The following is a 57671-nucleotide window of genomic DNA, read 5'->3' on the forward strand; positions in this document are numbered from 1 at the left end:
CCACTCGCCACCCAAAGAGCAAGCTCTTTTGTGCTGCCGTTCGACTTGCATGTGTTAGGCTTGCCGCCAGCGTTCAATCTGAGCCATGATCAAACTCTTCAATTTTAAAGTTTGTTTATTGTTCTGTGAATTAAAATTTGTAATAAAATTACGTATTTATTCATCAGAAATTAGACATTTTATATCTAAAAATATTGATATTACACCTATAAGTGCCCACACCAATTGTCTAATAAATTGTTAAAGAACTATACAATATATTTTATACTATTAAAATATTTTATACTATTAAATAAGTAAGATACTCTATCCTAAACTTTTTATATAATCAGTCAAGTATTTATTTTAAATTTTATATTATTAATAATATCAATTATTAAATCTTTTCAATTAATAATTGATTTATTTAATAATAATAATAAATTTTTGAATTTAATATTTTAAATTACAAGCTTTTCTAAAGAAGAAAACCCATAATGTTTTAAAATTGGAATTAATAGCGTTACTTTACGATCTATATTTGTGCAAAATGCAATATTATGTCTAGAAGTAATAGCTTTGTGTAATTCTTTATGTGTTAATAAATAAGTTACATGACGTGCAACCGCTACGCCACTATCTATAAGCTTTATTTTATCTGATAAAATATTTTGTATTTCTTTTCGCAATAATGGAAAATGTGTACACCCCAATACTACTGTATCTGGTCGTTCTTGCATATTAAGCCAAGGTTCTAAAGTATTTTTTATGTCAGACAATAATACTTTTTCTCCACGTAATTTAGCTTCTGCTAATTCTACTAATTTAATTGATCCTAACATTAAAGTTTTACATTTATTACGAGCAAAGCGCTTTATTAATTTATGAATGTAAGGACGATATATAGTATTACGTGTAGCTAATAAACCAATTATACCGTTACGAGTTAAACATGCTGCAGATTTAATAGCTGGAACAACTCCTACTATTGGAAATGTAAATTGTTTACGTAAAATAGGTAAAGAAACTACACTTGCTGAATTACAAGCAATCACTACAAGAGTTAAGTGAAAACGATTAGCAATAGTTTTTACTATTTTTAAAGTATATTTTTTTATAAATTCTTCATTTTTCTCTCCATATGGAAAATTTTTATTATCAAAAACGTAAATATAACGAATATTAGGTATTAATTTTTGAACTTCTTTATATATCGAAAGTCCACCTATGCCAGAATCAAAAAATAATATAGTAGATCTTATATGAGATACTGTATTTAAATTTAACTCTAAGGTAGTACCCGATTTTATAAATGGGGAACAATAATTCATTTCTTTCTCTTCAGTTATTACTATGGTATAGTAATAACTATTATAGTAATGATTAATGTTATTATTATTATTTAAATTTTTTAAATAATAAATATTCTAATTAAATGAATTTATAAAAATTAAATGCTTTAAAAACAAAAAATGTAAATTATGGTTTAAATTAATAAAATTAATAAAATTAATAAGAAACTATATTTAATATTTAGTAAGGAATTTATTAATTACTTTACTTAATAAAAAGCATACATGATAATGTATATATACTATATATATATTGCATAATATGTATAGTATATATACATTATATTAAAGAAATTTAATAAAAATAAGTTTAATACAGTTATTTATTGTTTTTTAAAAACATATAGTATAAGGCTATTTGGAATAATAAATATCAAAATATCTTAAATAAGATCTTTATTCCTACTTAATAAAGAAAACATTATTATATTTAAATAAGATTTTTTATTAAATTTCAAAATTAATAAACCTTATCCGCAGTATAATTACTATAGATTACATTTTTATTAAAAAATCATAATACAAATTAATATTTAAAACATAAAACTAAAATTTACTCTGATAATAATCATATAATATAAAACCGTACTTTTAAAATTGATTAAGTTTTAATGTACATAAAAATGAAATATTCAATTTACACTATTTTTTATATTTACATATATAGAAAATATCTTTATATAATTAAAATCAATTTTTAATTAAAAAAACATTGGTTTAATAAAATATTTAAAAACCATTAGGATTTATGATATGCAAAAAAAAACTTGTGATTATGATGCCATAGTAATTGGCTCTGGTCCAGGTGGTGAAGGTGCAGCAATGGGACTTGTTAAGCAAGGAGCACATATTGCAGTAGTTGAACGCTATCATAATGTTGGAGGAGGTTGTACTCATTGGGGAACTATTCCGTCTAAAGCATTACGTCATATTGTTAGCCGTATAATTGAATTTAATCAAAATCCTTTATATAAGACTAATAGTAAAATTCTACATGCTACATTCTCTGATATAATAAACTATACAACAACTATTATTCGTAAACAAACTTCAATGAGGCGTAATTTTTATGAACGTAATCATTGTATTCTTTATCAAGGTAATGCTAGTTTTATAGATATTAATAAAATTATAATACAAAAACCAGATGGTACATTTGAATATTTAACTGCAGAAAATTTTATTATTGCTTGTGGTTCACGCCCATACCATCCAATTGAGGTAGATTTTACACATCCTCATATTTATGATTCTGATTCAATTTTAAATTTACACCATAAACCTAACCACATAATTATTTATGGCGCTGGAGTTATTGGATGTGAATATGCATCTATCTTTCGTGGTCTCAATATTAAAGTTGATCTAATTAATACTCGTAATCGGTTACTTGCTTTTTTAGATCAAGAAATATCAGATTCTCTTTCTTACCATTTTTGGAATAATGGTGTATTAATTCGTCATAATGAAGAATTTGAAAGAATTGAAGGTATTAATGATGGAGTTATTATACATTTAAAATCTGGTAAAAAAGTTAAAGCAGATAGTTTGTTATATGCTAACGGACGTACTGGAAGTACAAGTTCCTTATTATTAGAAAAAGTAGGTTTAACTACTGATAATCGTGGTTTATTAAAGGTTAACAAAATGTATCAAACCACACAACCGCATATATATGCGGTTGGTGATGTAATTGGTTATCCAAGTCTTGCCTCTGCAGCTTATGATCAAGGCCGTATTGCTGCTCAAATAATTATAAATGGTCAAGCCAGCTCTCATTTAATTAAAGATATTCCAACTGGAATTTATACTATTCCAGAAATAAGCTCAGTTGGAAAAACAGAACAAGAACTTACTATAATGAAAGTACCATATGAAGTAGGTAGAGCTCAATTTAAACATTTAGCTCGCGCTCAAATTGTTGGTATGCATGTTGGAAGTTTAAAAATTTTATTCCATCGTGAAACTAAAGAAATTTTAGGTATTCATTGTTTTGGAGAAAGTGCAGCTGAAATTATTCATATTGGTCAAGCTATTATGGAACAAAAAAATAAAGGTAATACAATTGAATACTTCGTAAATACTACGTTTAATTATCCTACTATGGCTGAAGCTTATCGTGTAGCTGCTCTAAATGGTTTAAATCGTTTATTTTAATAAATAATTAATTATAAAAATAAAATAAAACTAAAAATTAATTATTTTTTATACAAGAACATAAAATACGTTGTTTTGCTTCAATTATAGCCTTAGATACTTGTTTTGGTGAAATACCACCGTATGCATTGCGCCTATTAAGACAAGATTGTAGTGAAAGAATATTATAGACATCCTGCTCAATTAATAAACTAAAGTGTTGGAGCTGAATTAAACTCAATTCTTCAATCATTAGACCTTGTTTTATTGCTTCTAATACGATTTTCCCTACAACATGATGTGCTTCACGAAAAGGCAAACCTTTTGCTACCAAATAATCAGCTAATTCAGTAGCATTAGTATAACTTTGTGTAGCTGCTTCTTGACAACGTAAAATATTAATTTTGATATCTTTTAATACTAACACTGCCATATGTAAACAATCAATCCAAGTATCTATAGTATCAAAAAGTCCTTTTTTATCTTCTTGCATATCTTTATTATATGCTAAAGGCAGACCTTTTAATATCACTATCATACTAACTAAAGATCCATGTACTCTCCCACATTTACCACGTATTAATTCTAGGATATCAGGATTTTTTTTCTGTGGCATAAGAGAAGAACCTGATGTTACCTTATCAGATAACTCAATAAAACCTGCTTCAGCTGTATTAAAAAAAATCATATCTTCTGCAAAGCGTGAGAGATGAATCATACTAATAGAAGCATTAAATAATAACTCTAGTATATAGTCACGATCAGAAACAGTATCAAGACTATTGCGTGTTGCTGAAGAAAAACCTAACCAGTTAGCAAGTTGTTGACGATCAATATCATATGGTGTTCCAGATAATGCCCCACATCCCAATGGACTAATGTCAAGACGTTTTAAAGTATCATGTAGACGACTTTCATCACGTGTTAACATCTCAACATAAGCTAAACACCAATGTACAAATGGTATTGGTTGTGCTCGTTGAAGATGAGTATAACCAGGTATTACTAAATTTTGATAATTTTCACCAGTTACTATTAGTGCATTCTGTAATTTGTGTATAGCATGTAGTAATAAATTTACTTGTTGTTTACACCATAACTTTAAATCAGTAGTAATCTGATCGTTACGACTACGACCAGTATGCAATTTTTTCCCTAATAATCCAATTTTTTCAATCAATTTTTCTTCTATCCAACTATGAATATCTTCCGAATTACTTTTGAGAATCTGTTGCGGATCATCACATATTTCTTTTAATAATGTATATAATGCTCTTTCTATTTGCTTTTGTTCATTAGTATTTAATACATTAACTGTTACTAATGCTTTTGACCAAGCTATAGAAGCAATAATATCTTGTTTTGCTAATCGATAATCAAAACTAAGTGATTCATTAAACTTTAAGAATCGTTTATCTCTGTTATGTAAAAAACGTCCACCCCAAAGTGCCATCTTATTAATTCCTAGATATATTAGATAATTATTTTTTTAAAAAAATATTAGTAAACAAATGATTATTAACTATTTATTATGATAATTATAATTTTTTAGAGCACGAATACGAGAAGAAAGTGAAAATAAACGAATAAATCCACCTGCATGACTATGATCGTATACTTTATCTTTTCCAAAAGTTGCAAATTCTTCTGCATAAAGGCTATTTTTTGATTTTTTTTGAATTGCTGTAACATTTCCTTTATACAATTGTAGAACAACTTCACCATTTACTAATTCAGATAAAGATTCTGCTGCTATTTGAATAGAATCTCGAAATGGAGTAAACCAACGGCCATCGTAAACTACATAAGACATTTCTTGTCCTAATTGCTCACGCCACTTAAAACTATCGCGATCTAATACTAACTGTTCAACTGCACGTAATGCTTTCATCATAATAGTACCCCCTGGGGTTTCATAACAACCACGTGATTTTATGCCTACTAGACGATTTTCAACAATATCAAGACGACCAATACCATGTTTAGCTCCTAATTCATTAAGCTCTTTTAAACATTGAAAGGGACTTAACTTCTTTTTATTTATAGCAATTACGCTTCCTTTTTTTATAGTAATAATAACATTTTCAGGCTGATTTGGTGCAGTTAATGGATCTACTGTCCATATCCAACAATCTTCATTTGGCGCATTCCATAAATTTTCTAATATTCCACCTTCAGTAGAAACATGCCAGATATTCTCATCTCGACTATAAATTTTTTCTAGAGATGCAGTAGTTTTAATATTACGTTCTTTTAAATAATTAATAAGCATTTCTCGCGAACTTAAATTCCATTCTCGCCATGGTGCTATTACATTTAGTTGAGGAGCTAAAGAACTATAAGCAGTTTCAAAACGTACTTGATCATTACCTTTACCAGTAGCTCCGTGACATAATGTATCTGCACCAATATTTAAAGCAAGATCAACTTGTGCTTTTGCGATGATAGGACGAGCCATTGCAGTACCTAGCATATAGGTACCTTCATATAAAGCACCAGTTTTTAATACTGGATAAACATATTTATCAACAAATTCTTTTTTTAAATCAATAATATAACATTTAGAAGCTCCTGATTGGATAGCTTTATTTTCAATATCTTCTAAATCACTATTATTTTGTCCAATATTTGCTACAAATGCTATTACATCACAATCATTATAAGAATCTTTAAGCCATGGAATGATGGCTGAAGTATCTAAACCGCCGGAATAAGCTAGAACAATTTTTTTTATTTTATATTTATTCATTTAGTTATCCTTAATTATATTATGATTCTAGTTCCAATCGATCTACCTTTAAAAAGAGCCAATAGCTTTTCAGACTGATGCCAACTAGCGATATCTACTGGACGAGAGAGTATGCGTGCTGCATCTAAAGCTGCATTTATTTTTACTATCATACCATTAGTAATAATACCTATCGCAATTAGTTGTTTTGCTTTTTCTGCTGTAATCTCAGTAATAGGATAGCCTTGTTCATCAATAATATTATTGACATCAGATAAAAATACTAAATTTGCATTAATAGTTACAGCTAAAGCAGTTGCTGCTTGGTCTGCATTAACATTCATTAAATAACTATTTTCAGCAATGCCTATAGAGCTTATAATTGGAATATATCCTGCATTAAATAATATATTTAATAGTTTTGGATTACCTGGTATAGCATTACCTACATATCCCATTTCTTTATCAAATTGTTTAACAATCACTATATCTGCATCACCTAAGCAAAGTCCTAATGCAGGAATATTATATTTCTTTGCCCAAAATAATAATTTTTTATTTGCAGTACCTGCTAAAGCACCTGTAATAATTTCAATTTGATCAGCTGGAGTTATACGTAAACCATTTTTCTTTTTAATAGGTAAATCTAAACTTTTCATTAATTTATCTACTAAACATCCACCACCATGTACTATAACTACAGAACGTTTCTGTTGTTTTATATACTGTTGTAGTGCATGAAATAAAGTTTTTAATGCTTCTTTATTATCTAATAAAGTACCACCTAACTTAATGATTAAAGGATTGGACATAAATTACTTCCATGAATTAAATCAAAGAGAGTGTTTCAGGAAAGCCAAAACGGATATTTAGACATTGGACTGCTTGTCCAGAAGCTCCTTTTAATAAATTATCTTCTGCAGAAACAATAATAAGATGTTCTCCTTTTATTACAAAACCAATATCGCAGAACGGTAATCCTACGACAGCTTTTAAGGCTGGTATTCCCTTATTATATATACGAATTAAAGGCTTATTATAATAAGCCTTATAAAAAGCATCTATAACGTCCTGCTGTTTTACAGATTTTTTTAAATAGCAAACAATAGTGGCAAGAATACCTCGTGAGAAATTTCCTAAATGAGGAATAAAAATTACTGGTATACCAAGATATGAAGTAATTTCTTGATGATGACGATGATTAAAAATGCCATATGCTTGTAAACTAACTTCACAAAAATGATTTATTAGGCTCGCTTTTCTTCCAGAACCACTTACACCACTTATAGCATTAATTACTGGCCAATATTGATTGTTTAATAGATTAAATTCTACCAATGGTTTTAATGCTAATTGTGTAACTGTAGGATAACATCCAGGCACTGCTACTAGCTGAGCTTCTTTAATTTTATCTCGATACCATTCTGCTAAGCCATATACTGCTTTATTTAATAAATCTTGATGTTGATGATTCAGAAAATAATATTTTCTATAAAATTTTTTATTATTAACACGAAATGCACCAGATAGATCAAAAACTATACAGTTCATTTTTAAAAAATTTGGAACTAAATCGTGACTAATTTCATGAGTTGTTGCAAAAAAAACTACATCAACTTTATTCACTACTTTAGAAGTATAACTCAAAGGTTTTAGAGGTATATCAATAATACCTTTTAGCTGTGGATGTAAATCTGATAGTAGTTTTTCAATATCAGAACTATACTCAGATACGATCAATGCAATTATATTTATGTATGGATGGCGGGTTAAGTAAATAGCAAGCTCTACTCCAGTATAACCACTAGCACCAATAATCATTGCATTTAACATAAAATTATATACCTTAATAGTTATTCATTTATAATTGTAATTTTAACTAATACATATATTATGATTATAATTATTCAATTGCAAAAATAATAATATTAATATTCAATATTATTGAATTAATATTTATAATTTCTATTATAAGATTATTAATAGTGAAAATAAAATTACCATCATTTATTGAAATTTATCGACAGTTGATTGCTGTACCATCAATAAGTTCTACTAATAAAAATTTTGATCAAAGCAATAAAGATTTAATTGATTTGCTAGCTAATTGGTTTGAAGAACTCGGTTATAATATAGAAGTAAAATTGTTACCTAATAATTTATATAATAATAAATTCAATATGTTAGCACGTAATAAAATCGAAACAAATGATGGCGGTTTACTATTAACCGGTCACACTGACACTGTAGCTTATGATGATAATCAATGGATTTTTAATCCCTTTAAACTTACTCAAAAAGACGATAAGTTTTATGGTTTAGGTTCTGTTGATATGAAAGTTTTTTTTGCTTTTATTTTAGATGTATTACGTAATGTTGATATGAAAAAATTAAATAAACCATTATATATTCTAGCAACGGCTGATGAAGAAACAACTATGCAGGGTGCAAGGTATTTCGTGGAATCTACTTTAATAAATCCACATTACGCTATCGTAGGAGAGCCAACGTCGCTTAAGCCAGTACGTGGTCATAAAGGTTATTTTGCAAAAATAATACATATTCAAGGGAAATCTGGTCATTCTAGTAACCCATCTTTAGGAATAAATGCAATCGAGGTAATGCACCAATCAATTACACAATTAATAAAATTACAAAAAATTTTAAAAAAAAAATATAATCACAATGGTTTTTCTATTACTTATCCTACAATAAATTTTGGTCAAATTAAAGGTGGAAATGCAGTAAACCGTATTTGTGATTATTGTGAACTTCACATAGATATTAGACCAACTCCTGGATTAACTATTAAACAATTCAATTTCTTACTAAATAAATTATTAATACCAGTAAAAACCTGTTGGCCAGGATGTTTAACAGTTACTGATCTACATATGCCTATTCCAAGTTATGAATGTTCAAGAGAACTTGAATTTGTAAAGATAATCGAAAAATTATCAGGTACATCAACTAAGTTAGTTAACTATTGCACTGAAGCATCTTTTATTCAAAACTTATGCCCAGTATTACTTTTAGGTCCAGGATCCATTAATCAAGCTCATCAACCAAATGAATTTCTTGATTTTAAGTTTATTAAACCTACTCATACTCTTATTAAAAAAATAATTCAATATTTTTGTTATTAACGTTTTAATATTTATTTACTAGATAAAATCTATTATTAATTAATAATTTGATTTAACTAAAAATTTTTATCATAAAAAATATAATTTTATATAAATGTAAAAACCAATAAACTATATTTATTAGATCTTATTATAAATAAACATTTAAATTATTTAACTCAATATAATAAAATTTATTAAGTTTTAGTTAATCAATTATTAAAAATGATTCAATTTATTAGATATTTTAATTGATTTAAAAAATGAATAAATTAAGGATAATAAATATAGGTCGCTTTGGCGTTGGGATAATAGTTTTTGTTGGTATGAAGATGAACTATGTTATGATTTATTTGGAGAGTTATTATTAATTCAACGTTGGGGAGGATTAAATAATCGACTAAATGATGAAAAAACTAAAATAATATCTGATTTCATGACAGGTATTTCTTATTTACGTGATATTGATAAGCAACGTTGTAGGAGTAATAAATCATATTATAGAATAAAATAAGTATTAAATTGTTATATTCATAACAATTTAATACTTAACTACTTATGTTGATTAAAATGACTAATAGTATAAATTTAAGATGATACGTAGAATATTTTGTTATTACAATAAGGCTTTTAGTTGACAAATATTAAACAAAATGTCTATCACTATACGTAATCCTTAATACTAAACCTTATTAATTTATGTAAATATTTTTGAGATAAGATAAAACATTAGAAATATAAAATATTATATTAATCTTATATTTCTAATGTTTAGACTGTATTACTATATAATATATCAGCAAAATATGTATTTTATAATACATACAAAAATTTACTATATAAAAATATTACCTTCAATTGACTATTTCTTTACATAAATATATTGAATTTTAATTCATAAAATCAGTAATTCTATCTTTTACCAGCAAAAGATAGCATTTATTATATGACATATTTTGCTGAATAATATCAATTAATATTTGAATATGTTTAAATATATAAAATTGTAGACATAACTTGATAGTAGTAATTAAAAAAAACTATCATCATCGTTACTAAAATCATTAGTATCAATATAATTATTTGATAAAACATCATTTTGATCTAGAAAATGTCTATCAGATACATTATTAAATGTATCTAAATTATTGGCATCAAAATCTTGATGTAATAAAGAATCATTTTCTCCTGTTATTGAAGGTGTTGGATTTTCAATAATATTTACAATCTCTTGTGGTTCTGAATGATGAAACATATTAGTTAACATATTACCTAATACTACTCCACCAGCTACACCAGCAGCTGTTTGTAATGCTCCAGACATAAAACTACCGACACGTGATGATGTATTAGGAGATTGTGCATAATTATTATAGTTAGATGAAGATTGTTCTGGCTGAGGTTGAGGTTGAGGCTGAGGTTGAGGTTGAGGTTGAGGTTGAGTACGACCACCAAATAACTCACTAAAAAAACTTCGATTTGTTGGTTGCTTATTAGTTTTTAATTTTAAAATTTCATTTTTTAATTGCTCAACATCTTGGTTGAGTCTTTTAAGTGCAGCTTCTTGAATTAAAATGGATTGTGCCATGTAATAAGGAGCTGAAGGTTGTTGATGAATAAATTTCTGAATCAACTGTTCTGCTTCAGTATCGCGTAAACCTGTAGTTTGCTCTGTTTGTTTTATTCTTTGAAACAAACCTTCTATTAATTGTTGTTCTTCAGATTGCATAAATTGTGCCCCATTTTATTAAAAAATAGAATAAATATCTAATACAAAAAATATAATTTAGATATAAATCTAAATATATTATTTTATATATATACTATATATGATATATCACTAATTTACTATATTCAGTTAGAAATATCGCTAATATAATAATAAGTTTATTCAAAAAAATAAAGAAATATAAATTTAATGAGCTTATTATAAATATTTTTTTAGAAAAAAATATTTATTCATATAGATATCTTTGAAAACTAATTTTTTGATATTACTAATTATATGGACGTAATCCTAACATATGGCAAATAGCATAACTCATATCAGCGCGATTAAGTGTATAAAAATGAAAATCTTTTAATCCTTCACGTGATAATATTTTTATCATATCCATAACAATATTAATACCAATCATTTTACGAGTCTCTAAATCTTCATCTAATCCTTGAAACATAGTTTTTATCCATTTAGGTATACGAACATTAGTAATGGTAGCAAATCGTTCTAGTTGTTTAAAATTAAAAACTGGTAAAATTCCTGGTATAATTTCAACGTCAATACCAGCTACAACACATCGATCACGAAAACGTAAATAAGTTTCTACATCAAAAAAAAATTGTGTAATAGCGCGATTGGCACCTGCATCAATTTTACGTTTTAAATTAATCAAATCTGCTTGCGCACTTTTTGCTTCAGGATGAACTTCTGGATATGCTGCTACAGATATATCAAAATCTCCAATTTTTTTCAATAAAGCAACTAAATCGTAACCATACATTTTAGGTTTTTGTTTACTAGGTAGTAAATCGCCGCGAATTGCTATGATATGGTGAATATCATTCATCCAATAATGACGTGCAATAGTACACAGTTCATCATGTGTAGTATCTATACAGGTTAAATGTGGAGCTGCTTTAAGACCAGTACGTGCTTTTATATTTTGAATTATATTATAAGTTTTTTCCCGATTACCAGAATTAGCTCCATAAGTTACAGAGACAAATTTAGGTCTTAAACTACTTAAACGATCAATAGAATTCCATAACATTTCTTCCATTTCATTAGTACTGGGTGGAAAAAACTCAAAAGATATATTAATCCGTCCATTTATTTCAGCTAATCTTTGATTCAACACTTCACATTGGTTAGCATTAAAGAAAGTCATGTTTAATACCTATCTTTATTATAACTTATTTTGCGTATTTTATTTTTAATAATCTCAAGAAATAAAGTATTAATAATAAAATAATCAATTATATTTTTATATAAATTAATAACACTTAATTTAATAAATTTTTATTAATATTAAAGAATGTAATATGATAAAAATATATAAAGGAATATTGATTTTCATTATTTATTTTTATTAATTAAAGTTATTTATGTAATCTTAATAATGAATTATACACGGTAGTAGATTATTTAAATTTATATGAAACAATCAGCGATTTGGTCATATATATAAAATTCATTAATACATGATTCTAAGTAAGCAGATGCATTTTAAAAATGCGATGAATACTTAGAATTAATATATTAAATTACCTTATAAGATGCAAAATGCATTATCTAAATCAGCGATAAGATCTTCATAATCCTCGATACCAGTAGAAATACGCAGTAGAGTTTCAGAAATACCAGCTGTTGTACGCGCTTCCTTAGACATTCCTGCATGAGTCATAGTTGCCGTATGTGAAATTAGGCTTTCAACACCACCAAGAGATTCAGCTAAAGTGAATAATTTTAGTGCTTTTAAGAAATTACATAAACTTGTTTCATTAACATTCAATTCAAAGCTTAACATAGCACCAAAGCCACGTTGCTGACGTACTGCGTATTCATGACCAATATGATCTGGTAAAGAAGGGTGATATATTTTTTTTACTAATGGTTGTGTTTTAAGATATTCAACTATCAGTAATGCATTACGCTGAGCAGCTTCCATACGAGGAACTAATGTGCGTAGCCCTCGTAATAATAAATAACTATCAAAAGCTGCACTAGTAACACCAATATTGTTCGACCACCAAACAAGTTCACTGACTACCATAGGATCTTTAGCAATTACAGCACCAGCTACAACATCAGAATGGCCATTTAAATATTTAGTGCAAGAGTGAATCACTAAATCAGCACCTAAAGCCAATGGATTTTGTAAAACTGGACTTAAAAAAGTATTATCTACTATACTTATAGTACCAGCTTCCCGAGCAGCTCGACAAATGCTCATAATATCCACTACACGTAATAAAGGATTACTTGGACTTTCAACAAGTATTAATTTTGGTTTTTCTGCTAAAGCTATATTTAAAGCAGATTGGTTACTTTGATCAATAAACTTAACACGATACAATCCACGCTTACTAAGGCTATCAAATAAACGATAACTACCACCATAACAATCATGTGGCGATATGAGTAAATCACCTGGCTTTAGAAACATGGTAGTAACCATGTGTATTGCTGACATTCCTGTATTAGTTAAAATAGCTCCTGCGCCACCTTCTAATTCTGCTAAAGCTTGTTGTACTATATCACGAGTTGGATTACCTCGACGCGAATAATCATGTAATCGTGGTTCTTTAAAATTAAGAAAATTATAAGTAGTAGAAAGATGAATCGGTGGGACAACACAACCATATTGCTCATCATTATTTAAACCGCTGTGTACTGAAATAGTTGCTTGTTTACGCTTCATGATACTTACTTATATTCTGAATAACGACCAGGATAGCAAAAGAATAACATTTAAAAAATGTAGACGTGAATGCATCTAAAGGCTTCTATTGTTTATATATTACATTTTTATACTAATTAAATTAGCATTTACAATAAATTAATTTAATATAAATAAATATTATCATTTTATCTATATTAATTTAAGATCCTTAATTAATGTATAAATTATAATAGGTTATACTAAATATAGTAACATATTTATTATATTTAATTATTATTTAATATAATTTATATATATAAATTAATATATATATACTATTATGGTTTCAGCAAATAAATTACTTTTATACAAGACTAAAAGGAAAAATATTCATCTATTATAAATAGCAAATTAAAATAAGCTAATTCAATATTTAAAAAAAAAATTTTATTAATACTTAAACTGAAATAAAGAGTTAATTATTAAATTAAAATAGTAAAAATCTTATTTTAAAAATTTTTAATAAAAAAATTCATTTTTTATTATTTAAAATTGCAAAACGTTTGTTAAAGCGTTCAACACGACCACCTGTATCTACTACACGTTGTTTTCCAGTGTAGAATGGATGGCATTTACCACACACATCTAAATTAAGATCATGACCCATGGTAGAACGAGTATGAATTACGTTGCCACAAGAACAAGTTATAGTTACTACTGTATATTGTGGATGAATACCTTGTTTCATTGAATAACCTCCAGAAATAGATTTCTTTAAAAGACCAATCAAATTAAATAGATACTTATTTTAAAAAATTCTAGTTTTGACCAAACTTTTTATTTTAAGATAATAAAAAACATCTTATTAATATTTATTACTATGAATAAATAATTAAAATAATTTGAATTAAGTTAGCAATTAATAATAAATTATTGAATAAATAATAATATAGTAAATATTAAATTAGTAAATATTTAACTTGTTACTGTAATATTTAAAAGCATAAAAAAATATTTTTTCTTACCTATTGCCTACTTAGGATTATATAAACCTTAATATGTTAGTTGTTCAAATTGCATTACCATTACCTCTACCCCGATTATTTGACTATTTATTACCTCCTGATGTACCACAGTTAGTTCCGGGTGCACGAACTCAAGTATCATTTGGTAACCGTACAATGATCGGTATTGCTGTTAATATACTTGAAAATAGTAAATTACCATTAACGCAACTTAAAAAAATTGAAAAAGTAATTGATGATCAAAGCTTATTTTCTCCTGTGCTTTGGCATATATTACACTGGGCAGCAAATTACTATCATTTCCCTATAGGCGAAGTATTGAGTCATGCATTACCAGTTCTATTACGTCAAGGAAAACCAACTAGGATAAATACAATGAGGAAATGGATAATAAGTGATGCAGGACGTAAAGTTACAATGGAAAGTTTGAAATATGCACCAAAACAGCAGAAAGCTCTTGCTACTATTCTTAAACAACCATTATATTATAATCAAATAAGCAAACATAATATTACTCATGCCACATTAAAATCTTTACGTACTAAAGGACTGTGTGATTTATATGAAGAAGCATCAACAATAATTGATTGGCGTAATAATTTTAAAATTAAAGGCAAAAGATTAGATTTAAATAAAGATCAAGAATTTGCTGTACAAGCAATTAACAAAGAAAGAAATTCTTATGTAGCATGGTTATTAGCTGGTATTACCGGTTCAGGGAAAACAGAAGTTTATCTTAGAGTGTTAGAAAAAATACTAGCATGTGGTAAACAAGCATTAGTATTGGTACCAGAAATTAGTTTAACGCCCCAAACCATTAAATACTTTCGTGAACGTTTTAAAGCACCAATAGACATATTACATTCATCTCTTAAAAATAGTGAACGTCTTTCTGTATGGTTACGTGCTCGTAATGGTGAAAGCGCAATTGTAATTGGCACTAGATCAGCAATATTTACACCATTAACACGTTTAGGTGCAATTATTATAGATGAAGAACATGATACTTCCTATAAACAACAAGAAGGATGGCGTTACCAGGCTCGTGATTTGGCTGTATTTCGTGCTCATCAAGAGAATATTCCTATTATATTAGGATCAGCAACACCAGCATTAGAAACTTTACATAATGTATACAACGGTAAATATAGGCAACTTAGTCTTATTAAACGTATTGGTAATGCAAAACCCACATTACATAAAACTATTAATATTAAAGGTCAACAACTTAAAAGTGGTTTAGCACCAATATTGCTTAAGAAAATTAAGCAACATTTACAAAATGATAATCAAGTGTTAATTTTTCTGAATAGACGAGGATTTTCTCCAGCTCTTATATGCCATGAATGTGGCTGGGTAGCTGAATGTAAGCTTTGTGATAGTTATTATACATTGCATCAATATAATCATCAATTGCGGTGTCACCATTGTAATAGTAAACAAACTATTCCTAATCAATGTTTTAACTGTAAATCAACACATATAATACCAGTTGGAGTTGGAACAGAACAATTAGAACAATATCTTCATATTTTATTTCCGAATATATCTATTTCACGTATTGATCGTGATAATATTAAGTCTCAATGTACATTAGAAAAATATTTTCTTAATATACATAGAGGTGGAGCCCATATTCTCATTGGTACACAAATGTTAGCAAAAGGACATCATTTTCCTAACGTTACTTTAGTATCTTTATTAAATGTTGATAATGCATTATTTTCTGCTGATTTTCGTACGACTGAACGCTTTGCACAATTATATATACAAGTTGCTGGACGTACAGGAAGAGCAGGAAAACAAGGTGAAGTACTACTACAAACTTATCATCCAGAGCATCCACTATTAAAAAAATTGATGCATTTCGGATATTTCTCTTTTGCTAAGCAAGCTTTATTAGAAAGACAATTAGTACAATTACCCCCGTGGACAAACCACGCAATTTTCCATGCTGAAGATATAGATAACTGTCAAGCAGAAACATTTCTTACTCAATTACGTAGCATGTTAGAAATAAATCCTAATAAAGATAAGAAAACATGGTTAATGGGCCCAATACCATCATTAACACCAAAAAAAAATGGACGTTGGCGATGGCAGCTTTTAATACAACATCCATCACGACAACATTTGCAGCTATTAATCAAATGTTCATTATTATTTATTTATACATTACCTATTACTCGTAAAATCAAATGGTTAATAGATATTGATCCAATAGAAAGTTAATTAATCTAATGAATTTTAAATGACTGATTAAATCGTTCATTCAATATAATTTTTAATTATATATAAAATATATAGTTAAGAAATAAATACAACATAACACTCTCTTTTAATGTTATATTTATATATAAAAAAATATCTTTTTAAGAAAAATTCAAATACTTTCTAAATACTTATACTTAATAAGTATTATTATACTTTTATGACATTGTTATATAATTAAAGTATAATAATATAAAAAATATAATATTATTATGAGTTAATATATAATAATATTGGTTAATTACAGATTATTAAATTATAATTTATATAATACTATAAAAATTAGTAATAATTTTATTTTTAATTTTAATTAGAATGATTTTTTCAATAAATAAAAGAACTTAATATTTTTACATCTAATTACTAAAATTATAATCAGTAAAAAAATGTTTATATTTGCTATAAAAAATTTATGTAATTTAATTACAGAATAATTATATTTTTGTTATTCTTTATTTTATAAAGAAATATTTAGTAATAGTAATAGTAATAGTAATAGTAATAGTAATAGTAATAGTAATAGTAATAGTAATTCCAATTGCTCTATCAATTTAATCTATCAATGATTTAATTTTTTTAGAAAATAAATCATCAGTATTGCTATTCAAGCTAATATTAAGGTAGTGATATTTAATATCATACTTTTCTATTATAATTTATATAATTAATTTTCAACTGAGTATTTAATTTTTAAAAGGATATTAAAAGTAAAGTGGAACAAAAAGATTATGTAAGCAGAAAATATTCAACGGTAATACGAAAGAAAAAAATAGGATACAAAAAGAATAACAAATCTAACGTTGTAAATTTAATAATGATAACTGCAGCTATATTATTTATGATATTATTCATCAATAAATTATGGTTTGTATCATCTTATCAAAAGAAAAATATGTCAGCATCTTTAAATAATAAAATTAATGACAGCATACTTCCTCCTAAACCGGAAGAACGATGGAAGTATATTAAAGAATTAGAAAATAATCAAATTAAAATGCCATTATTAAAAAATTACATCATTAATAATAATGATAAAACTAAATCGCGAATTTTATTACCGAATAAAGACGATAAAAATCAAACAGTTTTCATTAACCGTAAATCTAAAACTCAAACACCGAACTTACAAAATAAATTGAATAATAATATTCATACTCATAGTGAGCAAAATAATTTACAGCATTGGATTATACAATGTGGTGTATTTAAGGAGGGTATATTAGCGGAATCTATACATGCACATCTAGCATTTCAAGGCTTTGAAAGCCATATTAATAGCAAAGACGGTTGGAATAGTGTAGTAATAGGCCCCTTTAAAGATCGCAATAGTGCTTATAGTATAGTTAACCGTTTACATATTTTTGGCTATAAAAACTGTATTCCCTCCATATCAGGGGGTTGAAACCCCTTAATAGTGCCCCATATCAAGTTGCATGATACTCCTTGCTAAGCGCATGAGTTTTCTTTTTTTACACATAACAGCAACAAGGGATTTGCTTGTGACAACAATAGTAAGCGTACGATTGAAGGGCCAAGTAGTGATCGGCGGAGATGGTCAAGCTACTTTTGGCACTACTGTAATGAAAAGTAATGTTAAAAAAGTACGACGCCTTTACAATGATAAAGTAATCGTAGGCTTTGCCGGTGGTACTGCAGATGCTTTTACATTATTTGAATTATTTGAAAGTAAATTAAAAATGCATCAAGGTCACTTAGTTAAGGCTGCAGTTGAATTGGCAAGAGAATGGCGTACAGATCGAATACTACGTCGTCTCGAAGCATTGTTAGCAGTTGCAGATGAAAATACTTCATTAATAATTAGCGGTAACGGTGATGTAGTTCAACCGGAAAATGATCTAATCGCGATTGGTTCTGGAGGGCCTTACGCCCAAGCAGCAGCACTTGCGCTGTTAGAAAATACAGATATTAGTGCGCGCGATATTGTTGAAAAATCACTGAATATTGCTGGCAAAATATGTATTTATACCAATCATAATATTAACATAGAAGAATTATCCTCTAAGGCGTAAGGATCACAAAATTATGTCTGAGATGACTCCACGCGAAATTGTCAGCGAACTTAACCGCTTTATTATTGGTCAAAATAGTGCCAAACGTGCGGTAGCAATTGCGCTGCGTAATCGCTGGCGCCGTATGCAGCTCGATGAAGAACTTCGTCACGAAGTGACACCGAAAAATATACTAATGATTGGCCCAACTGGAGTGGGCAAAACTGAAATTGCACGTCGTCTAGCTAAATTAGCTAATGCACCATTTATAAAAGTAGAAGCAACAAAATTTACTGAAGTAGGATATGTTGGAAAAGAAGTGGATTCCATTATTCGTGATTTAACTGATTCAGCTATTAAAATGGTCCGCAATAAAGAAATAGATAAAAATAAATATCATGCTGAAGAAATGGCTGAAGAACGCATTCTAGATGTTTTAATACCACCGACAAAAAATAATTGGGGTCAATCAGAGGAAAGTAATGAAGTACCTGCTACACGCCAATCTTTTCGTAAAAAATTACGTGAAGGTCAATTAGATGAAAAAGAAATTGAAATCAATCTTGCCGCAATACCTATGGGAGTTGAGATTATGGCTCCTCCTGGTATGGAAGAAATGACTAGTCAACTACAATCTATATTCCAAAATTTAGGTGGACAAAAACAAAAAACACGTAAATTAAAAATAAAAGAGGCAATGAAATTACTAATAGAAGAGGAAGCAGCTAAATTAGTTAACCCAGAAGAATTGAAGCAATATGCTATTGATGCAGTAGAACAACATGGTATCGTATTTATAGATGAAATAGATAAGATTTGTAAGCGTGCAGGTCAATCTTCTGGAGCTGATATATCTCGAGAAGGAGTACAGCGAGATCTTCTTCCATTAGTAGAGGGATGTACTGTCTCAACTAAACATGGTATGGTAAAAACTGATCATATTTTATTTATCGCTTCTGGTGCTTTTCAAGTAGCTAGTCCATCAGACCTTATTCCAGAGCTACAAGGTCGTTTACCAATCCGTGTTGAACTACAAGCATTAACAGTAAACGATTTTGAGCGTATTCTCACAGAACCAAGAACCTCTGTAACAGTCCAGTATAAAGCATTAATGGGAACTGAAGGAATGCACGTGGAATTTACTGAAGATGGTATACGACGTATTGCTGAAGCCGCATGGCAAGTAAATGAGACTACTGAAAATATTGGTGCACGTCGTCTTCATACTGTATTAGAACGTCTAATGGAAGATATCTCTTATGATGCTAGTGATCGTAATGGAGAATCTATTATCATTGATTCTATATATGTTGGTAAGCATCTTGACGAATTAATTTCAAATGAAGATCTTAGTCGTTTTATATTATAGATAATAGACTAGTAAAATTTTAACTTATTATGCCCTATTATATCATTAATACGGGCATAGTTTGTATTATTTAATATTTTTATTTTAATAATATTAATATATTAATAATATATATATAAGTCTGATATATATAATAAAATTATTAGGAATCTTTTTATTTTATTATTTTAAAAGTTAATTTATAAATAAATAAATAAATAAATAAATAAATAAATAAATAAATAAATAAATAAATAAATAAAGTATATGACATAGTCAAATATATATATTTAGATATATATAATTTTTAGTAAATTAATAAATTTAAAAATTTAAAATATTTAAAATATTTAAAAATAAACTAAACTTTATGTTTAAATATTTTTTATTTAAATATACAACGTTATTTTTTTTAAAAAAATTGATTCTCTTAAATCAAGATAATATTAAATATATTAAGTATAAAATATACTATTATATTGAAATTAAACCTTAAAATATGTATAGTTATTTTCTAATAACTTATAATTTTAAAAATTGAATATATATTCAAGAATATTTTTATATGTTCATATAAATAATATAACGTAAAGGAGTAAGTATGGTAAACTGGGTTAATGCTAAAGTAAAAGAGATTAAAAATTGGACCAATACACTTTTTAGTCTACGTTTAGAAGCAGAAATTAATGATTTCAATGCTGGACAGTTTGCTAAAATAGCACAAGAAATAAATGGTAAAAGAATACAACGTGCTTATTCTTATGTTAATGCTCCAAAAGATTCATTGTTAGAGTTTTATATTGCAAAAATACCTGAAGGTAAAATGAGTCCATACTTACACAGTTTACATGCTGGTGATGTAGTCCAGATAAGTAAAAATGGATTTGGTTTTTTTGTTCTTAGCAAAATTCCTGATTGTAATACTTTATGGATGTTAGCAACTGGAACTGCAATCGGTCCTTATTTATCTATTCTACAACAAGGAGATGACCTAAACCGGTTTAATAATATTGTATTAGTACACGCTGTACGTTATAATACTGAACTCAGCTTTTTATTATTAATGAAAAATTTACAGCAGAATTACTTAGGTAAATTACATATTCAAACTATAGTAAGCAGAGAATATAGTGATTATTCATTGCATGGACGTATACCACAATTAATTAGAAATGGAAAATTAGAACGTAATATTGGCTTATCTATAGATCCAGAAAATAGTCATGTAATGCTTTGTGGTAATCCACAAATGGTATACGATACTCATTTATTGTTAAAAGAAACACGTTATATGAATCAACATTTAGAACATAAACCAGGCCACATAAGTAGTGAGCGTTACTGGTAATAAAATAACTATTTTCATCAAAATAACAAACTTATTTATAGATTATTAATTAGAATATTCTAATTATAATTAATAAAGAATAAAATAATTAGATAATCATATTGATATACTATTTTATATTATTTTATTACATAAGAGTAAAAATAAGTAGGAAGTAAAATGCGACATCGACTAATAATAGGTAACTGGAAACTGAACGGTAATAAAAACATAACAAAAAATTTTATTAAATCTTTGTGTACAGAATTGTCTAACATTTCTTTTTGTGATATTGCAATAGCACCTCCAGCTGTTTACTTATACTTGGCAAAACAAGAAATTTCTAATATAAATATTTCTTTAAGTGCACAAAACGTAGATATTAATTTGTGTGGTGCTTTTACTGGTGAAACTTCAGCAGATATGCTAAAAGATATTGGTGTAAAATATGTTATTATAGGTCATTCTGAGCGACGTACTTATCACAAAGAAACAAATGATTTTGTAGCTAAAAAATTTCAAGTATTAAAACAATCTGGTTTAATACCAGTTCTATGTATTGGTGAAACTCAGGAGGAAAATGAAGCAGGAAAAACAGAAGAAGTATGTAGTAATCAAATCGATGCAATTTTAAAAACACAAGGCATTTTAGCATTTCAAAAATCTGTAATTGCTTATGAACCAATTTGGTCTATTGGTACTGGAAAATCAGCCAATCCAATACAAGTACAAAAAGTACATAATTTTATTCGAAATTATCTTAAAAAACAAGATACTACTATTGCTGAACAAATAATTATTCAATATGGTGGTTCTGTTAATGATGAAAAAAAAGCTACTGAGTTTTTTATGCAGCCTGATATTGATGGGATATTAGTAGGCGGTGCTTCGCTAAAACTTAATGTTTTTATATCTATAATAAGAGCTATTGCTACTACAAATAAAAATTTAAAATCAGAACTTAATATAATTAAATAATTATGGTGTAATATAGTTTTTTAAAAAAACAAAAAAATAAATATTTTTATAATATGAAATTTTTATTTACATAAATTGATAAATAAAATTCTTTGATTAATTAATTTTTTATAAAAAATTAGTATAGTTTTTTTATAGTATCTAACCAATCTAGTCTAAAAGGACGCTTCATATTATCAATAGCATCTATAATATCATGATGGACCATTTTTTCATTTTGAATTCCAACACAACGACCTCCGTATCCTTGCAATAGAAGTTCAATTGAATATATTCCCATCCGAGAAGCTAAAATACGATCATACGCACAAGGAGCTCCACCTCTCTGAATATGACCAAGTACAGTAGCACGAGTTTCACGCTTAGTTTTTTCTTCAATATATTGGGCTAAATTATTAATATTGCATATATGTTCAGTAATAGCTATTATAGCATGTTTTTTACCTTTAGAAATACCAGCTTTTATTTTAGATAATAACTCTTCACGAGTATAAGGAATTTCAGGAAGAACAATAAATTCACATCCTCCGGCTATAGCTGCAGCTAAAGTTAAATCACCACAACATCGCCCCATAACTTCTACTATAGAAATACGTTGATGCGATGAAGAAGTATCTCGTAAGCGATCAATGGCTTCAACTACAGTTTCTAAAGCAGTAAAATATCCAATAGTATAATCAGTACCAGCTACATCATTATCAATAGTACCAGGTAAACCAATACATGGAATACCCATTTCCGTTAAACGCTTTGCACCTACATAAGAACCATCTCCTCCAATTACTACTAGAGCATCAATTCCATGATTTTTTAGATTCTTAATAGCTAGCTGACGTATATTTTCATTAGAGAATTCAGGAAATCTAGCAGATCCAAGAAATGTACCACCACGATTGACTATGTCTGATACACTATAACGATCAAGGATAGTTATATTATTTTTATATAGTCCTAGATAGCCATCATAGATACCAAATACTTTAAGGCTAGAGCTTAAAGCAGAGCGTACAACTCCACGAATCGCAGCATTCATACCTGGAGCATCACCACCGCTGGTTAGTACTCCGATTTTCTTTATCATGACAACCTCTGAATTACTCGATAGTAAAATACTTTTATGAAAAATAAATAATAATAATAATAATAATAATAATAATAATAATAATTTAAATTATAATTAATATTTTTTTATAAAAATTATAATTATATTTATTTTTATATATATTATCATGTAACTTTATTCAGTTCATTTATTACTAGCATTACAATTACATTAAATTTTTAATTTGAATAATTGTGAATATATTAAAAATAATTTGATATATAAATAATTGAATAATTAATGAATCTTAATTATAATAAGAAATGAGAATAAGAATATGAATAACATTCATATATATATTTTATTGGTACATTTTATACTAATAAAATAGTAATTATTAATAATTCACTATAAAAAATTGTCAATAAAATTATCTATATAATATTGCTAATAATATGTAATTTAATGTGTTTTATTTCTAAATATCTATTATAAAAACTACTATATACCATCACCAAATTCAAAACCTAATATATTACTATTGAAATGTTGATCCATATCTATAGAAGGTTTTTTACTAATTGGTTTTCCGACAATTCGTGCTGGTACACCGGCTGCAGTGGTATGAGGCGGTACTGGTTGTAATACTACAGAACCTGCACCAATTTTTGCACCTCGTCCTATTTCTATATTACCTAAAATTTTAGTACCTGCACCAATCATTACTCCTTCACGAATTTTTGGATGGCGATCTCCATTTATTTTTCCAGTACCTCCTAATGTAACTGATTGTAAAATAGAAACATCATTTTCTATCACCGTAGTTTCTCCAATGACAATACCAGTAGCATGGTCAAGCATAATGCCATGGCCAATACTGGCAGCTGGATGAATATCTACAGCGAAAGAGAAAGAAATTTCATTTTGTAAATAAATTGCTAAAGCACAACGTCTTTCGTTCCAAAGCCAATGACAGATACGATAAGCCTGTAATGCATGAAATCCTTTTAAGTATAATAATGGAGTTGAATACTTTTTAATAGCCGGATCACGTTGACATATAGCTTGAATATCATAAGCTGCAGAAATAATCATCTTAGGATTTTCATAATAAGTTTCTTCTACAATTTTACGAATAGCAATAGCTGGCATAATAGAATTTGCTAATTTATTCGATAACATATAACTCAGAGCACTACCAAGATTTTCATGTTTAAGTAATGTTTCATGATAAAAACTGGCTAATGTAGGCTCACAGATAGCTAATTCTTTAGCTTCAGCTTTTATATTACTCCATATTATATCTAATTTTTTATAAGACATCGACTATTTGCTCCCGGTAAATAATCCATAATAGGATATCCCAGGTTATAACTATAATTTCTTTTATTAAATTTCTAGGTGTTTTTCTTTTTACTTATGGTTAATTAAGCTTAAAGCTGCTTCTCGAGCTGATTTCTTAAAATATAATACTTGATAAATTTGTTCAACAATTGGCATTTCTATTTTTGCTCGATTAGCTAACGCTTTTACCTCTTTAGTGTTTCTATAACCTTCTACAATTTGTCCAATGATACATTTTGCATCATTAACACTTTTACCTTGACCTAACATTATACCAAAACGGCGATTACGTGACTTATCATCTGTACACGTTAAAAGTAAATCACCTAAACCAGCCATACCCATAAAAGTTGTAGAATCAGCACCTAGAGCTACACCTAATTTACTTATTTCTACTAAACTACAAATAATTAAAGCAGTACGTGCATTTGCACCAAAACCAATACCATCAGAAATTCCAGCACCAATAGCAATAACATTTTTTACTGCACCTCCAATCTGAATACCAATAATATCTGAACTATTATAAATATGAAAATATTTTTCAGATTGAAATCTATAGTGTAAATCTTTAGCAAATTGAGTATCAGTTGATGCAAGTACAATAGATGTTGGTAATCCTTGAGCTAATTCTTGAGCAAAGGTAGGACCTGAAATAACTGCTAATGGAATATTATTACCAAGAATTTCTCGTGCAACTTCCTGTAATAAACGTCCAGTTTGTTTTTCTAATCCTTTAGTTGCCCAAACAATCCGTGAATCTAATCGCAAATGTGGCTTACACTTTATAAGTACATCACCAAATACATGACTTGGTACGACTACTAATAAATCTCTACTATTTTGTAGTACTTTGACCAAATCAAATTCAGGAATTAAATTATCTGGGAAATATATATTAGGTAAAAAACAAGTATTACATCTATCAGCTTGAAGTCGTATTACACTTTGTTGATTATGACTCCATAGTAATACTTTTTGATTATGATTACGAGCTAATGTTATAGCTAAAGCTGTACCGTAAGATCCAGCACCTATTACACCGATAGAAGAATTACATTTAGTCATGAGTTACTCTGACTTTGATTTGATTCTTCATTTTCATTTTCATTTTTATTTTGCTGTTGTAAATAATTTATAAATAGAGCATCAAAGTTAACTGGTGCTAAGTTTAGTTGAGGAAAAGAGCCACGAGATACTAAGTTAGTAGTACATTCACGTGCATAAGGAAATAGAATATTAGGACAATATGCACCTAAACAATGCTCCATTTGAGTACCTTCGATGCCTTTAATAATAAAAATACCTGCTTGTTGTACCTCGCATAAAAATGCAGTCTCTTCACTCACAATAGCTGTTACAGTAACACGTAAAATAACTTCATAAACTTCCTCACTAAGTTGAGTTGATGACGTGTCTAAATCTAATTTTACTTCTGGTTCCCACTCTTTCTGAAATATATGTGGAACATTAGGAGCTTCAAAAGAAAGATCTTTAGTATAAATACGTTGAATTTGAAAATGCATTTCATTAGTATTATGTAATGACATAACTAGAGCCTATGAATCACAATTATCTAACCTAAATTTTATAAATAAAAAAAGAATCGAATTTAGTATACGAATCTAATGAGTAAATATCGCTATAATCACCAGTATATTAAGAATTAATGAAAATTTGAAAAACTATATTGCACTTTACTAGGTATAATTATTTCTATATATTTTATTGAATTTTTATTCAAAACGATTTTATGAGAAGAAAATATTTTTATATAATACCAATAAGGATAGTTTAATGGAGTATATACCTCTATATTTTATGTATTCTCTATATTAATTATTATTTTAATATTAGTTGTGTAATTTTACTAGTGGTAAGTTATCATTATTCCAAGCATTAATTCCATTTTTTAATACAAAAACTTGAATAAAACCTAAAGTACTTAACTCTCTTGCTAAAACACTAGCATGTTGTCCGGTGTTACACACAACTATTATAGGTGTAGATTTATATTTTTTTAATTCATTTACCTTTCTTTTTTTTATATCTTCTCCTACTATATGTATAGAACCTACAATATGTCCATTTTTATAATCTTCATATGAACGAACGTCTATTATCATTGCCTTTTCTTTATTAATGATGTGGATCATTTCGCTAGTGTTAATATTCCTTATATTTGAAAATATTTCTTTTATTAAAGTTACAAAAATGAGGATTAAAAAAATGATCCATACTAAATTAAGAATAGGATGATTACTTACAAATTGTAGAATTTTTTGCATAAATAACTAATAACTCCAACCTAATTAATCAATTAATAAACTAGAATAAAATATCAATGTAACATTACTATCAGTAATTTTAAATATATAGTTATGAGTAAAAAAATCATATTTATTTTTTAAAAATTCTTTTAAAACATAATTAAAATTAATTTTTAGGTAAGAATTAAAAAAATACTCTTTTTTATTAGATTAATGATTTTATGAATCATACAAAATCATTATATCATAAATTATTTAATTAATTTAATTTAATCATTTATTTATTATAAAAAATAAAAAATAAAAAATAATATTTTTGGTATTAGTTTTTAACTAAATATAAGCATAAAATACTAAATCTATAAATAAAGAAAGTTTTAAATAAGTAAGAAACTATTTTCTTCATTTGAATTAATATATAAGTGTATTGATGATTAATAAAATAATGGTTTATATGCTATCATTTACATAATATAATAAACACAATAATAATTGTAATCATTAATTAAATACTAGTACTAAAATAATAAAATTAAAAATAATCTAATTATTTAAATAATATATTTATTTATTAATGTAAAGATGTTATTCATTTTACATAAAATGAATTTTTAATTATTCATATAAATTAATGAAAATTTTAAAATAAAAAATAACAAATAATTTTTTAATAAAGAAAATTGTTATTTTCTAAAAAATCATTACTTCATTAAATAATTATTAGATTTTTTACTAAAAAAATATTTAATTATATTTAAATTACTAATATTTACTTAATTAAGTAAAAATATATAAAAGATAGTGTTAAGATGTCAGGCATTAATGTTATTTACAATAAATATAAATCTATGGCTTATGACTGATTTATGATAACCAAAATAAAAAGTATTTCGATATTATTAATATGTTTATAATCTTCATATCTATTAAATATTTAATTCATAAGTTTTATATTTAATAAATCTAAAACAAAAAATAAAATGTTATTTACTGCAATAAACAAAGAAAATTACCTATTTATTTTAAATCTTTCTATTTATATAATAATCTATATTACTTATTCAACTAATTTAATTATCATAAACTATTTAATAAGAATTAAAACATTTAATTTATATATTAATTATTATAGATAGTTATCTTAAAATAAATACTTTTATTAAAAATTAGTAATTATACTACAATTTATTTATCTAAATTATTAGATAACATATAATAATTAATGTTTCTTTTCTTATTTTTATTTCCAAGGTAAATTCAATGATCATGGTTACAGGCGGTGCTGGTATGATTGGTAGTAATCTGATTAAAGGTCTTAATGAACGTGGCCATACTAATATTTTAGTGGTTGATAATTTAAAAAATGGTACTAAATTTATAAATTTAGTACATAGACATATAGCTGATTACATTGATAAAGATATGCTGCTTAAGCATATTATATCTTCTAGTCAACATTTGAATTCAATTAAAGCCGTATTCCACCAAGGTGCATGTTCTACAACAACTGAATGGGACGGTAAATATGTTATGAATAATAATTATGAGTATTCAAAATATTTACTACACTTCTGTATTAAGCAAAATATCCCATTTATATATGCTTCTTCTGCTGCTACTTATGGAAACGAACATAAATATTTTATTGAAGAACGCCAGTATGAGAGACCTCTTAATATATATGGTTATTCAAAAATGTTATTTGATAATTATGTCCGTCAAGTTATACCAAAAGCACATTCATCAATATGTGGATTAAGGTATTTCAATGTATACGGTCCATATGAAGGACATAAAGGTAATATGGCAAGTATAGTATATCATCTTAATTCACAAATACGAAAAGGAAAAAATCCACAATTATTTGAAGGTAGTAATAATTTTCGTCGTGATTTTATTCATGTAGATGATATAGTTGCTATAAATTTATGGTGCTGGAGAAATAATATTTCTGGTATTTATAATTGCGGTACTGGTCATGATGTATCATTTAAAGACATAGCTGAAATGATATTAAAATATCATCAAAAAAGTCAAATCGAATATATTCCATTTCCTAAAAAATTAAGAGAAAGATATCAATATTTTACAAAAGCTGATATTAGTAAACTAATTATGGTTGGTTATAATAAACCATTTAAAAAATTAACGACAGGAATTAAGGAATATATGTCATGGTTAAACTCTTAAAATAACTACAGGATACTTTTAATGCTAAAAATTTTAGTCATTGGTCCATCTTGGATTGGTGATATGGTAATGTCACAAAGTCTTTATCGTACAATTAAAACTAAATATAATGAGTCAATTATTGATGTAATTGCGCCAGCATGGTGCCATCCATTATTATCAAGAATGCCAGAAGTAGATAGTGCATTAAATATGCCATTAGACCACGGTATATTAGCACTGAAAAAAAGATATTATCTAGGTAAATCTTTAGAAACTAATAATTATGATCGCGCTTATGTATTACCTAATTCTTTTAAATCAGCATTAATCCCATTTTTCGCTGGAATTAAACATCGTATTGGTTGGCGAGGGGAAATGCGCTATTTAGTATTAAATGACATACGTATATTAAATAAAGTTGAATTTCCAATGATGGTAGAACGCTATATTGCATTAGGATATGATGAATCATCTACTTTTTCTCATCAATTACCACATCCTATATTATGGCCAAAATTAGTAGTTAATGAAGATGAAAAACAAATAATAATAAAAAAATTTGCATTATCAAACTATCGTTTAATAATAGGTTTTTGTATTGGTGCAGAATTTGGGCCAGCAAAAATCTGGCCCCATTATCATTATGCAGCTTTAGCTGAACAATTAATTGCAGAAGGTTATCAATTAATTCTATTGGGATCAATAAAAGATCATAAAATAGGCAATGCTATTATACAAATGTTATTAGAATCATCTCGTAAACACTGTAAAAATTTAGTGGGACAGACACAACTTGAAGAAGCAGTAATTCTTTTAGCCCATTGTGTAGCAGTAGTTAGTAATGATTCTGGTTTAATGCATATTACTGCAGCATTAAATCGACCATTAGTAGCTTTATATGGTCCAAGCAACCCTGATTTTACGCCTCCATTATCTCATAAAGCACGTGTTATTCGTCTAATTGGAGGATATTATAAAGTACGCTATAGTGATAGAAAATATGGTTATCATCAAAGCTTAATTGATATTAATCCTTCAAGAGTTCATCAAGAACTAATTACTTTATTGAATCTAGACTAGGAGTAAATATGCACGTCTTAATTATTAAGACTTCCTCTATGGGAGATATATTGCATACTTTACCAGCTCTTACTGATGCTATGCATGAACTTCCTGGTATTCGTTTTGATTGGGTAGTAGAAGAACATTTTGCTCAAATTCCTTATTGGCATCCTTCTGTAGATAAAGTTATACCAGTTGCAATTCGTCGATGGCGTAAAAATTGGTTTAGTAATAAGAATCGTAAGGAACGTTTATATTTTAAAAATGAACTACAGTCACGTGAATATGATGCTGTAATAGATGCACAAGGACTAATTAAAAGTGCATTTTTAATAACACGTTTATCTAGAGGTGAAAAACATGGTCAAAATAGACATAGTATTCGAGAACCTCTTGCAACTTGGTGGTATGATAAACATCATCATATTAATAAACAACAGCATGCAGTAGAACGTATACGAGAACAGTTTGCAAAAAGCTTGGATTATAAAAAACCAAAAATTGAAGGTAATTACACTATTCTTGATTATTTTATTTCATCATTATCTGATCATGTTGAACAGTATTTGATATTTCTACATTCTACTACGCGTACTAATAAACATTGGCCAGAATCACATTGGCGCGAATTAATTGAAAAAATACAACCGACATTTCTACAAATTAAATTACCTTGGGGTACAGAACATGAATATAAACGTGCATTAAGACTTACTCAAGGATTTAAAAATGTAGAAGTTTTACCTCGTTTAACAGTAGAACAACTTGCTAAACAATTAATCGGAGCACATGCTGTTGTATCAGTAGATACCGGTTTAAGTCACTTAACAGCAGCATTAAATCGTCCTAACATTACTTTATATGGTCCAACTAATCCTAAAAGAATAGGTGTGTATGGTAAAAACCAAATTATACTTATTTCTCCTAGTTGTATATTAAAGGACTTAAAAGTAGATTACGTTTTATCTCATCTCAAGTCTATTATAGCTGATAACTCTTTATGAATTACGTTTTATTATACTTATTTTTACTTCCTATTCAAAAACTATTTCTTATTTTTAAAAAAACAACAGGAAGAAATTTAATTATTCAAACAGCAAAAATAGGTGATTTTATTAATATTACTCCTATGATACGTGCATTAGGTCATTCAGATGTTCTTATTAGTAGTATTGTAGAGCCACTAGCATGCCACGATGATAATATTCATAAATATTATTTAATAGAAGATGCAAAACGTAGTGTTATTCATATCATTATACTATTAATTAAATTAATAAATCGCTATGATAATATTTATGTTGTCCATCCTAATAGTATAAATCTTTTCTTTGCATCATTATGCAATGCACCAAATAAACAGTTTTTAAAAACATATGCATATAAGCCATATCATAAAATTTTTTATTATAGTGCTCTAGGAATAGTAGAGCATAGAAAAAAAGATTTAACACTTAATAGTTATCTTAAATTAATTAATCGTAATTTTTGTTATAAAGATTTTCCTAAATATGCTACTTCACCTTTATATATACCAACTTATATACCACAGGCACTTAGAATTCCTATAAAAGAAATAAAAATTGGTATTAGTATTTCTGCTGGTAATAAATCTAAAACTATTCCTAGTTCAATCTTTTGTGATTTAATTAATTCACTTGAAGAATTACCCTGCATATTTTTTATATTTGGTGTTGTTGAAGAACAAGTATACTTTAATGAATTAATAAAATTAATAGGAAATAAAAAAAATATAATAAACTTAATCGGACAATTTAATTTAGAAGCTGTACCATGGGCAATTTCTCAAATGCACATTTATATTTCTTCAGATTCAGGGAATGCTTATATCGCTGATTCACAGAATATCCCAATTATAATGTTTTATGGTCCTTGTGAAATTAAAGAACAACGTCCTATTAATAATGTTCTTTTCATTGGTGCTAAAAATATTCCAGCTTCTACTTTTGTTTTTTCTACAAAATCTAAATTTGAATATGATACAAAATTTTTATTTAATGTAGATGAAGAAAAAATATTTAAAATTAAAAAATTTATTAAAAATAATTTTTTAGTTTTAAAATAAATAAACTTATTAAGTTAATTTATTTTAGTATTGCATACTAATTGATAATTATACTACATTATATACTGTGTAATAATTATTTCTTTAGTCAATAGAAATATATTATTAATAATAATTAACATATTTCAGTAAATATTACTATTAATAAAAAAATTTGATAAAAAATATATTATTTAAAATATAAAAATAAAATTATATACATAAATTACATAATGAAATATATAAAAGTTTTTATGATAATTAGACATATCTAATGATCATAAAATTAAGAGGCATTAATCACTTTTATTCCCTTTATAAAAAACATAAATAATTTTATGTTAAAATCTAATCGCAAAATGCATGTTTGAATACAATAAAACCATTATATATTTAAAACTATAAATTAATAAATAACTAAAAAAATTTTTACATAAATTCTATTTATTTCTAAAATATAAAATGAATCAACAATAGAAATAATTTCTTTTTAATACTATAATGTATTATCACTGACGCAAAATAAGCGCTATAGATGTTTCAACTCTAAGGATTTACCCTACAATACAATCAGCTCATTGAATTTTAAGATTATTGAGTATGACAAGTCAGATACCAACCAAATTTATACCAAAAAATATTTTATTAATTAAACTTCGACACCATGGTGATATACTTCTAATTACACCTACTATTAATGCTCTTCGACAACATTATCCCCAAGCTAATATTGATGTTTTATTATATAAAGAAACACGACCAATTTTAGAATCACATCCAGCAATTAGTCAATTGCTTATGATTGATCGTAACTGGAAGAATGAAAGCTGTTGGCAAAAAATTTGCCATGAAGCAGAATTAGTATCAACAGTACGTGCATACCATTATGATTTAGTTATTAACCTTGCTGATCAATGGAGAAGTGCTGTTATTACTGGTTTATCTGGTGCAATGGTTCGCATTGGTTTCGCTTTTAAAAAAAGGGACAATATGCTTTGGCGTTGGTGTCATAATCAACTTGTGACTACTGATAAGCACCACCAATTACATACTGTTGAACAAAATATGTCAGCATTAACACCTCTTGGTTTTAGCATTAAAAATGCTAAAACTTCTATGCATTTCAGTATGGCGGATAGACAAAAAGTAAAATCTATATTAGAACTACAACAAATAAAGAATTCATTTATTGTAGTTCAACCTACTTCACGGTGGTTATTTAAATGCTGGGACGATGAAAAATTCGCACAACTCATTGATATACTTTCAAATGACGGATATACTATTATGTTAACATCTTCATCAGAAAAAAAAGAAATGGCCATGGTTGCTAAAATTAAATCATTATGCCATAGCCAAAATATTATATCATTAGCTGGTCAATTATCATTACCTCAACTAGCTGCGCTAATAGATTTTTCACAGTTATTTATAGGAGTTGATTCTGCTCCAATGCATATAGCTGCGGCATTAGGAACACCTTGCCTTGCATTGTTTGGTCCAACTAAACTACAGCAATGGTGGCCATGGGGGGATAATAATAAAATTATTTGGGCTGGTCATTATGCTCCATTACCATTACCTGATTCTATTGATACCAAAACAAATCAGCGATATCTTTCTAGTATTCCTGTTGTAGATGTAGTTAATGCAGCAAGGAGCTTTTTACATGAGTAAAATACGTCTAGCAATTGTTAGACAAAGATATCGATTAGATGGCGGTGCTGAACGATTCATTTCATCTATGTTAGAAACATTAAATAATGAACAACTTGAACTAAATATTATTACACGTAATTGGCAAAAAACTCTTGGTTCTACTTGGCATATACACATTTGTAATCCTATAAAAATCCACCGTATTTTACGTGAGCGTAGTTTTGCTAATGCTGCAAAAAAATACTGGGAAAAAGAAAAATTTGATATTGTACAAAGCCATGAACGTATTGCTGGATGTGATATTTTTCGTGCAGGTGATGGAGTACATAGAGCATGGTTAGAACAACGATCCCGTATTAAATCGTCTTGGCAGCAACGTTTTACCTCTATTTTAAGCCCTTATCATAACTATGTATTACAAGCTGAAGCTAATTTATTTAATGATCATGGTTTGAAGGTAGTTATTTGTAATTCAAAAATGGTTAAACAAGATATATTACGTTATTTTTCAATAGATAGTAAAAAAATTTATGTTATATATAACACTGTTAATAACAAAAAATTTCAGCCTGCTACAGAATATGTACGTTACTCTTCACGTTTACAACTTAATTTACCAATAAATTCTACTGTAATGATTTATGTTGGTTCTGGTTTTGAAAGGAAAGGTTTAAAAGCAGCAATTGAAGCTATTGCAAATAGTAACCGTTATTTAATAATAGTAGGACAGGATAAAAAAATATTACGTTATAAACAATTAGCAAATCAACTTAATTGTTTAAATCGTTTACGCTTTGTAGGTATACAAAAAGATGTACAACCATTTTATCACGCTGCAGATGCATTATTATTACCTACTTTATATGATCCTTGTCCAAATGTAGTTTTAGAAGCTATGTCTTGTGGGCTATCAGTAATAACTAGTACTACATGTGGTGCTGCAGAATTTATTGATACTGCTAAGGAGGGATTTGTATGTGATGCTTTAGATATAAAAACACTAACTGATGCTATATTAGAAACACCGTCTTTATCAGAAAATTCTACGATGGGTCAAGCTGCCCTGTGTAAAGTTAAATCTTTTAATAAGGAAAATTTAGTACAAGCAATGATTTCACTTTACTATAAAGTTTTAAATAGATAGATAACTAGATATATAATCTTTATATCTTTATATTATTCAATAATAATTTATTCTATAATATTTTTTATAGTTTCTATTTTTAGAAATATCATTATGATGTTTTTATATACATTATTACTTTATTTAATTCAGCCATTGATTTGGATATATCTATTGATACGTAGCATAAAGGAACCATCATATCGTAAACGCTGGTTTGAACGCTATGGATACTGTATGACTAAAATAAAACCACACGGAATTTTATTGCATGCAGTGTCAGTAGGTGAAACTTTAACTGCAATACCATTAATACGTTCATTACGTCATTATTATCCTAATCTGCCAATTACTGTCACTACTATGACACCAACAGGTTCAGAGCAAGTTACATCAATATTAGGTAAAGAAGTATATCATTCCTATTTACCCTATGATCTTCCAGGATCAATTCATCGTTTTCTTAATATAGTTCAACCTATATTAGTAATAATACTAGAAACTGAATTATGGCCTAATATTATTTATATTCTTCATCACCATAAAATTCCACTAATAATTGCCAATACTAGATTATCTAAACGTTCAGCTCGAAAGTATAAAAAACTTGGAATTTTTATGCGTAATTTACTACAACGGATTACAATGATAGCTGCACAAAGCGTTGAAGATGGCCATCATTTCCTTAATTTAGGATTAAAAAATACTCATTTAAAAGTCATTGGTAGTCTAAAATTTGATATAAATATAACACCTGAACTTATAAACAAAACAATGAAATTAAGATATCAATGGGCATCACACCGTCTAGTTTGGATAGTAACTAGCACTCATGAAGGTGAAGAAGCTATTGTGTTATCCGTATATCAAAGTTTACTTCTAAAATTTCCTCATTTATTATTAGTATTGGTACCACGACATCCGCAAAGATTTAAAAAAGTTTTTAACTTAACATATAAACTTGGTTTCGAAGTTATTCTTCGTAGTAGTGGAAAAATTCCTTCTAGTACTACACAAGTAGTAATTGTAGATTCTATAGGTGAATTAATGTTATTATATGGAATTGCCGATCTTGCTTTTATTGGCGGTAGCTTAGTAAAATGTGGTGGGCATAATCCTTTAGAAGCAGCTGTATATTCCATTCCCATATTAACGGGACCATATATATGGAATTTTAAAAATATCTGTAGTAAACTATATCAGGGAAAAGGCTTAATCATAGTAAAAGATAAGAAATCCTTAGAAAAAGAAATCACTACTTTATTAGAAAATAAAAACTATAGAAATCAATATGGTTACAATGCAGCATTAATATTATATCAAAATCAAGGTACATTGCAGCGTTTACTACAGTTACTCGAACCTTATTTACCACCACGAGCTTAATAATTTATGCATAAAAAACAACGACTATCTGTAGTAATAATTACCAAGAATGAGGCTAAAATTCTAAGAGAAGCACTAATTTCAGTTTGTTGGGCAGATGAAATTATAGTATTAGATTCTGATAGTAGTGATACTACTGTTGATATAGCACGTCAGTACGGTGCTAAAGTATATCAAACTCGAACTTGGGATGGTTTTGGTAAACAACGCCAACGTGCTCAATCTTTTGCTACTGGAGATATGATATTAATGATTGATGCCGATGAACGAGTAACTCCAGAACTCAGAAGTGTAATAGAACAAATATTAGAACAAAGTCCTAATTTCAATAAAGTTTATAGTCTAGAACGTAATAATTTATTCCTTGGTCGTTTTATGCGACATAGCGGATGGTATCCAGATAGGGTAATACGTCTTTATCCATGTAGCTTTACTTATAATGATCATTTAGTACATGAATCTCTTGATATAAAAAAAGATGCACATATCATTAATCTTCCAGGATATTTACAACATCTTACTTGTCGTGATTTAATCACTTTTCAGCATAAACAACTAAATTATGCTGAAGCTTGGGCACAGTATCATTTTCAGCTAAGTAAACATTATAGTTTGCAATCTATTTTTATACACACATTAGGTGCTTTTTTTAAAACTTTAGTATTACGCTCTTCTTTTCTTGATGGTAAACAAGGATGGATTTTAGCTATGGTTAACGCACAATATACTTTCAATAAATATTCTGCGTTATGGGCATTATATCACTCATCTAAACAGGAATCATTGTGAATACAAGAGCTATTTATCCTGGTACTTTCGATCCCATAACATTAGGACATTTAGATATTATTACTCGTTCTACACAAATTTTTGATTATATTGTAATAGCTATTTCAAATAGTTATAATAAGAAACCTTTATTTAGCCTTACTGAGCGCATTGACTTAGTAAAACAAGTTACAACACATTTATCTAATATCGAGATAATCGGTTTTAAAGATCTAATGGTACAAGTTGCAAAAGAATATAATACTAAGTTTATAATACGTGGATTACGTACTATTTTTGATTTTCAATATGAACTACAATTACTACAAATGAATCGTCATTTATTTCCATCACTTGAGAGTATATTTCTTATGCCTTCAGAGAATAATTTTTTTATATCTTCTTCATTAATAAAAGAAGTGGCAAGTGTAGCAAATTATGCTGGAAATATTCATGAATTCTTACCTGAAGTAGTACATAAAGCACTATTAACCAAATTAACACAAACTTAAAAATTATTTAACTTTGGCAACGAGGACACCAAAAAGTACTACGTTGTCCTTGTTTATTTTTGCAAATTAATGTTTTACATGTATAACACATCTTTCCAGCACGAGCATATACTCGTAGTTTCTGATTGAAGCATCCTGGTTTATTATCAATATGGAAAAAATTACGTAGTGTAGTTCCACCTTGCTCAATAGCACTGCATAGTGTAGTTTTAATAGCATCTACAAGTAATATTATTGTTTTTTTATTTAAACTCATAGTTAATCGATTAGGTAATACACCTGCAATAAAAAGAGATTCGTTAACATAAATATTACCAATGCCTACTACAACTTTAGGATCCATTAACCATTGTTTAATCAATGTACGTGTATTAAATGATTTGTTGAATAAATATTCAGCATTAAATTCATCACTTAGTGGTTCTGGACCAAGATTAGATAACACATTACTACTTGCTAAATCGTTACTCCATAACCAGGCACCAAACCGACGTGGATCGTTATATCGTAGAATTTTATTATCAGACATTATTAAATCAATATGATCATGTTTTATAGGAGACTGTTCGAAAGATTCGAGCCGTAAACTACCAGACATACCAAAATGAATTATTATCCACCCTTTTGGTAATTCTAATAAAAGGTATTTAGCACGACGACTTATGCTTAAAACAAGCTGTTTGTTTAAACAATGGATTTCATTCGGCACTATCCATCTTAAGCGTATGTTACGTATAAAAACACGTATAATAGTCTTACCAACTAAGTTATGTTCAAGAGAACGTCGAATAGTTTCTACTTCAGGTAATTCAGGCATTTTATTTCCTTTAAATGCTTGAAAAAAATACTTGGAAAGAAAAAGAAAACTTCAAATATCAAAATTATTTAATTTTACCTTCTTTATAAATGACATGCTTACGTAATATAGGATCAAACTTTTTGAGTTCTAATTTTTCTAACTTATTACGTTTATTCTTAGTCGTTGTATAAAAATGACCTGTATTAGAAGAGGAAATAAGTTTTATTTTTTCTCGACTACCCTTACTCTTGGACATACTACATCACCTTTTATTTATATTATTTTTTACCATTTGTACAAAGTTGAGTTAAAACAATTTCTATACCTTTTTTATCAATGATACGCATACCTTTAGTAGATACACGAAGAGTAACGAAACGTTTTTCACTCTCAATCCAAAAACGGTGTGAATGTAAGTTAGGTAAAAAACGACGTTTCGTAGCATTCATTGCATGAGATCTATTGTTACCGGTTACCGGACGTTTTCCAGTGACTTGACAAAGTCTTGCCATAAATAATTCTCCAAAATATATTATATTATATTATATTATATCTATAATATAATATAATATAATATAATATTTATCAATATAACACTTTTATTTATTCATAGCAAATTTTATTAAAAATAAATTAATATAGATGATTTTATTTAAATCATTTATCTAAAAACAAATATAAGATATAATTAACTATAAATATTAATTTATAATACTTTTTATTATTTATCTATTATTTATGTATTTTAAATAAAAAATATCATTTTAAATAATTTTATTTATATTTTAGATCATAGGTAATGTCTAGTATAAAAAATATTATGCATTAGTAATTAATTTGTATAAATAAATAATATGAATATTTTATATTCACGTATTACATAAATGATTAACATTAATATATTTAATTATATTCTCATAAAATATAATTATAAATACTCATACTATTTCAATAAAAAAATAGAATAAAATTCTTAAGTAATTATTTTTGAATTCTTATTAAATAATTTAATCAATCTATTTTTATTACAAAATAAATTAATATTAAAATTGTGATTTAATTATGATAAAATATTAATAATTTTAATTTATATAATTTTATTTTCATGTGTGTTGTTATAGTCTTTAATTTTAATAAGGAATAAAATTCCTACAGTAATCATGAATTGTTAAATAAATAATTTTTAATTTATAAAAACTTAACGTTTCCATTCTAATGAATGCATCTTTTCTTTTTTTTAAATCAAAGAAAATAATAATTAATAATTATATACGCTTTTAATAAATATTTAGTAGATAAAAGATCTATAGCTAGAATATGATAAATATTACTTATAACATGGATGTAATCAGATTAAAATGAGAGAAGAGATGACAAAATTAGTTGGGAAAAAAATTTTGCTTGGAATAAGTGGCAGTATAGCAGCTTATAAAGTACCAGAGTTAGTGCGAATGTTACAAAATTATGGCGCAAAAGTTCGTGTAATGATGACAGAAGCTGCTAAGTTTTTTATTACTCCTCTTAGTTTACAAGTAGTATCAGGACATCCAGTCTTTGATGATTTATTTAATCCTGTATTAAAAAATACAATAAATCATATAAAATTAGCAAAATGGCCTGATTTGATTATAATAGTACCTGCTACTGCTAATTTAATAGCAAACATAGCATTAGGTATGAGTAATGATCTACTAACTACAGTATGTCTCGCCAGTGATAAACCTATTGCTATAGTACCAGCAATTAATCAACAAATGTATAGTGCAGCAATAACTCAAGAAAATCTTCAACGTTTATATCAACGTGGTATGTTAATTTGGGGACCTGATATCGGCCGCCAAGCATGTGGTGATATTGGTCCTGGGCGTATGATTAATTTAATAACAATTTTAGTTTACGTAGTAAAATGGGCTAGTTCTATTAAAGATTTGCAACATTTAAATATTATGATTACTGCTGGGCCAACTCATGAAGCACTTGATCCAGTTCGTTATATTAGTAATTATAGTTCTGGTAAAATGGGATTTGCTATTGCAACTGCTGCAGCACAACGTGGAGCACAGGTAACTTTAATTACTGGACCAGTAACATTACCAACTCCTCTTGGAATAAAACGTATAGATATTAATAGTGCTTTAGAAATGGAAGCAGCTGTCATGAAACAAATAAAAAAACAACATATTTTTATTGCCAGTGCAGCAGTAGCAGACTATAGAGGAGCGAATATCGCTTTTAAAAAAATAAAAAAAAATGATGATCACATTACATTAAAACTAATAAAAAATCCTGATATCGTAGCAAAGGTAGCATCTATGCAAAAAAAACGGCCTTTTGTTGTTGGTTTTGCTGCAGAAACACATGATATAGAAAAATATGCGCAAAGAAAACGCAAACAAAAAAACTTAGATTTAATTTGTGCAAACATTATAGCACAAAAAAAACAAGGATTTAATAGTGATACTAATATTTTATATCTTTTTGGGCAAGATGGAAATAAAATTTTGCCACTAAATAATAAAAAACTGCTTGGTCAACAATTGATAGATGAGATTATAATTCGTTATGATAAAAAAGGTCAGTATAAAAATTCTTGATAAACGATTAGGTAATGACTTTGAATTACCAGCTTATGCAACTATTGGTTCTGCCGGATTAGATTTACGAGCATGTCTTAACAATGAATTAGAAATTCCTTCAGGTATGACTGAATTAATACCTACTGGCTTAGCAATACATATTAATGATCCAAGTATATCAGCAGTTATTTTACCTCGTTCAGGTCTTGGTCATACACATGGAATTGTACTAGGTAACTTAGTTGGTCTAATTGATTCAGATTATCAAGGACAAATAATGGTATCAGTGTGGAATCGTAGCCAAAAAAGTTTTACACTACAACCTGGAAACCGCCTAGCACAGTTAGTTTTTATCCCAGTAGTAAAGGTTGAGTTTAATATAGTAGAAAATTTTGATTACAGTATGCGCGGTACAGGAAATTTTGGTCATTCTGGCTGGTAATCAATAATTAAAATAAGAACATTAATATTTTAAGTGGTTATTCACTATTACTAATAATATAAAACTTTTAAAAATTAAATATATAAGAAGATAGTTATTTAAAAAATAACATAAATAAAAATTCATAATTTATGTTATTTTTTATACATATTATTTTAATAATAAAATTTTTTATTATAAATAAATTTATTTTTTAAATCTTCTTAATTTTCCTACATGTATGTAAAAAAATTTAAATACCATACTTCTTACGATATTTACATATTTTAATTAGATAATCTATCATTTCTGGTTTATCTTCTAAATAACACATGAGCTGATTTAATGTAGTAATAGCAATAACTTTACATTTATAGTCACGCTCTATTTCTTGGATAGCAGAAATATTACTCATTCCTCGTTCTTGACGGTCAAAAGAGATCAATACACCAACAAGAGTAGCTTTATGTGTGGCTATAATATTCATAGATTCACGTATTGCTGTACCAGCAGTTATAACATCATCTACTAAAATTACTTTTCCCTGCAATGTACTACCTATTAATACACCACCTTCACTATAATTTTTAATTTCTTTACGATTAAAACAATAAGGTACATTACGATTATGATAATTAGCTAAAGCTATTACAGTAGATGTTACAATTGCAATACCTTTATAAGCTAGACCAAAAAGTATATCAAAATCAATTCCGCTATTGATTAGAGTTTGTGCATAAAAACGTCCTAATAATGCTAGATCATGACCTGTATTAAAAAGTCCAGAATTAAAAAAATATGGACTTTGACGAGCTGATTTCAAAGTAAATTTACCAAATTTTAATATGCCTTTATTAAGAGCGAATTCAATAAATTGATGCTGAAAGTTCTGCATCCTTTACTCCTCAGTAAGAAAGTTATTCTAATTGTTATTAGTGAAGTTACTTGAAAGTAACTTCACTAATAACAATTAATTCTTTAAATATTAATTAAAAAAAATTATTTATTGAATAAACTGCAATCTAAATAAATATTAATAGATAATTTAATTTTTATATATCTAGAAATAAAATATATAAGTATTATTAACTTATTTCTCATAGTTTTTCTTATAGGTATATTTTATTTTATATAGTATATTTAAAGTTATAAATAATAATACAAATATAAACAAACAGTTAATTATATTAATAATTAATTATTGTATAAATTCATATCTATTCTCACTGTTTTATTTTTAATCATAATTTTTACATGAAAATAAATAACTATTTATATATTTAAGAAATATTATTATGATGTATATATCTAGTTTATCATAACTTTTACTTAGAGATTTTTTTATAATGAGTATTATACTATGATCCGTAGCATGACTGCATATTCATATCGAGAAATTAAAAATGAATTGGGTATAGCTTACTGGGAGCTATTTTCTTTAAACCATCGCTATTTAGAAATTTGTATTCGTTTACCTGAATACTTAAGAAATTTAGAACCAGTAATACGTGAACAAATACGAACTCGTTTAAAACGCGGTAAAATTGAATGTAATTTACATTTTAATACTGATCCAAACTTACAAGGTGAATTATTAATTAATAAATCACTTGCTAAACAGTTAGTTCAAGCTGCTAATTGGGTTAAAATGCAAAGTGATGAGGGTGAGATTAATCCTCTAGATATTTTATCTTGGCCAGGTGTAATTTCAATAAATAAACAGGATCTTCATCCTATCAATATAGATCTAATAACTTCTCTTGATAATGCCCTTAATGATTTGATAGCATCACGTGAAAGAGAAGGAGCTATGTTAAAAGTATTTATTGAACAACGCCTTAAGTATATCTTAAAAGAAATTCATAAATTACGCATTCTTATGCCAGAAATACTTAAATTACAACACAAACGCATTATTACAAAATTAAAAGAAGCGGATATTCAAATAGAGAATAATCGTTTAGAACAAGAATTAGTTATTCTAGCACAAAAAATCGATATAACTGAAGAATTAGATCTTTTAGATGCACATGTTAAAGAAACTTTTCATATTTTAAAGAAAAAAGAAATTGTTGGTCGTCGTCTTGACTTTATGATGCAAGAGTTTAATCGTGAATCTAATACATTAGCATCGAAGTCAAATAACACTGATATAACGGCTTCAGCAATTGAATTAAAAGTATTAATTGAACAAATGCGAGAACAAGTTCAAAATATTGAATAGTAAAATATAATAATTATTTTATAATAAATATCTTTTACTATATTTATTTGATTAGAATTAATTATGATATATATAATTTCGTGTATTTATAATAATTATTATATTTTAACATAGCTATAGAAAATTAAAAACTTTAAGACATATTTGATTTTATCATTAAACTTTATTCAGTTATTTTAGCTTATTTTTTTGTAAAAAAATCTAAATATTTTAAAATAAATAGTAAATTTTTAATATGGGTTAATTAGGAAGATTTTATCGATTTTTTATCTATATAATTCTATATCCTAACATACTATATATAAATATATATTAATACTATGGAATTAAAAAAAACTAGTATTTTGAATTTTATTAGTAAATATTGTAAATTATTTATCAATTTATAAAAGTATTTTATGTTATTAACTATTCTTTATATAATAGGTATTACTGCCGAAGCCATAAGTGGTGCGTTAGCAGCAGGTAGAAATAAAATGGATTTATTTGGCGTAATTGTTATCGCTTTAGTAAGTGCAATAGGGGGTGGGTCAGTACGTGATATTTTATTAGGTAATTATCCTTTAAGCTGGGTAAAAAATCCAGAATACATTATAATAATTTCTATTGCAGCTATAATTACTATGTTCTTAGCGCCATTAATCAATTATTTATATAAAATATTTTTGCTATTAGATGCCATTGGACTTGTAGTGTTTTCTATTATAGGTGTACAAGTTGCATTAAATGCACAACACGCATCAATTATCTCTGCTATTGCAGCTGTGATTACTGGTGTTTTTGGTGGTATATTACGTGATATGTTTTGTAATCGTATTCCGTTAATTTTTCAACAAGAACTATATGCTGGTATTGCTTTTATATCAGCTTGGATATATATACTATTATTAAAAACTCACCTAACAAAAAACTTAATAGTAATAATTACATTATTCTTTGGTCTTTCTGCACGTTTACTAGCAATATATTTTCGCCTTAAATTGCCTGTTTTTAACTATTCATATAATCAAAAAAGTTATCATAAAAAATAACTTTTAATACAATAGTATATATATATTTTGTGTAAAAATACATCTATTTTTTAACTCACATGCAATCTAAACATGTTTAAAGGAAATCTTTATATTATTTCTGCACCTAGCGGAACAGGTAAATCCACTCTCATTCAAACATTTTTAACAAGAAAACTATTATGCAATATAAAATTATCTATTTCACATACTACACGTAAAAAACGTTTTGATGAAATCCATGGTAAACATTACTTTTATATTTCAAAAAAACAATTCGAAAAAATGATAGCTACAAATGATTTCCTTGAATATGCAGAAGTATTCGGTCATTATTATGGAACATCACAATCTACTATTGAACATATGCTTGCTACTGGAATTGATATATTCTTAGATATAGATTGGCAAGGTGCAAAACAAATTCGCCAGAAAATGTCAAATGTACGTAATATTTTTATATTACCTCCATCGATAGAAGAGCTATATCGTCGATTACATAGTAGAGGACAAGATAACGAGCAAGTAATTTCTTACCGAATGAAACAAGCTATTAAAGAAATTAGTCATTACTCTGAATATGATTATTTAATTATAAATAATGATTTTGAAATAGCTTTATCTGATTTAAAAAATATTATTTTTGCAGAACGGTTGCGTATAGAACACCAGAAAATAAAACATCATACTTTAATCAGTAAACTATTGGAAATTTAAAATAATTTTAGTATTATACAATTTAATTATTATTTTCCTATAGAGTGAGTAGTACATTTATGGCACGTGTAACGGTTCAAGATGCAGTAGAGAAAATTGGCAATCGTTTTGATTTAGTTTTAGTAGCTGCACGCCGTGCACGTCAGATGCAAGCGGGCAATAAAAATCCTTTAGTTTCGGAGGAAAATGATAAAACAACCGTTATTGCATTACGTGAAATTGAAAAAGGTTTAATCAATAAACATATTTTGGATATAACTGATCATCAGGCACAACAAGAAAAAGAAACCAGTCATTTACAATCGGTTACTCCTATTGTTGAAACGCGTCGTTAAAAGTATTTGCAGGTAAACCTTGTATCTGTTTGAAAGCCTTAATAAAATTACAAAAATATATTTATCAGATGAGCAAATTTATTGCCTTAACCAAGCTTATATTGTTGCATGTAATGCACATAAAGGTCAAAAGCGCTCCAGTGGTGAACCATATATTACTCATCCTATTGCTGTTGCTTGTATTTTAGCTAAAATGAAACTCGACTATGAAACATTAATGGGTGCTTTACTCCATGATGTTATCGAAGATACGTCGACTACATATCAAGATATAGAGAATCTATTTGGTAAAAATGTTGCTAAGCTAGTAGAAGGAGTATCTAAATTAGATAAAATACATTTTCGTGATAAACAAGAAGAACAAGTTGAAAATTTTCGTAAAATGATTATTGCAATGGTAAAAGATATACGCGTAATTTTTATTAAGCTCGCTGATCGAACACATAATATGCGAACTCTAAGTGCTTTAAGACCAGATAAAAAACGACGAATAGCTTTAGAAACCTTAGAAATTTATAGTCCTTTAGCTCAACGTCTTGGTATTCGTCACTTAAAAATTGAATTAGAAGAACTTAGTTTCGAAACACTTTATCCTACTCGTTTTCGTGTAATTCAAGAAGTTGTAAAAACTGTACGTGAAAATCGTAAAGAAATTATCAGAAAGATTACTACTGAAATTGATAATTGCTTACAAGAAACCGGTATTACTTGCCGTGTAAGTGGTCGAAAGAAACATCTTTATTCAATCTATCGTAAGATGCATTTAAAAGAACAACGTTTAAATTCAATTAGGGATATTTATTCTTTTTATATTATAATTATAGTACAAGATCTTGATACTTGTTATCGAGTATTAGGTCAAATGCATGGTCTTTACAAACCGCGCCCTGGTCGAGTAAAAGATTATATTGCCATTCCTAAAACTAATGGATATCAATCACTTCACACTTCTATGATTGGTCCATATGGAATACCAGTTGAAATACAAATTCGAACTGAAGATATGGACCATATGGCAGAAATGGGTGTAGCAGCACATTGGAGCCATAAAAAGGATACAAGTATACAAATTCGCGCACAACGTTGGCTTCAAAGCTTATTAGAGCTCCAACAAAATGCTGATAACTCTTTTGAATTTATTGAAAATGTTAAATCTGATCTTATTTTAGATGAAATATATGTATTTACACCGAAAGGGCATATTATTGAACTTCCTGCTGGTGCTACGCCAGTAGATTTTGCTTATGCAGTACATACTGATATAGGACATACCTGCATTGGAGTACGTGTAGATTGCGAATATTATCCATTATCTAAACCACTTATAACAGGCCAAACTATTGAAATAATTACTTCATTAGATGCATATCCTAATGAATCTTGGCTAAATTTTGTAGTTAGTTCCAAAGCAAAATCTAAAATTCGTCAACTAACAAAAAATTTTAAATATGAGAAAAAATCATTAAATTTAAGAAGTCGCTTATTATTAAAGAACCAATTAAATAATAGTGATAAGTCTAATAATAAAAAAATTAATAATACTACTGATAATAAAATTAAAAAAGAGTTAAATTGGATAAAAAGTAATTTATACGAAAGATTCCCTTTTAATAATCGATTTAACTAATATAATACTTATCATTATAATAAAGAATATATAAAACTAAATGGTAATAATTTTCTGAAAACACATATAATAAATTCTTGATGATTAAAAATAAAGTCCATATACTTATATTTTAAAATTAAAACATTAAGAAATACTTCTTACAACAAAATTTCTATATATTAATTTAAATAAATTATACAATGTATGCATTATTATTGCAGTTAATATTATAGTTAATAAATAAAATATATTTGTTTCAAATAAGCTCTATTATATAGATAATCTAATTATCTTAGATTGTATATGTAATAGGTAAATTTTATCATATTCTAAGGATTAATAATATTTGATTTAACATAGTAGCAATCTATTTATTAAAATATAGTCGCAATCTATTTATTAAAATTAAGCAATATTTTTGCTTATAACAAAAAAATTTTATATATTATTAGCATTTTTTTATTATAAAATAATTATAAATGAATTATTCAAAATACATGCCTTATGAAAAAGTAATTATATTAACAATTGATTGAAGGATATCTATAAAAAAAAGATAAAAAATGATTCCTTATCTATTTAATACTATTCCATACAGTATTATTAATAATATTAATAATACTCAAATAAATAAATTAAATAAACTTGGTTTATTAACTATCCAGGATTTACTTTTACATTTACCATTACGTTATGAAGATCGCACTCAATTTTATCGTATAAATAATCTACTTCCTGGTATTTGGGCAATGGTAGAAGGGAAAGTTATATATAGTACAATTATCTTTAGTCATCATCGTCGTATGTTCATTTGTAAAATCAGTGATGGTAGTGATTATTTAACTATGCGATTTTTTAATTTTAATACTAGAATTACAAATAGTTTAGTTATTGGTACTAATATTATTGCCTATGGTGAAGTCAAATACAACAAGTACGGAATTGAAATTATTCATCCACATTATTTTATTAAAAAAAATCAAAAAATTATTAAACTTCAAAAAACACTAACACCAATTTATCCTACTACTGAGGGTATACATCAAAAGACACTCCGTAATTTAATAAATTACGCTCTTAAATTACTAGATAATACCTTAATAGATGAATTGTTACCTCCAGAGCTAAGTAGAAAATTAATTAGTTTAAAAGATGCATTACGTATTTTACATCATCCACCTAAAAAGTTATCCCTTAGAGATTTAGAATTTGGATATCATCCAGCTCAAAGACGTTTGATTTTAGAAGAATTATTAGCATACAATTTAAATATGTTATCTGCACGTGCAAATACACAACGATATCATGCAATACCTATTGCACCACATCATAAACTGATAAATCAATTATTAGCAACGCTGCCATTTTCTCCTACTTCTGCACAAAAGAGAGTTATAGAAGAAATTAAACATGATTTATCAAATAATTTTCCAATGATGCGTTTAGTGCAAGGTGATGTAGGCTCAGGAAAAACATTAGTTGCAGCAATTGCAGCACTTAACGTAATAACCCATAATAAACAAGTAGTACTTATGGTTCCTACAGAATTACTAGCAGAACAACATGCAAATAATTTTCGTCAATGGTTTTCGCCATTAGGCATCGAAGTAGGATGGTTAGCTGGTAAACAAAATATTAAAGAACGTAAAGCTCAACAAGAAGCAATAGCTATCGGTAAAATTGCTATGATAGTTGGAACACATGCGTTATTCCAAAAACATGTTAAATTTAAAAATATAGCTTTAGTGATCATTGATGAGCAACATCGCTTTGGTGTCCATCAACGTTTAGCTTTATGGGAAAAAGGTAAAGAAGGGAAATATTATCCACATCAGCTTATAATGACTGCTACACCTATTCCTCGTACTTTAGCAATGATAACTTATGCTGATCTTGATATTTCAACTATTGATGAAATGCCACCAGGACGGATACCAATCAATACTGTAGCTATTTCAGATCAACGTCGTAGCGAAATTATTAAACGTATGAAAAAAGTAGTATCTAATGAAAAACGTCAAGCTTATTGGATATGTACATTAATTGAGGAATCTGAACAATTAAGAGCACAAGCAGCTGAAGTAACATGGAAAAAACTTAAATTAGCACTACCAGATTTGCAAGTAGGATTAATACATGGACGTATGAAATACTTAGAACAACAATCTATTATGCATTCTTTTAAAATGAATGAAATACAATTATTAGTTGCTACTACAGTTATTGAAGTTGGTATAGATGTACCAAATGCCAGTTTGATGATTATTGAAAATCCTGAACGGTTAGGATTAGCACAATTACATCAACTCCGAGGAAGAGTGGGACGTGGATCATTGACTTCTCATTGTATTTTACTTTATAAATCTCCTCTAAGCCAAATTGCACAAAAACGTTTGCAGGTACTACGTAATAATAATGATGGTTTTATAATTGCTCAATATGATTTAGAGATTCGTGGACCTGGTGAATTATTAGGTACAAAACAAACTGGTAATACTAAATTTAAAGTAGCAAATTTATTAAGAGATCAGTCTATACTTGCTGAAGTTCACTCTGCTGCTCGTTATATCCACAAGTATTATCCTAAACAAGCTCAGTCCTTAATAGATCGATGGATATCAAAAAAGAAAAATTATCACAATGCTTAAAATAACTTATATTGACTAATTTTAATATTTTTTATACATATTCTCTTTAAAAATACATATGATTTAATTTTAAAAAAACATTAAAATCATTAAATATCATTTTAAGTTTAAAATGCAATAATATATTATTTTTCAATTTTAGTATGTCGTAATGCTCGTTTACGTTCATTTTCAGTTAAACAACGTTTACGTAAACGAATAGAATATGGTGTAACTTCTACTAATTCATCATCCTCAATAAACTCAATTGATTGTTCTAATGTCATTTTTAATGCTGGAATCAATGTTGTGGCTTCATCTGTTCCTGATGCACGCATGTTAGTTAATTTCTTACCTGTTAGACAATTTACAGTTAGATCATTAGGGCGATTATGAATACCAATTATTTGACCTTCATAAACTATAGAGCCATGTCCCAGGAATAATTTACCACGATTTTGTAAATTAAATAAAGAAAAAGCAACAGCTTTTCCTTGACCGTTAGATATTAATACTCCATTACGACGACGCCATACTTCCTCTAAACGTACATCATCGTAATGGCTAAATGTAGAATATAGAAAACCAGTACCAGAAGTCATATTCACGAACTCATTACGAAACCCAATGAGACTACGGCTTGGAATTACGTAATCAAGACGTATACGTCCTTTATTATCTGAATAGATATTTCTCATCTCACCTTTACGTTCTCCCATAGCTTGAATAACAAAACCTTGATGTTGTTTTTCAATATCTATAGTAACATTTTCAAATGGTTCTTGTTTATGACCTTCTAACATTTGAAAAATTACTTTCGGACGTGATACTGCTAATTCATAACCTTCACGACGCATATTTTCAATAAGAATTGCTAAATGTAACTCACCACGTCCAGAAACACGAAATACATCAGCATCTTTAGTTTCTTCAACATGTAAAGCAACATTATGTGACATTTCTTTATTTAAACGCTCTAAAAGTTGGCGAGAAGTAATAAATTTACCTTCTTGTCCACAAAAAGGTGAATCATTAACATTAAAAAGCATAGTTACTGTTGGTTTATCGATTTTTAATTCTGGCAATGCTTCTGTATGTTGTATATCACATATAGTATCAGAGATATTTAAATGTCCTAAACCAGTAATAGCAATAATATCTCCTGCCTCTACATAATCACTTTCAATACGTTCTAAACCAAAATAAGTTAATACTTTACTAATTTTACCATTACGTATTTTACCTTTACTATCAATAATATTTACCTGTTGATTTGGTTTTAATATACCACGTCTAATACGACCAATGCCAATAATACCAAGATAACTATTATAGTCTAATTGAGATATTTGCATTAATAAGGGTGCTTTAATTTTTACCTGTGGTGGAGAAACATAATTAATAATTGCTTGATATAATGGAGTCATATCTTGAGCCATATCAGTATAATTAAAACCTGCAATACCGTTAAGTGCAGAAGTATAAATAATTGGAAAATCTAATTGTTCTTCAGTGGCATCGAGGTTAACAAATAGATCAAATACTTTATTAATAACCCAGTTAGGACGTGCACCTAGACGATCGATTTTATTAATAACTACAATTGGTTTCAATCCATGATTAAAAGCTTTCTGAGTTACGAAACGAGTTTGAGGCATAGGACCATCTATTGCATCAACAACAAGCAATACAGAATCTACCATTGACATAATACGTTCAACTTCTCCTCCAAAATCAGCATGACCTGGAGTATCAACAATATTTATACGATAATTATTCCATATAATAGCTGCATTTTTAGCAAGAATGGTAATTCCACGTTCTTTTTCTAGAACATTGAAATCTAACATACTATCCATTTCTGGAGTACGAGCATCAAAAATACCAGATTGTTGTAAAAGCTTATTCACTAAAGTCGTCTTACCATGATCAACATGTGCAATGATAGCAATGTTACGTAAATTTTCAATCACAGATTTTTGCCTCAAAAAATATTAAATAAATAACAGTATATTTGCATAAATTAAAATAAATACCAAATATGACTATGAATATTTAAAGAATTTGATTCTTTGATTCATTGTTTTTAAAGATTGTATTCTTATACAAATTTTAATTTTGAATATATTTATTATTTTATTAAAATTTAACATTAATTTTACTTTATCATGTTTAAATAAAGAAACGCACTGTAAAAGTGAATTAGTTAATGTATTTTAGATCTTTTAGTTATACATACAATCTTATTAATAATTATGACGTATTTTAAACAACGTAATTATCTTATTATTATAAAGACAAATTATTATTTTAGGAAGGTTACTTATGCTTGCTGAAGACATTCTGTTAATGATCAAAGAAAAAGAAATTAAATTTATTGACTTACGTTTTACTGATACTAAAGGGAAAGAACATCATGTGAGTATCCCTACACATCAGATTAATTCTATTTTTTTTCAAGAAGGCAAAATGTTTGATGGCTCATCTGTAAATGGATGGAAAGGCATTAACGAATCTGACATGATATTAATGCCAGATACAACTACTGCAATCATAGATCCTTTTTTCGAACATCCAACATTAATAATTCGATGTGATATTTTAGAACCAAATACTATGCAAGGTTATCAACGTGATCCTCGTTCTATTGCTAAACGTGCAGAACAATTTTTAATTCTTTCCGGTATTGCTGATACTATATTATTTGGACCTGAACCTGAATTTTTTTTATTTGATGATATACGTTTTAGCTCTTCATTTTCAGGCTCACATGTTAATATTGATGATATCGAAGCATGTTGGAATACCGGTAAAAAATATGAAGGTGGTAATAAAGGGCATCGTCCTACACTAAAAGGTGGTTATTTTCCAGTGCCGCCGGTTGATTCTTCACAAAATATTCGTTCTGCTATGTGTTTAACTATGGAGAAAATGGGTCTAATAATTGAAGCACATCATCATGAAGTAGCTACTGCCGGTCAGAATGAAATAGCGATTCGGTTTAATACTATAACTAAAAAAGCTGATGAAATTCAAATATATAAATATGTTGTACATAATATTGCTCACGCATATGGGAAGACTGCAACTTTTATGCCGAAACCAATATTTGGGGATAATGGTTCTGGAATGCACTGCCATATGTCTCTATTTAAAAACAATATAAATTTATTCTCTGGTGATCAATATAGTGGTTTATCTAAAATTGCATTATTCTATATTGGTGGTATTATTAAGCATGCTAAAGCAATTAATGCTTTAACAAATCCAACTACGAACTCTTATAAACGTCTAGTACCTGGTTACGAAGCTCCAGTCATGTTAGCTTATTCAGCACGTAATCGCTCTGCTTCAATTCGTATTCCAATTGTAGGCAACCCTAAAGCACGTCGTATTGAAGTACGTTTTCCAGATCCATCTGCAAATCCATACTTAGCTTTTGCTGCTCTACTTATGGCTGGAATAGATGGTATAATTAATAAAATCCATCCTGGCGATGCTATGGATAAAAATCTATACAATCTACCACCACAGGAAGAAGTAAATATTGCTAAAGTTGCATCTTCTTTAGAAGATGCATTAAATGAACTAAATAAGAACCGTGATTTTTTAATGCGTGGTAATGTATTTACTGATAATACTATAGATGCTTATATTACACTTCTTAAATCAGATATTGATCGCATAAATATGACACCACATCCTGTCGAATTTGAAATGTATTATAGCGTTTAATATTTAATTATTATTTTTATGATTTTAAACTACAGCAAAGAGTTGATTTATTTTCAATAATATTATATTAATTTATATATCAAAATGATATAGCTAGTGAGTATATAAAAGTATAAACTACTAAATATTTTCTATAACCATAAAAGGTTAGCTCATCCTAGTGATGAGCTTTTTCTATATAATGTAATAATATAATTATTTTGATAATTTCAAATTAAACAAAATACAAAAAAAATCTTAAATTGAGTTAATGAAGTTTAAAAAATAATTATTTTAAATCAAACAAAATATATGAAAATATGTTATGTAAGTTACGTATTTATTGCGATTATTATCAGAGTATTAATTCTATTTCTTAAATATAAAAGACATAATTGTTACTGTTTTATATAAAATATTTTATTAATAAAATCATGTAATAATAATTATTATATATATTAGTTATTATATATATTAGTAAGTAACTTATAGTAAGTAACTTAAAAAATATTAATATCAACTATAGTAATTTACTTATGAAGAATTATATTGATAGTAAATAAAAAAAAAAAAAAAATATATAATACCTATATTTAAGTACATGCATTTCATTCAATCTCCTATAACTTATATTATATCATTTAAAAGAATAATATTCTACACTTAACAGTAAGCTAAAAAACTTTAATGAGCTTTTATTTCATCTATGAATCATTGAGGGGTCTATGCAACGAGGAATAGTCTGGATTGTAGATGACGATAATTCCATTTGTTTAATTCTTAATCAAGCACTTACCAAAACTGGTATTAATTGTTTCACTTTTAATTATCGCTACAACATATTAGATATTATTTCTAGTAAAAAACCAAATGTTATCTTATTAGATGTTTGTATGCCAAATATGCTTGGAATATCGCTATTAAAACAACTTAAACAATATTACCCACTGATTCCGGTAATTATTATGAGCGCATATTCAGATTTATATGTTGTTGTAAATAGTTATCAACAAGGTGCTTTTGATTATTTATCTAAACCACTTGATATTGATAAAACAGTAATATTAATTAATCGTGCTATTAGTTACTATCAGGAACAAAAACAATCACCTAATCATAAATTGATAAAGATCCCCACAAAAGCTATTATTGGGACAGCACCATCAATGCAGGATGTATTTCGTATTATTGGTCGTTTATCAAGGTCGTCAATAAGTGTTTTAATCAACGGAGAATCTGGTACAGGAAAAGAACTCATAGCTCATGCTTTACATCATTATAGTCCACGAACTAAGAAACCATTTATTGCTATTAATATGGCAGCAATTCCAAAAGATCTTATCGAAGCTGAGCTTTTTGGTCATGAAAAAGGTGCTTTTACTGGTGCAAGTCAAATTCGCCAAGGTCGATTTGAACAAGCTAACGGGGGTACATTATTTCTTGATGAGATTGGTGATATGCCTATTAATGTACAAACTCGTCTACTACGAGTGTTAACTGATGGTAAAATATATCGTATTGGTAGTTATGGTTTTATAAAAGTTGATGTACGTATTATTGCTGCAACTCACCAAAATCTTTATCATCATGTACAAAAAAGTAAATTTCGTGAAGATCTTTTTTACCGTCTTAATGTTATCAGAATTCATTTACCACCATTACGAGAAAGACGTGAAGATATTCCATATTTAGCACGTTATTTTCTAGAGAGAGCTGCTAACGAGTTAAATATTCAAACAAAATTTCTCCATATAGAAACAGAAGCTATATTAACTCAGTTGAATTGGCCTGGTAATGTTCGCCAGTTAGAAAATATTTGCCGTTGGATTACAGTTATGGTAGCAGATAAAAAAGTATTAATACAAGATCTTCCTACTGAAGAGCTATTTGAATTAAAACCTATTAATAAATTTATACAATCTTTACCAACCCTATCAAGTCACTGGATTAAATTATTAGCTCAATGGGCAGACTATTCAATGCAATCTGGCCATCAAAATTTGATGTCACAGGCTCAATCAGAAATAGAACGTACATTGCTCACTACTGCATTAATGTATACTCATGGACATAAACAAAAAGCTGCACGAATAATTGGATGGGGACGAAATACTTTAACACGTAAATTAAAAGAATTAGGAATAAAGTAATGGTAATATAAAAAATATCAAAATTCAATTTTTATTGAATACAACATTTATTATAAAATTTATAAAAAAATTTAAAATTAATAATTTTTACTAGGGTTTAATTTTGCTTACTTTTAACTATCATGCTACACATTTTATGTTAAGTGCTCCAAATATTCATTTTCTCCCAGCAGATATTGGTATTGAAATTGCTTTTGCTGGATGCTCAAACGTAGGTAAATCTAGAGCTATCAATACATTAGTTAATCAAAAAAATCTTTGTTATACCAGTAAATTACCTGGTCGAACACAATTAATTAATTTATTTGAAGTTATGAAAGGAAAACGTTTGGTAGATCTTCCAGGATATGGTTATGCTAAAGTATCAAAATCTATGAAGTTCCAATGGAAATACATACTAACTGAGTATCTTCAGAGCCGCCAAACTCTCAAAGGATTAGTAATATTAATGGATATCCGAAATCCATTAAAAGATTTAGATAACAAAATAATTAAATTAGCAATACAAAGTAACATACAAATATTATTATTGTTAACTAAAGCTGATAAAGTAAACCATAACTTACGGAAAATACAACTTGAGATAGTACGTAATAAATGTTTATTAGAATTTAGAAGTGATATACAAGTAGAAATTTTTTCTTCACTAAATAAGATAGGACTTTATCAATTAAGTCATAAGATTGATAGTTGGTTTTGTAATTAGATAACAGTAAATACATTTACTTCTTATAAAGACTTTTATATATATGTAAGAATATATTAAATAATATTTAATATATAAAAAAGATAATACTTAATTATTTACTAATTATCAAAATTATCAAAACTAAATATTTATTAATATAAAATTATTATATTTTAGAATATGCTTGCTCCCAGTTTTTACCATTACCAATTGTCACTAATAATGGTACATCAAGCTGCATAATATTTTCCATTAAATTACATATTTTTTTAATAGAAAATTCAACGATATTTTCACTAATTTCAAATACTAATTCATCATGAACTTGCATAATCATTTTTATATCATCTATGCATTGTTGTTGTAACCATTCATCAATAGCAATCATGGCTTTTTTAATTATATCTGCCGCAGTACCTTGTAATGGAGCATTAATTGCTGCTCGTTCTGATGCTTTACGTTGCGTAGCATTATGTGATTTTATATTAGGTAGCCAAAGACGACGACCTTCTAATGTTTCAACATAACCTTTTTTTTTTGCTTTTTCTCGAGTTTCTTGCATGTAACGTAAAACTCCAGGATAGCGCATAAAGTAGACATCTATATATTTTTTTGCTTCACTAGTACTAATATTAAGTTCTCTTGCTAGCCCAAATGGACTCATACCATAAATTAAACCAAAATTTATTGCTTTTGCACTACGTCTTTGATGACTAGAAACTTTTGCTAAAGATATTC

The 57671-nt window shown here is 27.5% G+C and carries 48 protein-coding genes and 1 rRNA gene (1 of these 49 running past the window's edge); 28 read left to right on the top strand and 21 right to left on the bottom strand.

What is annotated here, in order from left to right:
• Both FD728_RS04135 and murI read right to left on the bottom strand, forming a co-directional pair.
• Positions 1–105, bottom strand: a 16S ribosomal RNA gene (locus FD728_RS04135); the annotation flags it as partial.
• A gap of 335 nt (positions 106–440) precedes the next feature.
• Positions 441–1310 carry a glutamate racemase gene (gene murI, locus FD728_RS04140; RefSeq protein ID WP_159935122.1) on the bottom strand — a complete coding sequence of 290 codons (870 nt, stop codon included), beginning with the start codon at positions 1308–1310 and terminating at the stop codon, positions 441–443.
• Positions 1311–2084: 774 nt separating this feature from the next.
• On the opposite strand from murI, the gene sthA reads away from it, so the two are divergent.
• Positions 2085–3488 carry a Si-specific NAD(P)(+) transhydrogenase gene (gene sthA, locus FD728_RS04145; protein ID WP_159935124.1) on the top strand — a complete coding sequence of 468 codons (1404 nt, stop codon included), beginning with the start codon at positions 2085–2087 and terminating at the stop codon, positions 3486–3488.
• Positions 3489–3525: 37 nt separating this feature from the next.
• On the opposite strand, the gene argH is transcribed toward sthA, so the two are convergent.
• From argH to argC, 4 genes are all read right to left on the bottom strand, one after another.
• Complete coding sequence (gene argH, locus FD728_RS04150; RefSeq protein WP_159935126.1) at positions 3526–4920, bottom strand: argininosuccinate lyase; 1395 nt, start codon at positions 4918–4920, stop codon at positions 3526–3528.
• A 69-nt stretch (positions 4921–4989) separates the two neighbouring features.
• Positions 4990–6216 (bottom strand): argininosuccinate synthase, encoded by a 1227-nt coding sequence (locus tag FD728_RS04155; protein ID WP_159935128.1) that lies wholly within the window; start codon positions 6214–6216, stop codon positions 4990–4992.
• A gap of 14 nt (positions 6217–6230) precedes the next feature.
• On the bottom strand, positions 6231–7007 hold the full coding sequence (gene argB / locus FD728_RS04160) for an acetylglutamate kinase (protein ID WP_159935130.1): 777 nt from the start codon (positions 7005–7007) through the stop codon (positions 6231–6233).
• Positions 7008–7023: 16 nt separating this feature from the next.
• Complete coding sequence (gene argC / locus FD728_RS04165; protein ID WP_159935132.1) at positions 7024–8028, bottom strand: N-acetyl-gamma-glutamyl-phosphate reductase; 1005 nt, start codon at positions 8026–8028, stop codon at positions 7024–7026.
• A gap of 152 nt (positions 8029–8180) precedes the next feature.
• Here argC and argE point away from each other — a divergent pair, with 152 nt between their 5' ends.
• Positions 8181–9341, top strand: coding sequence for an acetylornithine deacetylase (argE, locus tag FD728_RS04170; RefSeq protein WP_159935134.1), 1161 nt, complete (start codon positions 8181–8183; stop codon positions 9339–9341).
• A 1009-nt stretch (positions 9342–10350) separates the two neighbouring features.
• Here the strand turns inward: argE and FD728_RS04175 are convergent.
• From FD728_RS04175 to rpmE, 4 genes are all read right to left on the bottom strand, one after another.
• On the bottom strand, positions 10351–11049 hold the full coding sequence (locus tag FD728_RS04175; RefSeq protein WP_159935136.1) for a DUF2076 domain-containing protein: 699 nt from the start codon (positions 11047–11049) through the stop codon (positions 10351–10353).
• A 268-nt stretch (positions 11050–11317) separates the two neighbouring features.
• Positions 11318–12208, bottom strand: coding sequence for a methylenetetrahydrofolate reductase (gene metF / locus FD728_RS04180; protein ID WP_159935138.1), 891 nt, complete (start codon positions 12206–12208; stop codon positions 11318–11320).
• Between the two features lie 381 nt (positions 12209–12589).
• The gene (gene metB, locus FD728_RS04185; RefSeq protein WP_159935140.1) at positions 12590–13741 is read right to left on the bottom strand and encodes a cystathionine gamma-synthase; all 1152 of its coding nucleotides are present in this window, start codon (positions 13739–13741) and stop codon (positions 12590–12592) included.
• A gap of 493 nt (positions 13742–14234) precedes the next feature.
• Positions 14235–14450: a 50S ribosomal protein L31 gene (gene rpmE / locus FD728_RS04190; protein ID WP_159935253.1), complete on the bottom strand. Its 216-nt coding sequence runs from the start codon at positions 14448–14450 to the stop codon at positions 14235–14237.
• Positions 14451–14760: 310 nt separating this feature from the next.
• On the opposite strand from rpmE, the gene priA reads away from it, so the two are divergent.
• From priA to tpiA, 6 genes are all read left to right on the top strand, one after another.
• Positions 14761–16959 carry a primosomal protein N' gene (priA, locus tag FD728_RS04195; RefSeq protein ID WP_159935142.1) on the top strand — a complete coding sequence of 733 codons (2199 nt, stop codon included), beginning with the start codon at positions 14761–14763 and terminating at the stop codon, positions 16957–16959.
• Between the two features lie 751 nt (positions 16960–17710).
• Entirely contained in the window at positions 17711–18400 is a 690-nt protein-coding gene (locus tag FD728_RS04200) for an SPOR domain-containing protein (RefSeq protein ID WP_159935144.1), read from the top strand.
• 97 nt (positions 18401–18497) lie between these two features.
• Positions 18498–19028: an ATP-dependent protease subunit HslV gene (gene hslV / locus FD728_RS04205; protein WP_159935255.1), complete on the top strand. Its 531-nt coding sequence runs from the start codon at positions 18498–18500 to the stop codon at positions 19026–19028.
• Positions 19029–19041: 13 nt separating this feature from the next.
• Positions 19042–20376, top strand: coding sequence for an HslU--HslV peptidase ATPase subunit (hslU, locus tag FD728_RS04210; RefSeq protein WP_159935146.1), 1335 nt, complete (start codon positions 19042–19044; stop codon positions 20374–20376).
• Between the two features lie 580 nt (positions 20377–20956).
• The gene (fpr, locus tag FD728_RS04215) at positions 20957–21703 is read left to right on the top strand and encodes a ferredoxin--NADP(+) reductase (RefSeq protein ID WP_159935148.1); all 747 of its coding nucleotides are present in this window, start codon (positions 20957–20959) and stop codon (positions 21701–21703) included.
• 159 nt (positions 21704–21862) lie between these two features.
• A complete protein-coding gene (gene tpiA, locus FD728_RS04220) occupies positions 21863–22660 on the top strand; it encodes a triose-phosphate isomerase (protein ID WP_159935150.1) in 798 nt (265 codons plus the stop codon).
• Positions 22661–22778: 118 nt separating this feature from the next.
• On the opposite strand, the gene pfkA is transcribed toward tpiA, so the two are convergent.
• The 5 genes from pfkA to FD728_RS04245 all read right to left on the bottom strand — a co-directional run bounded on the left by pfkA (position 22779) and on the right by FD728_RS04245 (position 27334).
• Positions 22779–23741: a 6-phosphofructokinase gene (gene pfkA, locus FD728_RS04225; RefSeq protein WP_159935152.1), complete on the bottom strand. Its 963-nt coding sequence runs from the start codon at positions 23739–23741 to the stop codon at positions 22779–22781.
• Positions 23742–24203: 462 nt separating this feature from the next.
• Complete coding sequence (gene cysE / locus FD728_RS04230; RefSeq protein WP_159935154.1) at positions 24204–25025, bottom strand: serine O-acetyltransferase; 822 nt, start codon at positions 25023–25025, stop codon at positions 24204–24206.
• 90 nt (positions 25026–25115) lie between these two features.
• On the bottom strand, positions 25116–26114 hold the full coding sequence (gene gpsA / locus FD728_RS04235) for an NAD(P)H-dependent glycerol-3-phosphate dehydrogenase (protein ID WP_159935156.1): 999 nt from the start codon (positions 26112–26114) through the stop codon (positions 25116–25118).
• Entirely contained in the window at positions 26111–26596 is a 486-nt protein-coding gene (gene secB, locus FD728_RS04240; protein ID WP_159935158.1) for a protein-export chaperone SecB, read from the bottom strand. The genes gpsA and secB overlap by 4 nt, the downstream gene beginning before the upstream one ends.
• Positions 26597–26899: 303 nt before the next feature.
• Positions 26900–27334 carry a rhodanese-like domain-containing protein gene (locus FD728_RS04245; RefSeq protein ID WP_159935161.1) on the bottom strand — a complete coding sequence of 145 codons (435 nt, stop codon included), beginning with the start codon at positions 27332–27334 and terminating at the stop codon, positions 26900–26902.
• Between the two features lie 1242 nt (positions 27335–28576).
• On the opposite strand from FD728_RS04245, the gene rfaD reads away from it, so the two are divergent.
• From rfaD to coaD, 9 genes are all read left to right on the top strand, one after another.
• Positions 28577–29506, top strand: a complete 930-nt coding sequence (gene rfaD / locus FD728_RS04250) for an ADP-glyceromanno-heptose 6-epimerase (RefSeq protein WP_159935163.1) — start codon at positions 28577–28579, stop codon at positions 29504–29506.
• A 21-nt stretch (positions 29507–29527) separates the two neighbouring features.
• Positions 29528–30568, top strand: a complete 1041-nt coding sequence (rfaF, locus tag FD728_RS04255; protein WP_159935165.1) for an ADP-heptose--LPS heptosyltransferase RfaF — start codon at positions 29528–29530, stop codon at positions 30566–30568.
• 8 nt (positions 30569–30576) lie between these two features.
• A complete protein-coding gene (rfaC, locus tag FD728_RS04260; protein WP_159935167.1) occupies positions 30577–31554 on the top strand; it encodes a lipopolysaccharide heptosyltransferase RfaC in 978 nt (325 codons plus the stop codon).
• On the top strand, positions 31551–32636 hold the full coding sequence (locus FD728_RS04265) for a glycosyltransferase family 9 protein (RefSeq protein ID WP_159935169.1): 1086 nt from the start codon (positions 31551–31553) through the stop codon (positions 32634–32636). Before rfaC ends, FD728_RS04265 begins: the two co-directional genes overlap by 4 nt.
• A 579-nt stretch (positions 32637–33215) precedes the next feature.
• The gene (gene rfaQ, locus FD728_RS04270; protein WP_159935171.1) at positions 33216–34292 is read left to right on the top strand and encodes a putative lipopolysaccharide heptosyltransferase III; all 1077 of its coding nucleotides are present in this window, start codon (positions 33216–33218) and stop codon (positions 34290–34292) included.
• A complete protein-coding gene (locus FD728_RS04275; protein ID WP_159935173.1) occupies positions 34285–35418 on the top strand; it encodes a glycosyltransferase family 4 protein in 1134 nt (377 codons plus the stop codon). Before rfaQ ends, FD728_RS04275 begins: the two co-directional genes overlap by 8 nt.
• A 90-nt stretch (positions 35419–35508) precedes the next feature.
• Positions 35509–36783, top strand: a complete 1275-nt coding sequence (gene waaA, locus FD728_RS04280; RefSeq protein WP_236261829.1) for a lipid IV(A) 3-deoxy-D-manno-octulosonic acid transferase — start codon at positions 35509–35511, stop codon at positions 36781–36783.
• 6 nt (positions 36784–36789) lie between these two features.
• Complete coding sequence (locus tag FD728_RS04285; protein ID WP_159935177.1) at positions 36790–37572, top strand: glycosyltransferase family 2 protein; 783 nt, start codon at positions 36790–36792, stop codon at positions 37570–37572.
• Positions 37569–38063: a pantetheine-phosphate adenylyltransferase gene (gene coaD / locus FD728_RS04290; protein ID WP_159935179.1), complete on the top strand. Its 495-nt coding sequence runs from the start codon at positions 37569–37571 to the stop codon at positions 38061–38063. The genes FD728_RS04285 and coaD overlap by 4 nt, the downstream gene beginning before the upstream one ends.
• A 7-nt stretch (positions 38064–38070) precedes the next feature.
• Here the strand turns inward: coaD and mutM are convergent, their stop codons facing one another.
• From mutM to rpmB, 3 genes are all read right to left on the bottom strand, one after another.
• Positions 38071–38880 carry a bifunctional DNA-formamidopyrimidine glycosylase/DNA-(apurinic or apyrimidinic site) lyase gene (mutM, locus tag FD728_RS04295; protein ID WP_159935181.1) on the bottom strand — a complete coding sequence of 270 codons (810 nt, stop codon included), beginning with the start codon at positions 38878–38880 and terminating at the stop codon, positions 38071–38073.
• A 64-nt stretch (positions 38881–38944) separates the two neighbouring features.
• Positions 38945–39118, bottom strand: a complete 174-nt coding sequence (gene rpmG / locus FD728_RS04300) for a 50S ribosomal protein L33 (protein ID WP_159935183.1) — start codon at positions 39116–39118, stop codon at positions 38945–38947.
• Between the two features lie 22 nt (positions 39119–39140).
• Positions 39141–39374: a 50S ribosomal protein L28 gene (rpmB, locus tag FD728_RS04305; RefSeq protein WP_159935185.1), complete on the bottom strand. Its 234-nt coding sequence runs from the start codon at positions 39372–39374 to the stop codon at positions 39141–39143.
• An 858-nt stretch (positions 39375–40232) separates the two neighbouring features.
• Here rpmB and coaBC point away from each other — a divergent pair.
• Both coaBC and dut read left to right on the top strand, forming a co-directional pair.
• Positions 40233–41456, top strand: a complete 1224-nt coding sequence (coaBC, locus tag FD728_RS04310) for a bifunctional phosphopantothenoylcysteine decarboxylase/phosphopantothenate--cysteine ligase CoaBC (RefSeq protein WP_159935187.1) — start codon at positions 40233–40235, stop codon at positions 41454–41456.
• Positions 41425–41880 (top strand): dUTP diphosphatase, encoded by a 456-nt coding sequence (gene dut, locus FD728_RS04315; protein ID WP_159935189.1) that lies wholly within the window; start codon positions 41425–41427, stop codon positions 41878–41880. The genes coaBC and dut overlap by 32 nt, the downstream gene beginning before the upstream one ends.
• Positions 41881–42112: 232 nt before the next feature.
• On the opposite strand, the gene pyrE is transcribed toward dut, so the two are convergent.
• Positions 42113–42754, bottom strand: coding sequence for an orotate phosphoribosyltransferase (pyrE, locus tag FD728_RS04320; RefSeq protein ID WP_159935191.1), 642 nt, complete (start codon positions 42752–42754; stop codon positions 42113–42115).
• A 465-nt stretch (positions 42755–43219) separates the two neighbouring features.
• Between pyrE and FD728_RS04325 the strand changes: the two genes are divergently transcribed.
• The 6 genes from FD728_RS04325 (at position 43220) to recG (ending at position 50402) form a co-directional block, all read left to right on the top strand.
• A complete protein-coding gene (locus tag FD728_RS04325) occupies positions 43220–44083 on the top strand; it encodes a YicC/YloC family endoribonuclease (protein WP_159935193.1) in 864 nt (287 codons plus the stop codon).
• A 398-nt stretch (positions 44084–44481) separates the two neighbouring features.
• On the top strand, positions 44482–45114 hold the full coding sequence (locus tag FD728_RS04330; RefSeq protein ID WP_159935195.1) for a trimeric intracellular cation channel family protein: 633 nt from the start codon (positions 44482–44484) through the stop codon (positions 45112–45114).
• Positions 45115–45186: 72 nt separating this feature from the next.
• Positions 45187–45810 (top strand): guanylate kinase, encoded by a 624-nt coding sequence (gmk, locus tag FD728_RS04335; protein WP_159935197.1) that lies wholly within the window; start codon positions 45187–45189, stop codon positions 45808–45810.
• 59 nt (positions 45811–45869) lie between these two features.
• Complete coding sequence (rpoZ, locus tag FD728_RS04340) at positions 45870–46145, top strand: DNA-directed RNA polymerase subunit omega (protein ID WP_159935199.1); 276 nt, start codon at positions 45870–45872, stop codon at positions 46143–46145.
• Positions 46146–46164: 19 nt separating this feature from the next.
• Entirely contained in the window at positions 46165–47772 is a 1608-nt protein-coding gene (locus tag FD728_RS04345; protein WP_159935201.1) for a RelA/SpoT family protein, read from the top strand.
• Positions 47773–48317: 545 nt separating this feature from the next.
• Entirely contained in the window at positions 48318–50402 is a 2085-nt protein-coding gene (gene recG, locus FD728_RS04350; protein WP_159935203.1) for an ATP-dependent DNA helicase RecG, read from the top strand.
• 125 nt (positions 50403–50527) lie between these two features.
• On the opposite strand, the gene typA is transcribed toward recG, so the two are convergent.
• A complete protein-coding gene (gene typA / locus FD728_RS04355) occupies positions 50528–52354 on the bottom strand; it encodes a translational GTPase TypA (protein WP_159935205.1) in 1827 nt (608 codons plus the stop codon).
• Positions 52355–52706: 352 nt separating this feature from the next.
• Here typA and glnA point away from each other — a divergent pair, with 352 nt between their 5' ends.
• The 3 genes from glnA (at position 52707) to yihA (ending at position 56951) form a co-directional block, all read left to right on the top strand.
• Positions 52707–54116 carry a glutamate--ammonia ligase gene (gene glnA, locus FD728_RS04360; RefSeq protein ID WP_159935207.1) on the top strand — a complete coding sequence of 470 codons (1410 nt, stop codon included), beginning with the start codon at positions 52707–52709 and terminating at the stop codon, positions 54114–54116.
• Positions 54117–54820: 704 nt separating this feature from the next.
• Positions 54821–56245 (top strand): nitrogen regulation protein NR(I), encoded by a 1425-nt coding sequence (glnG, locus tag FD728_RS04365; protein WP_159935209.1) that lies wholly within the window; start codon positions 54821–54823, stop codon positions 56243–56245.
• 103 nt (positions 56246–56348) lie between these two features.
• A complete protein-coding gene (gene yihA, locus FD728_RS04370) occupies positions 56349–56951 on the top strand; it encodes a ribosome biogenesis GTP-binding protein YihA/YsxC (RefSeq protein ID WP_159935211.1) in 603 nt (200 codons plus the stop codon).
• A gap of 148 nt (positions 56952–57099) precedes the next feature.
• Here the strand turns inward: yihA and polA are convergent, their stop codons facing one another.
• Positions 57100–57671 carry the 3' end of a DNA polymerase I gene (polA, locus tag FD728_RS04375; RefSeq protein ID WP_159935213.1) on the bottom strand. The gene runs 2221 nt beyond the window's last position, so 572 of the gene's 2793 nt are visible here — the last part of the coding sequence; the start codon falls outside the window, past its right edge — the gene reads right to left on this strand; the stop codon is at positions 57100–57102.

The sequence above is a fragment of the Pantoea sp. Aalb genome (assembly GCF_009829985.1).
Classification (GTDB): domain Bacteria; phylum Pseudomonadota; class Gammaproteobacteria; order Enterobacterales; family Enterobacteriaceae; genus SZZU01.

Excerpts from the sequence above, each read along its gene's own strand:
- metB (WP_159935140.1), bottom strand. The coding sequence starts at position 13,741 with ATGAAGCGTAAACAAGCAACTATTTCAGTACACAGCGGTTTAAATAAT.
- glnG (WP_159935209.1), top strand. The coding sequence starts at position 54,821 with ATGCAACGAGGAATAGTCTGGATTGTAGATGACGATAATTCCATTTGT.
- pyrE (WP_159935191.1), bottom strand. The coding sequence starts at position 42,754 with ATGCAGAACTTTCAGCATCAATTTATTGAATTCGCTCTTAATAAAGGC.
- rpmB (WP_159935185.1), bottom strand. The coding sequence starts at position 39,374 with ATGGCAAGACTTTGTCAAGTCACTGGAAAACGTCCGGTAACCGGTAAC.
- argC (WP_159935132.1), bottom strand. The coding sequence starts at position 8,028 with ATGTTAAATGCAATGATTATTGGTGCTAGTGGTTATACTGGAGTAGAG.
- argH (WP_159935126.1), bottom strand. The coding sequence starts at position 4,920 with ATGGCACTTTGGGGTGGACGTTTTTTACATAACAGAGATAAACGATTC.
- FD728_RS04325 (WP_159935193.1), top strand. The coding sequence starts at position 43,220 with ATGATCCGTAGCATGACTGCATATTCATATCGAGAAATTAAAAATGAA.
- coaBC (WP_159935187.1), top strand. The coding sequence starts at position 40,233 with ATGACAAAATTAGTTGGGAAAAAAATTTTGCTTGGAATAAGTGGCAGT.
- fpr (WP_159935148.1), top strand. The coding sequence starts at position 20,957 with ATGGTAAACTGGGTTAATGCTAAAGTAAAAGAGATTAAAAATTGGACC.
- rfaF (WP_159935165.1), top strand. The coding sequence starts at position 29,528 with ATGCTAAAAATTTTAGTCATTGGTCCATCTTGGATTGGTGATATGGTA.
- gmk (WP_159935197.1), top strand. The coding sequence starts at position 45,187 with ATGTTTAAAGGAAATCTTTATATTATTTCTGCACCTAGCGGAACAGGT.
- rpmG (WP_159935183.1), bottom strand. The coding sequence starts at position 39,118 with ATGTCCAAGAGTAAGGGTAGTCGAGAAAAAATAAAACTTATTTCCTCT.
- FD728_RS04155 (WP_159935128.1), bottom strand. The coding sequence starts at position 6,216 with ATGAATAAATATAAAATAAAAAAAATTGTTCTAGCTTATTCCGGCGGT.
- rfaD (WP_159935163.1), top strand. The coding sequence starts at position 28,577 with ATGATCATGGTTACAGGCGGTGCTGGTATGATTGGTAGTAATCTGATT.
- hslU (WP_159935146.1), top strand. The coding sequence starts at position 19,042 with ATGTCTGAGATGACTCCACGCGAAATTGTCAGCGAACTTAACCGCTTT.
- cysE (WP_159935154.1), bottom strand. The coding sequence starts at position 25,025 with ATGTCTTATAAAAAATTAGATATAATATGGAGTAATATAAAAGCTGAA.
- sthA (WP_159935124.1), top strand. The coding sequence starts at position 2,085 with ATGCAAAAAAAAACTTGTGATTATGATGCCATAGTAATTGGCTCTGGT.
- FD728_RS04175 (WP_159935136.1), bottom strand. The coding sequence starts at position 11,049 with ATGCAATCTGAAGAACAACAATTAATAGAAGGTTTGTTTCAAAGAATA.
- secB (WP_159935158.1), bottom strand. The coding sequence starts at position 26,596 with ATGTCATTACATAATACTAATGAAATGCATTTTCAAATTCAACGTATT.
- rfaQ (WP_159935171.1), top strand. The coding sequence starts at position 33,216 with ATGACAAGTCAGATACCAACCAAATTTATACCAAAAAATATTTTATTA.
- argB (WP_159935130.1), bottom strand. The coding sequence starts at position 7,007 with ATGTCCAATCCTTTAATCATTAAGTTAGGTGGTACTTTATTAGATAAT.
- recG (WP_159935203.1), top strand. The coding sequence starts at position 48,318 with ATGATTCCTTATCTATTTAATACTATTCCATACAGTATTATTAATAAT.
- mutM (WP_159935181.1), bottom strand. The coding sequence starts at position 38,880 with ATGCCTGAATTACCTGAAGTAGAAACTATTCGACGTTCTCTTGAACAT.
- FD728_RS04330 (WP_159935195.1), top strand. The coding sequence starts at position 44,482 with ATGTTATTAACTATTCTTTATATAATAGGTATTACTGCCGAAGCCATA.
- glnA (WP_159935207.1), top strand. The coding sequence starts at position 52,707 with ATGCTTGCTGAAGACATTCTGTTAATGATCAAAGAAAAAGAAATTAAA.
- metF (WP_159935138.1), bottom strand. The coding sequence starts at position 12,208 with ATGACTTTCTTTAATGCTAACCAATGTGAAGTGTTGAATCAAAGATTA.
- rpoZ (WP_159935199.1), top strand. The coding sequence starts at position 45,870 with ATGGCACGTGTAACGGTTCAAGATGCAGTAGAGAAAATTGGCAATCGT.
- pfkA (WP_159935152.1), bottom strand. The coding sequence starts at position 23,741 with ATGATAAAGAAAATCGGAGTACTAACCAGCGGTGGTGATGCTCCAGGT.
- rfaC (WP_159935167.1), top strand. The coding sequence starts at position 30,577 with ATGCACGTCTTAATTATTAAGACTTCCTCTATGGGAGATATATTGCAT.
- dut (WP_159935189.1), top strand. The coding sequence starts at position 41,425 with ATGATAAAAAAGGTCAGTATAAAAATTCTTGATAAACGATTAGGTAAT.
- gpsA (WP_159935156.1), bottom strand. The coding sequence starts at position 26,114 with ATGACTAAATGTAATTCTTCTATCGGTGTAATAGGTGCTGGATCTTAC.
- rpmE (WP_159935253.1), bottom strand. The coding sequence starts at position 14,450 with ATGAAACAAGGTATTCATCCACAATATACAGTAGTAACTATAACTTGT.
- FD728_RS04275 (WP_159935173.1), top strand. The coding sequence starts at position 34,285 with ATGAGTAAAATACGTCTAGCAATTGTTAGACAAAGATATCGATTAGAT.
- FD728_RS04245 (WP_159935161.1), bottom strand. The coding sequence starts at position 27,334 with ATGCAAAAAATTCTACAATTTGTAAGTAATCATCCTATTCTTAATTTA.
- murI (WP_159935122.1), bottom strand. The coding sequence starts at position 1,310 with ATGAATTATTGTTCCCCATTTATAAAATCGGGTACTACCTTAGAGTTA.
- tpiA (WP_159935150.1), top strand. The coding sequence starts at position 21,863 with ATGCGACATCGACTAATAATAGGTAACTGGAAACTGAACGGTAATAAA.
- FD728_RS04265 (WP_159935169.1), top strand. The coding sequence starts at position 31,551 with ATGAATTACGTTTTATTATACTTATTTTTACTTCCTATTCAAAAACTA.
- priA (WP_159935142.1), top strand. The coding sequence starts at position 14,761 with ATGTTAGTTGTTCAAATTGCATTACCATTACCTCTACCCCGATTATTT.
- FD728_RS04285 (WP_159935177.1), top strand. The coding sequence starts at position 36,790 with ATGCATAAAAAACAACGACTATCTGTAGTAATAATTACCAAGAATGAG.